The sequence below is a fragment of the Leptotrichia sp. SK-5 genome (assembly GCF_055387215.1).
In genome coordinates this window covers 1,960,832-2,018,502 of record NZ_AP028931.1, presented here as the reverse complement: position 1 = coordinate 2,018,502, position 57,671 = coordinate 1,960,832, and the positions used below count along the sequence as shown (strand labels likewise).

Annotated in this window: 63 protein-coding genes and 2 pseudogenes (2 of these 65 running past the window's edge); 61 read left to right on the top strand and 4 right to left on the bottom strand. The window is 30.2% G+C overall.

Features of this window, described 5'->3' with window-relative positions; translation table 11 throughout:
* Positions 1 to 76, top strand: the 3' portion of a protein-coding gene (trhA, locus tag ACZ5B9_RS10120) for a PAQR family membrane homeostasis protein TrhA (protein WP_464422484.1). Its footprint begins 611 nt before the window's first position; only the last 76 of its 687 coding nucleotides appear in the window; its start codon lies off the left edge, out of view; it ends in the stop codon at positions 74 to 76.
* A 79-nt stretch (positions 77 to 155) separates the two neighbouring features.
* A complete protein-coding gene (locus ACZ5B9_RS10115) occupies positions 156 to 737 on the top strand; it encodes a helix-turn-helix domain-containing protein (protein ID WP_021769615.1) in 582 nt (193 codons plus the stop codon).
* Between the two features lie 95 nt (positions 738 to 832).
* On the opposite strand, the gene lgt is transcribed toward ACZ5B9_RS10115, so the two are convergent.
* From lgt to kdsA, 3 genes are all read right to left on the bottom strand, one after another.
* Complete coding sequence (lgt, locus tag ACZ5B9_RS10110) at positions 833 to 1,747, bottom strand: prolipoprotein diacylglyceryl transferase (protein ID WP_021769614.1); 915 nt, start codon at positions 1,745 to 1,747, stop codon at positions 833 to 835.
* Positions 1,748 to 1,864: 117 nt separating this feature from the next.
* On the bottom strand, positions 1,865 to 2,950 hold the full coding sequence (locus tag ACZ5B9_RS10105; RefSeq protein ID WP_464422483.1) for a pyridoxal-phosphate-dependent aminotransferase family protein: 1,086 nt from the start codon (positions 2,948 to 2,950) through the stop codon (positions 1,865 to 1,867).
* Between the two features lie 44 nt (positions 2,951 to 2,994).
* Complete coding sequence (gene kdsA / locus ACZ5B9_RS10100) at positions 2,995 to 3,831, bottom strand: 3-deoxy-8-phosphooctulonate synthase (protein WP_464422482.1); 837 nt, start codon at positions 3,829 to 3,831, stop codon at positions 2,995 to 2,997.
* A gap of 223 nt (positions 3,832 to 4,054) precedes the next feature.
* Between kdsA and hemL the strand changes: the two genes are divergently transcribed.
* From hemL to ACZ5B9_RS09850, 50 genes and pseudogenes are all read left to right on the top strand, one after another.
* The gene (hemL, locus tag ACZ5B9_RS10095; RefSeq protein WP_464422481.1) at positions 4,055 to 5,356 is read left to right on the top strand and encodes a glutamate-1-semialdehyde 2,1-aminomutase; all 1,302 of its coding nucleotides are present in this window, start codon (positions 4,055 to 4,057) and stop codon (positions 5,354 to 5,356) included.
* Between the two features lie 22 nt (positions 5,357 to 5,378).
* A complete protein-coding gene (cobT, locus tag ACZ5B9_RS10090; RefSeq protein ID WP_464422480.1) occupies positions 5,379 to 6,506 on the top strand; it encodes a nicotinate-nucleotide--dimethylbenzimidazole phosphoribosyltransferase in 1,128 nt (375 codons plus the stop codon).
* A 321-nt stretch (positions 6,507 to 6,827) separates the two neighbouring features.
* A complete protein-coding gene (locus ACZ5B9_RS10085) occupies positions 6,828 to 7,439 on the top strand; it encodes an outer membrane beta-barrel protein (protein ID WP_464422479.1) in 612 nt (203 codons plus the stop codon).
* A 227-nt stretch (positions 7,440 to 7,666) separates the two neighbouring features.
* Positions 7,667 to 8,446 carry a tetratricopeptide repeat protein gene (locus ACZ5B9_RS10080; protein WP_464422478.1) on the top strand — a complete coding sequence of 260 codons (780 nt, stop codon included), beginning with the start codon at positions 7,667 to 7,669 and terminating at the stop codon, positions 8,444 to 8,446.
* Positions 8,447 to 8,481: 35 nt separating this feature from the next.
* Positions 8,482 to 9,222, top strand: a complete 741-nt coding sequence (locus ACZ5B9_RS10075; protein WP_464422477.1) for a tetratricopeptide repeat protein — start codon at positions 8,482 to 8,484, stop codon at positions 9,220 to 9,222.
* A 142-nt stretch (positions 9,223 to 9,364) separates the two neighbouring features.
* Positions 9,365 to 9,526, top strand: coding sequence for a LemA family protein (locus ACZ5B9_RS10070; RefSeq protein WP_464422476.1), 162 nt, complete (start codon positions 9,365 to 9,367; stop codon positions 9,524 to 9,526).
* 353 nt (positions 9,527 to 9,879) lie between these two features.
* Entirely contained in the window at positions 9,880 to 11,559 is a 1,680-nt protein-coding gene (gene ilvD, locus ACZ5B9_RS10065; protein ID WP_464422475.1) for a dihydroxy-acid dehydratase, read from the top strand.
* 154 nt (positions 11,560 to 11,713) lie between these two features.
* Positions 11,714 to 12,583, top strand: a complete 870-nt coding sequence (locus ACZ5B9_RS10060; protein ID WP_464422474.1) for a prolyl oligopeptidase family serine peptidase — start codon at positions 11,714 to 11,716, stop codon at positions 12,581 to 12,583.
* 279 nt (positions 12,584 to 12,862) lie between these two features.
* A complete protein-coding gene (locus ACZ5B9_RS10055) occupies positions 12,863 to 13,003 on the top strand; it encodes a hypothetical protein (RefSeq protein WP_464422473.1) in 141 nt (46 codons plus the stop codon).
* 30 nt (positions 13,004 to 13,033) lie between these two features.
* A complete protein-coding gene (gene ilvA / locus ACZ5B9_RS10050) occupies positions 13,034 to 14,251 on the top strand; it encodes a threonine ammonia-lyase (protein WP_464422472.1) in 1,218 nt (405 codons plus the stop codon).
* Between the two features lie 36 nt (positions 14,252 to 14,287).
* Positions 14,288 to 16,006, top strand: a complete 1,719-nt coding sequence (ilvB, locus tag ACZ5B9_RS10045; protein ID WP_464422471.1) for a biosynthetic-type acetolactate synthase large subunit — start codon at positions 14,288 to 14,290, stop codon at positions 16,004 to 16,006.
* A complete protein-coding gene (ilvN, locus tag ACZ5B9_RS10040; RefSeq protein ID WP_006804546.1) occupies positions 15,999 to 16,487 on the top strand; it encodes an acetolactate synthase small subunit in 489 nt (162 codons plus the stop codon). The genes ilvB and ilvN overlap by 8 nt, the downstream gene beginning before the upstream one ends.
* A gap of 258 nt (positions 16,488 to 16,745) precedes the next feature.
* A complete protein-coding gene (locus tag ACZ5B9_RS10035) occupies positions 16,746 to 17,495 on the top strand; it encodes a class I SAM-dependent methyltransferase (protein WP_464422470.1) in 750 nt (249 codons plus the stop codon).
* Positions 17,496 to 17,517: 22 nt separating this feature from the next.
* A pseudogene (locus ACZ5B9_RS10030) lies at positions 17,518 to 18,225 on the top strand (aspartate/glutamate racemase family protein).
* Positions 18,226 to 18,369: 144 nt separating this feature from the next.
* The gene (locus tag ACZ5B9_RS10025; protein ID WP_464422469.1) at positions 18,370 to 19,878 is read left to right on the top strand and encodes a 2-isopropylmalate synthase; all 1,509 of its coding nucleotides are present in this window, start codon (positions 18,370 to 18,372) and stop codon (positions 19,876 to 19,878) included.
* A 30-nt stretch (positions 19,879 to 19,908) separates the two neighbouring features.
* On the top strand, positions 19,909 to 20,415 hold the full coding sequence (locus ACZ5B9_RS10020; protein WP_464422468.1) for a DUF4865 family protein: 507 nt from the start codon (positions 19,909 to 19,911) through the stop codon (positions 20,413 to 20,415).
* A 59-nt stretch (positions 20,416 to 20,474) separates the two neighbouring features.
* Positions 20,475 to 20,570, top strand: a pseudogene (locus ACZ5B9_RS10015) (alpha-isopropylmalate synthase regulatory domain-containing protein); the annotation flags it as partial.
* Positions 20,571 to 20,595: 25 nt separating this feature from the next.
* On the top strand, positions 20,596 to 20,994 hold the full coding sequence (locus ACZ5B9_RS10010) for a hypothetical protein (RefSeq protein ID WP_464422467.1): 399 nt from the start codon (positions 20,596 to 20,598) through the stop codon (positions 20,992 to 20,994).
* Between the two features lie 277 nt (positions 20,995 to 21,271).
* A complete protein-coding gene (locus ACZ5B9_RS10005) occupies positions 21,272 to 21,835 on the top strand; it encodes an NAD(P)H-dependent oxidoreductase (RefSeq protein WP_464422466.1) in 564 nt (187 codons plus the stop codon).
* 57 nt (positions 21,836 to 21,892) lie between these two features.
* Positions 21,893 to 22,084: a PspC domain-containing protein gene (locus ACZ5B9_RS10000; protein ID WP_464422465.1), complete on the top strand. Its 192-nt coding sequence runs from the start codon at positions 21,893 to 21,895 to the stop codon at positions 22,082 to 22,084.
* Positions 22,085 to 22,137: 53 nt separating this feature from the next.
* A complete protein-coding gene (locus ACZ5B9_RS09995) occupies positions 22,138 to 22,608 on the top strand; it encodes a hypothetical protein (RefSeq protein WP_464422464.1) in 471 nt (156 codons plus the stop codon).
* Complete coding sequence (locus ACZ5B9_RS09990) at positions 22,589 to 23,008, top strand: flagellar biosynthesis protein FliQ (protein WP_464422463.1); 420 nt, start codon at positions 22,589 to 22,591, stop codon at positions 23,006 to 23,008. Before ACZ5B9_RS09995 ends, ACZ5B9_RS09990 begins: the two co-directional genes overlap by 20 nt.
* Positions 23,005 to 23,847, top strand: a complete 843-nt coding sequence (locus ACZ5B9_RS09985; RefSeq protein WP_464422462.1) for a metallophosphoesterase — start codon at positions 23,005 to 23,007, stop codon at positions 23,845 to 23,847. Before ACZ5B9_RS09990 ends, ACZ5B9_RS09985 begins: the two co-directional genes overlap by 4 nt.
* Positions 23,848 to 23,866: 19 nt before the next feature.
* Positions 23,867 to 25,201, top strand: a complete 1,335-nt coding sequence (locus tag ACZ5B9_RS09980; RefSeq protein ID WP_464422461.1) for a DUF4272 domain-containing protein — start codon at positions 23,867 to 23,869, stop codon at positions 25,199 to 25,201.
* A gap of 44 nt (positions 25,202 to 25,245) precedes the next feature.
* A complete protein-coding gene (locus ACZ5B9_RS09975; protein WP_464422460.1) occupies positions 25,246 to 25,887 on the top strand; it encodes a lysozyme inhibitor LprI family protein in 642 nt (213 codons plus the stop codon).
* A gap of 39 nt (positions 25,888 to 25,926) precedes the next feature.
* Positions 25,927 to 26,772, top strand: coding sequence for a metallophosphoesterase (locus ACZ5B9_RS09970; RefSeq protein WP_464422459.1), 846 nt, complete (start codon positions 25,927 to 25,929; stop codon positions 26,770 to 26,772).
* A 20-nt stretch (positions 26,773 to 26,792) separates the two neighbouring features.
* Positions 26,793 to 27,632: a YwqG family protein gene (locus tag ACZ5B9_RS09965; RefSeq protein ID WP_464422458.1), complete on the top strand. Its 840-nt coding sequence runs from the start codon at positions 26,793 to 26,795 to the stop codon at positions 27,630 to 27,632.
* Between the two features lie 26 nt (positions 27,633 to 27,658).
* A complete protein-coding gene (locus ACZ5B9_RS09960; RefSeq protein WP_464422457.1) occupies positions 27,659 to 28,582 on the top strand; it encodes a toxin-antitoxin system YwqK family antitoxin in 924 nt (307 codons plus the stop codon).
* 38 nt (positions 28,583 to 28,620) lie between these two features.
* Complete coding sequence (locus ACZ5B9_RS09955) at positions 28,621 to 29,295, top strand: Fic family protein (protein ID WP_464423958.1); 675 nt, start codon at positions 28,621 to 28,623, stop codon at positions 29,293 to 29,295.
* 50 nt (positions 29,296 to 29,345) lie between these two features.
* Positions 29,346 to 30,764, top strand: coding sequence for a 3-isopropylmalate dehydratase large subunit (gene leuC / locus ACZ5B9_RS09950; RefSeq protein WP_464422456.1), 1,419 nt, complete (start codon positions 29,346 to 29,348; stop codon positions 30,762 to 30,764).
* A complete protein-coding gene (locus ACZ5B9_RS09945; RefSeq protein ID WP_464422455.1) occupies positions 30,764 to 32,749 on the top strand; it encodes an HsdM family class I SAM-dependent methyltransferase in 1,986 nt (661 codons plus the stop codon). The genes leuC and ACZ5B9_RS09945 overlap by 1 nt, the downstream gene beginning before the upstream one ends.
* The gene (locus ACZ5B9_RS09940) at positions 32,742 to 33,806 is read left to right on the top strand and encodes a restriction endonuclease subunit S (RefSeq protein WP_464422454.1); all 1,065 of its coding nucleotides are present in this window, start codon (positions 32,742 to 32,744) and stop codon (positions 33,804 to 33,806) included. The genes ACZ5B9_RS09945 and ACZ5B9_RS09940 overlap by 8 nt, the downstream gene beginning before the upstream one ends.
* 1 nt (position 33,807) lies before the next feature.
* The gene (locus ACZ5B9_RS09935) at positions 33,808 to 34,317 is read left to right on the top strand and encodes a restriction endonuclease subunit S (RefSeq protein ID WP_464422453.1); all 510 of its coding nucleotides are present in this window, start codon (positions 33,808 to 33,810) and stop codon (positions 34,315 to 34,317) included.
* 100 nt (positions 34,318 to 34,417) lie between these two features.
* A complete protein-coding gene (gene leuD / locus ACZ5B9_RS09930) occupies positions 34,418 to 34,993 on the top strand; it encodes a 3-isopropylmalate dehydratase small subunit (RefSeq protein WP_464422452.1) in 576 nt (191 codons plus the stop codon).
* 17 nt (positions 34,994 to 35,010) lie between these two features.
* On the top strand, positions 35,011 to 35,547 hold the full coding sequence (locus ACZ5B9_RS09925; protein WP_464422451.1) for a hypothetical protein: 537 nt from the start codon (positions 35,011 to 35,013) through the stop codon (positions 35,545 to 35,547).
* A gap of 34 nt (positions 35,548 to 35,581) precedes the next feature.
* Positions 35,582 to 36,382 (top strand): DUF2262 domain-containing protein, encoded by an 801-nt coding sequence (locus tag ACZ5B9_RS09920; protein WP_464422450.1) that lies wholly within the window; start codon positions 35,582 to 35,584, stop codon positions 36,380 to 36,382.
* Between the two features lie 199 nt (positions 36,383 to 36,581).
* Entirely contained in the window at positions 36,582 to 36,956 is a 375-nt protein-coding gene (locus ACZ5B9_RS09915; RefSeq protein WP_015769924.1) for a hypothetical protein, read from the top strand.
* 423 nt (positions 36,957 to 37,379) lie between these two features.
* A complete protein-coding gene (locus tag ACZ5B9_RS09910; RefSeq protein WP_464422449.1) occupies positions 37,380 to 37,850 on the top strand; it encodes a hypothetical protein in 471 nt (156 codons plus the stop codon).
* Positions 37,851 to 37,872: 22 nt separating this feature from the next.
* Positions 37,873 to 38,928, top strand: coding sequence for an alpha/beta hydrolase family protein (locus ACZ5B9_RS09905; RefSeq protein ID WP_464422448.1), 1,056 nt, complete (start codon positions 37,873 to 37,875; stop codon positions 38,926 to 38,928).
* A 120-nt stretch (positions 38,929 to 39,048) separates the two neighbouring features.
* Positions 39,049 to 39,306 carry an endonuclease gene (locus tag ACZ5B9_RS09900; RefSeq protein WP_464422447.1) on the top strand — a complete coding sequence of 86 codons (258 nt, stop codon included), beginning with the start codon at positions 39,049 to 39,051 and terminating at the stop codon, positions 39,304 to 39,306.
* Positions 39,307 to 39,341: 35 nt separating this feature from the next.
* Positions 39,342 to 39,800, top strand: coding sequence for a hypothetical protein (locus ACZ5B9_RS09895; RefSeq protein ID WP_071124363.1), 459 nt, complete (start codon positions 39,342 to 39,344; stop codon positions 39,798 to 39,800).
* A gap of 105 nt (positions 39,801 to 39,905) precedes the next feature.
* Positions 39,906 to 40,283, top strand: a complete 378-nt coding sequence (locus ACZ5B9_RS09890; RefSeq protein WP_026749494.1) for a type II toxin-antitoxin system RelB/DinJ family antitoxin — start codon at positions 39,906 to 39,908, stop codon at positions 40,281 to 40,283.
* Between the two features lie 3 nt (positions 40,284 to 40,286).
* Positions 40,287 to 40,562 (top strand): type II toxin-antitoxin system YafQ family toxin, encoded by a 276-nt coding sequence (locus tag ACZ5B9_RS09885; protein ID WP_026749495.1) that lies wholly within the window; start codon positions 40,287 to 40,289, stop codon positions 40,560 to 40,562.
* Between the two features lie 14 nt (positions 40,563 to 40,576).
* Positions 40,577 to 41,026, top strand: a complete 450-nt coding sequence (locus ACZ5B9_RS09880) for an OmpA family protein (protein ID WP_026749496.1) — start codon at positions 40,577 to 40,579, stop codon at positions 41,024 to 41,026.
* A gap of 47 nt (positions 41,027 to 41,073) precedes the next feature.
* Positions 41,074 to 42,132, top strand: coding sequence for a 3-isopropylmalate dehydrogenase (gene leuB, locus ACZ5B9_RS09875; protein WP_464422446.1), 1,059 nt, complete (start codon positions 41,074 to 41,076; stop codon positions 42,130 to 42,132).
* 33 nt (positions 42,133 to 42,165) lie between these two features.
* On the top strand, positions 42,166 to 42,951 hold the full coding sequence (locus tag ACZ5B9_RS09870; protein WP_464422445.1) for an ABC transporter ATP-binding protein: 786 nt from the start codon (positions 42,166 to 42,168) through the stop codon (positions 42,949 to 42,951).
* A 37-nt stretch (positions 42,952 to 42,988) separates the two neighbouring features.
* Positions 42,989 to 44,044 carry a DMT family transporter gene (locus ACZ5B9_RS09865; RefSeq protein WP_464422444.1) on the top strand — a complete coding sequence of 352 codons (1,056 nt, stop codon included), beginning with the start codon at positions 42,989 to 42,991 and terminating at the stop codon, positions 44,042 to 44,044.
* A 181-nt stretch (positions 44,045 to 44,225) separates the two neighbouring features.
* Entirely contained in the window at positions 44,226 to 44,990 is a 765-nt protein-coding gene (locus ACZ5B9_RS09860; protein ID WP_464422443.1) for a class I SAM-dependent methyltransferase, read from the top strand.
* Between the two features lie 124 nt (positions 44,991 to 45,114).
* A complete protein-coding gene (locus tag ACZ5B9_RS09855) occupies positions 45,115 to 45,771 on the top strand; it encodes a DNA alkylation repair protein (protein ID WP_464422442.1) in 657 nt (218 codons plus the stop codon).
* Between the two features lie 239 nt (positions 45,772 to 46,010).
* Entirely contained in the window at positions 46,011 to 46,466 is a 456-nt protein-coding gene (locus tag ACZ5B9_RS09850) for an FxLYD domain-containing protein (RefSeq protein WP_464422441.1), read from the top strand.
* A 339-nt stretch (positions 46,467 to 46,805) separates the two neighbouring features.
* Here the strand turns inward: ACZ5B9_RS09850 and ACZ5B9_RS09845 are convergent, their stop codons facing one another.
* Complete coding sequence (locus ACZ5B9_RS09845) at positions 46,806 to 49,145, bottom strand: TerD family protein (RefSeq protein ID WP_464422440.1); 2,340 nt, start codon at positions 49,143 to 49,145, stop codon at positions 46,806 to 46,808.
* A 203-nt stretch (positions 49,146 to 49,348) separates the two neighbouring features.
* Between ACZ5B9_RS09845 and ilvC the strand changes: the two genes are divergently transcribed.
* From ilvC to ACZ5B9_RS09800, 9 genes are all read left to right on the top strand, one after another.
* Entirely contained in the window at positions 49,349 to 50,359 is a 1,011-nt protein-coding gene (gene ilvC, locus ACZ5B9_RS09840) for a ketol-acid reductoisomerase (protein WP_314291799.1), read from the top strand.
* A gap of 122 nt (positions 50,360 to 50,481) precedes the next feature.
* Positions 50,482 to 51,153 (top strand): HAD family hydrolase, encoded by a 672-nt coding sequence (locus ACZ5B9_RS09835; RefSeq protein ID WP_464422439.1) that lies wholly within the window; start codon positions 50,482 to 50,484, stop codon positions 51,151 to 51,153.
* A gap of 235 nt (positions 51,154 to 51,388) precedes the next feature.
* A complete protein-coding gene (locus ACZ5B9_RS09830; RefSeq protein WP_026746660.1) occupies positions 51,389 to 52,687 on the top strand; it encodes an adenylosuccinate synthase in 1,299 nt (432 codons plus the stop codon).
* A gap of 22 nt (positions 52,688 to 52,709) precedes the next feature.
* Complete coding sequence (locus ACZ5B9_RS09825; protein ID WP_464422438.1) at positions 52,710 to 53,219, top strand: hypothetical protein; 510 nt, start codon at positions 52,710 to 52,712, stop codon at positions 53,217 to 53,219.
* Positions 53,220 to 53,254: 35 nt separating this feature from the next.
* Positions 53,255 to 53,692 (top strand): rhodanese-like domain-containing protein, encoded by a 438-nt coding sequence (locus ACZ5B9_RS09820; RefSeq protein ID WP_464422437.1) that lies wholly within the window; start codon positions 53,255 to 53,257, stop codon positions 53,690 to 53,692.
* 32 nt (positions 53,693 to 53,724) lie between these two features.
* Positions 53,725 to 54,879 (top strand): phospholipase D-like domain-containing protein, encoded by a 1,155-nt coding sequence (locus ACZ5B9_RS09815; protein ID WP_464422436.1) that lies wholly within the window; start codon positions 53,725 to 53,727, stop codon positions 54,877 to 54,879.
* 27 nt (positions 54,880 to 54,906) lie between these two features.
* Positions 54,907 to 55,869, top strand: coding sequence for a DNA (cytosine-5-)-methyltransferase (dcm, locus tag ACZ5B9_RS09810; protein WP_464422435.1), 963 nt, complete (start codon positions 54,907 to 54,909; stop codon positions 55,867 to 55,869).
* 14 nt (positions 55,870 to 55,883) lie between these two features.
* Positions 55,884 to 57,326 (top strand): adenylosuccinate lyase, encoded by a 1,443-nt coding sequence (gene purB, locus ACZ5B9_RS09805; protein WP_464422434.1) that lies wholly within the window; start codon positions 55,884 to 55,886, stop codon positions 57,324 to 57,326.
* On the top strand, positions 57,326 to 57,671 hold the 5' portion of the coding sequence (locus tag ACZ5B9_RS09800; RefSeq protein ID WP_464422433.1) for a hypothetical protein. The gene runs 209 nt beyond the window's last position; the window shows 346 of its 555 coding nt (coding positions 1-346); it begins with the start codon at positions 57,326 to 57,328; its stop codon lies beyond the right edge, outside the window. Before purB ends, ACZ5B9_RS09800 begins: the two co-directional genes overlap by 1 nt.

The window sequence follows — 57,671 nt, the reverse complement described above, 5'->3', positions numbered from 1 at the left end:
TCATATGATTTGGCACATTTTTGTTATTTTAGGAAGTGTCTTTCATTTTTTGGCTGTATACTATTTAGTTTCATAAAAAATTTAAAACGGGGTAATTAAGGTACTTATTGTATTAAAAATGTAAATATATATTTTATTTTGGAAAGGGTAGTTTAATGGGAAGAAAATCGAAAATATCTAATGAACTAAAAATTGAGCTCGTAAAACGGGTATTATCAGGAGAAGCAAGCATTAAAAGTTTAGCAAAGGAATACAATATTGCAAAATCTTCATTAATGACTTGGAAAAAGAAATATGTTGAGATTGGCGAAGAAAGTATTATGGTTGGAGATAAAAATAGACGTTATAGCCGTGAAATTAAAGAAAAAGCTATCAAAAGCTATTTAAATAATGAAGGATCTTTGTTTGATATATGTAAAAAATATGATATTGCGTCTGTAAGTGTACTAAATTACTGGATTAGAGACTATAGAAGAAGTATGGATGCAAATGGAAATTATACAGTAGTAAAAAAACATATAAGAAAATCAATTGATGCAAAAGTTGAAGCTGTAGTATTTTGCCAAAATAATAATTATGATTATAATTTAACAATCAAGAAATTTGGCGTTTCATATCAACAAATTTATTCATGGGTAAAAAAATATGAAAAAGGTGGAGTTGACGCATTAGTCGATAATCGTGGAAAAAGACATCCTGAAAATAAAGATGAAAAATCTACTAAGAAAAAGAAATAATAAAAAACTGTCACGTTCTAATAAAATGAATTTGACAGTTTTTTTGTATATTTAAATTTTAAAGAGTTTTGTACAAAGAATTCTTAAATAGAAAATTATTCAGCTAATTTTGTTTCTTCTTTTTTAACTTCAATAGGTGTAAATTTTTTGTCTGGACTACTAAGATATTTTATTCCAATAATTGCAACAATAATCATAGCTATACTTATTAGATATGGAAGTCTGATTCCAAAAAGTAACAAATCTTCGGCTCTAAATGTGCTTACAAACATTCTAATGATTGCATACATAATTAAATAAATCATTGATAAAACTCCAGGGTTATATTCTTTTTTTCTAAAATAGAACCAAAGAATTATAAAGCCAATCAAATTTAAAAATGCTTCATAAAGCATAGCTGGATGTAATGGTAAATTTGGAAATTCTGAACCAGCAGGCGTATCTAATGGAAAACTTATTCCCCAAGGCACAAGCTGTTTAAACTGAGTTTTTGCAGCAATGCTCATCGCTTGATATTCTGACCACCATTTAGTAAATGTTCCTGAAAAAATTACACTAAGTGGAGTAAATGTTGGTACACCGTGTACTTCCCCATTTGCCAGATTTCCAAATCTTCCTAAAAATTGTCCAAATAGTAAAGGTCCAACAGCCATATCTGTGAGTACCCACAAACTTCGCTTATTTTTTTTAGCATATAAATATGAACCTATGAATGCACCAATAATCCCACCATGAATGGCAAGTCCGCCTTCCCAGATATAAAAAATTGATAAAGGATTTCCTATATAATCTGAAAATTTGAAAATAACATAATAAAGTCTTGCTCCAATCAATCCAGCCAAAATTGTTGTAAATGCAAAATCTTCAATAATTTTTCTATCATCAACGCCTCTTTTTTCGGCAACATCATCAGCAAGTGCGATAAACATTCCAAAAAGAAAGGCCAAAATATACATTAAACTATAAATTCTAAGTTCAAAACCTCCAATTTTAAATAAATATGGTTTCATTTACGCTCCTTTTCAATATTTTGCAACAGGAACTGTTAAAGTATTGTATTTTTATTTGTTATTAATAAATAAAATTCTTTAAGACAGTTCCATTACTTTATTTATTTTTTGTAAATTTTATAATTGTTTTTTTAATTCTTCTTCAAAGATTACAAAGAAGTCATCAATCTGCTCTTTTGAAATTTGTCCTAAAATTCCAATTCTCATAAGGCTTTCAGCATATTTACCTTTTCCACCTGTAACAGTGTATCCTTTTTCTTCAAGAGCCGCAATAATTGATTTTATAACAATTCCTTCTCTATACACTGAAATTAATGTATTTGTTCTATTTTCTTCATTTTTTACTAATAGTTCAAATCCTAATTTTTGTGCTTTTTCTTCAACATATTTTCTTAAATCGTGTTTTTGTTTAATTGTGCTTTCAACTCCATTTTTAACTAAGTCTTTTAGCGATTGATTTAATGCTAAAATTAAAGCGATTGCTGGAGTATACGGTGTTTCTGCGTTAGCATCAAAATACTTTTCATATTGTTTCAAATCAAAATAGTATTTTGGCAAATCAGACGTTTCCATAGCTTTTTTTGCCTTGTCACTTACAGCAACAAAAGCAAGTCCTGGTGGTATTAAAAATGCTTTTTGGCTTCCTGCGATTGCTACATCAATGTGCCAAGCGTCAAAATCAAAATCATTTACTACAAGTCCACTAATTGTATCAACAACTAATAGAATATCAGTATTTTTTGTTAAATCTCCAAGTGCCTTTATATTATTTAAAATTCCAACTGAAGTTTCGCTATGAGTTGCTAGAATTCCTTTTAAATCAGAGTTTTCAGCAATAACTTCCTTTACATCGTCTAGGTTATAGCTTTCTCCAAATTCATACTGTAAATTAATTACATTTAAACCATAAATTTCAGCAATTTTTCTAAATCTGTCTCCAAAATATCCAGTATTTATTACTAAAACTTTATCTCCTTTTGAAAAGAAATTTACAATGGCAGTTTCCATTGAGCCTGTTCCAGATGAAGTAAGTATAGCTACATCATTTGTTGTTTTAAAGACTTTTTTCAAGTTTTCATTGTTTTCTTTCATAATTCTTCTAAATTCAGGTGTTCTGTGATGAATAATATCATTTCCCAAAATTTCTAAATATTCTTCGGGTATGTTAGTTGGCCCGGGTGTTAATAATAATTTTGAACTCATAATCATAATCCTCCTAAAAATTTATTAAAATAGATATTTTTATTTTATAATTCTTTTGTCAATTTATCATACTGTAATAATTTTGTTAAAATATCTTCAACATTGTCAAGTTTTAACATATTTGGTCCATCAGATAATCCTTTGTCAGGTTCAGGATGTACTTCTGCAAAAACTCCGTCAACTCCAACAGATACAGCTGCTCTAGCAAGTGGATAAACATAAGCACGGTTTCCTCCTGAAGTTTCTCCTTGTCCTCCTGGAATTTGTACTGAATGTGTTGCATCAAACACAACAGGATAGCCAAATTTTCTCATTTCCAGAAGTCCACGCATATCTACGACTAAATTATTGTATCCAAATGAAGCCCCACGTTCGCAAAGCATTATATTTTCATTTCCAACTTCTTCAAATTTTCTTACAACATTTTTCATATCCCAAGGTGCTAAAAATTGTCCTTTTTTTATATTCACAGCTTTTCCAGTTTCTGCAGCGGCAATAAGCAAGTCGGTTTGTCGTGATAAAAATGCAGGTATTTGAAGCAAATCAATTACTTTGGAAGCTTCTTTGCATTGCCAAGGTTCGTGAATGTCTGTTGCAAGAGCCACACCGTATTTTTCTTTAACTCGTGCCAAAATTTCAAGTCCTTTTGTAAGTCCTGGACCTCTAAACGAGGAAATAGAAGAACGGTTAGCCTTATCAAATGAAGCCTTAAAAACATATTGAATCCCTAGCTTGTTAGTGATGTCCTTCATTTTCCCAGCCACTTCCATAACCAAATCTTCTGATTCAATCACGCAAGGTCCAGCAATCAAAAAAATCTTATCATTACCAATAGTAAGATTATCAGTAATCTTGACTTTTTTCACTTTATCTATCAACATAAGATCAATCCTTTCCTAAAAAAAATTCTTATATTTCATTTTATCATAATATTGTTTTTTTTGCTAATTTTTTTCTAAAAAATATAGAATAAAAATTTATGATTTCATCTTATTATTTTAATTAGTAAATTTTTTTAAAATTACTAACTTGAATCAATATTTGCAAAATAAAATAAATATGATAAAATGGAGAAAATATTATTTAGAAAAGAGGGAAATTTTAATGAAAACAGATAATTCAAAAAAAATTTATGAAAAAGCTAAAAAATCAATACCAGGTGGAGTAAATAGTCCAGTTAGAGCATTTCAGTCGGTGGATAAGGAATATCCGATTTTTATTAAAAGGGGAAATGGGAGTAAACTTTATGATGAGGATGAAAATGAGTATGTGGATATGATAGGTTCTTGGGGACCAATGATTTTGGGACATAATTATCCAAAAGTTTTGGAAGTTGTAAAGAAAGAACTTGAAAATGGAACTTCTTTTGGGCTTCCTACGAAAAAGGAAGTAGAACTGGCAGAACTTGTAAAGAGCTGTTTTCCATCAATTGAAAAATTAAGATTGACTACTTCGGGGACAGAAGCGGCTATGGCAAGTGTGAGAGTTGCTCGTGCATTTACTGGAAAAAATAAGATTATAAAATTTGAAGGATGTTATCACGGACATTCAGATTCATTACTGGTTAAGGCAGGATCAGGGCTTTTAACATTTGAGCATCAGGATAGTAACGGGATTACTGAGGGAGTTGTGAAGGATACGATAACATTGCCTTTTGGAGATTTTGATAAATTAAAGAAAATTTTGGAAAATGATAATGATATTGCATGTGTGATTATTGAGCCAATTCCAGCAAATATGGGGCTTATTGAAACAGAAAAGGAATATTTGGAAAAAGTACGTGAAATTACAAAAGAAAAAAATGTGGTGTTAATTTTTGATGAGGTAATTTCTGGATTTAGAGTTTCATTAGGTGGTGTTCAAAAAGTATTTGGAATTACACCTGATTTAACTGTTCTTGGAAAAATTATTGGCGGTGGTTATCCAGTTGGTGGATTTGGTGGAAAAAAAGAAATTATGAACTTAATTTCGCCAGTTGGTAATGTTTATCACGCTGGAACGCTTTCTGGAAATCCAATTTCAGTTGCTGCAGGAATAGAAACAATTTCGATTTTGAAGGAAAATCCTGAAATTTATGAAAATGTAAATAAAAAAACAGAGAATTTGGTAAATAAGATTAATGAATTAATAAAAAAATATGATATTCCAGCAAGTGTAAACCATTTTGGAAGTCTTTTTACAATATTTTTTGCAAAGGAAAAAGTGAAAACTTTGGAAGATGCAATGAGTACAAATGATGAATTTTACAGCATATATTTTGATACAATGCTTGAAAATGGAGTAATTGTTCCACCTTCAAAATATGAGGCACATTTTGTTTCTTATATTCACAATGATGAGGATGTGGAAAAGTTGTTGAAGGGTGTGGAAAAAACTTTTCAAAAAATTGCTGAAAAATTAAAATAAATTTGTAAATAGAGGAATATATATGGAAAGCATAAAGAGTAAAATTACAGGAGAAGTTTTATTTGATACAATAAAAAAAATAACAACTTTAGATAGAAATAAAATGAAAAAAAAGGAAAATGAACTCAATTCATTGCTAAAAACTCCAAAAGGGCTGGGGAAACTGGAAGAACTGGCAATCAGGCTTGAGGGAATGAGCAAAAATTATAAACCTTGCAAAAAAATGGTGCTTGTAATGGCAGCCGATAACGGTGTGGAAAGAGAAAAGGTCAGCAAATCTAAAAGAGTAATAACACAGTATGTAGTGGAAGCAATGTTAAATGGCAAATCATCAATTAACGCTCTCTCTATGGTATATAATGCTGATGTGAGAGTGGTAGATCTGGGAATTGATGAGAGTTCAGACATTAAAAAAGAAATAGATTTATCAGGAATCATCAACAGAAAAATTATAGAATCTGGCACTAACAATATTGCTAAAGGAGCCGCAATGGAGTATGAAGATGCTGTGAAGGCTATAGAAACTGGGATTGAAGTGGTTGACAAGTTTGCAAGGGACGGATACAATTTATTTGCAACTGGAGAAATGGGGATTGGAAATACTACGACTAGTAGTGCCATTTTAAAGGTTCTGACAGATTTGTCGCTAGATGAGATTGTCGGATATGGAAGCGGAATTGATGATAAAACTTTGAAGCATAAAAAGAATGTCGTTAAAAAAGCGGTTGAAGTGAATGGATTGTCAAAATTTTTTGAAGAAAATATAAATGGAACAGAAAAAAAAGAAAAATTTGAAAAAAATAAAATAATAGATGTACTGGCAAAAGTTGGGGGACTTGATATTGCTGGAATGGTGGGAACTTATCTAGGATGTGCAAAAAACCGTGTGCCTGTCGTGATAGATGGTTTTATTTCAGCGATTTCTGCCCTTGTTGCATATAAAATTTGTCCAAACTGCAGGAATTTTATGATTGCTTCCCACTTGAGCGAAGAGCCTGGAATGAAGTATATTATGAAGGAGCTGGATTTAGAGCCAATGCTCTTTATGAATATGAAATTGGGGGAAGGTACTGGAGCTGTTGTGATGTTCCCTGTGATTGAGGGAGCTTGTAATATTACTGAAGTTGTAAGAAAATATCCTGATGTATAAGATTAGAATGTATTGTTTAAACTATTTAGTTTTTTAGTTTTTATTTTGTTTAGTGTCATATAAATTTATTTGTATATTTTTTAATAAGAGAAATGATAAGATAAAACTTTTTTTATTTAATAAAACAAGTTTTAGATATATTTTTATAAAGTATTTATCATAAATATTCAATGCTTTATTTTTAAGACTTTGAAGTAAATGTATCATCAGGTGTTATATTTTTTAAAATAAGTTGTTGACAAAACATTAAAAATTTGATACTACGCTAATAATTAACAAAAATTTTGTTAAAATAAAAACTAAGAATTGGAGGTAATTTTTGTGAAAAAATTATTATTATTGGGATTAGTTGTAAGTGCAACTGCTATGGCAGATGTAGTTGAACTTAGAGTAGGTAGTGATTTAGCTCATAATGGTAAATTTAAAGGTGGACAATATAGTGGGTCTAATGTTAAACTTAAGAAAAAATCTACAAGAAATGGTTTTGAACTTGCTGGAGAATATAGAAAATCTCTTACAGATACTTGGGAATTAGGAGGGGGAATCGCTTACAGATTTAATAGAATTTCTGAAGAAGGTACTGAAAAAAAAGGATTACATCAAGTACCTCTATACCTTACTACAAGATATAATTTTAAAAATTCATCTGAAATAACACCTTATGTTAAAGCAAATTTAGGATATGCTTTTAATAATGGTAAATTAAAAAATAGAAATGCTTTTTATGATTTTGAAGCCAAATTTAAAAGTGGATTTTATACAGGACTTGGTACAGGAGTGCAATATAAAAATTTTGTAGCAGATTTAAGTTATAATTGGAATAATACAAGGGTTGAACGTACATATAAAGGCGTAACTACTACTGTTAAGGATAAATTTACTCTTAGTCATGGAACACTTACTTTAGGAGTAGGTTACTCATTTGGATTATAATTAAATATAAAATAAAAAACAAATATTTTAACTGTCTTTCAAAATAGAAGGGCAGTTTTTTTGTGGAAATAAAAAACAAAATTTAATGATTTTTATAAAAATTTTAAGGTTATTAATTTTAATACTATTAAATGTAAAATTTTGATTTTTTTAATAATTGTGATACAATGAACAAAGAAAATTTCGCTAAATAAAAACAATGAAATATTGAAAAAGGCAGGTAGAAAATGAAAAAAATATTAGTTTTTATGGTGATTCTAGCTAATTTAGTTTTTGGAGTGCAAGTGTTTGCAGAAATAAATTCTAAGGAATTTGAAAAAGTGATGGGGAAAGTAGCAAAAGAATACGATAAAGGGAACAAGCAGAAAGCATTGTCAATGTTAAAAGGAGAGATACAAAAAAATCCTTCTAATATTAGATTAAAAGTTATGTTGGGAATGTTTTATAATGTTATGGGTAGAAAGAACGAAAGTGAAAAGGAATTAAATGAGGCAGTAGAGTTGCAGAAAAAATATCCTTATATAGCAGATAATGGTAAAAAATATGATGTAAGGCTAGTGATTGGCATATTATATATCTATCAAACGGATTATAAGAAAGCATTACAATGGTTTAGTGAAATTGATAATACAACTTTTGAAAAAATAGATGAAATGGATCTTGTAATGGGTACTTTAAATTATAGATTGGGAAATACAGAAGAAGCAAAAAAATATTTATTAAAATCCTACATCAAGGATGAAGAAGGTATGTCACAAAATATTTTAGGGCAAATTTATCTTGCTGAAGGGAATCAGAAAGAGGCTAGAAAATGGTTTTTAGAATCCTCAGATAAAGGAAATTCAGGAGGCCAAGCGAATCTAGGGATTTTGTACTATCAGCAGAGAGACAAGAATGCAGCATTAAAATGGCTAAAAAAATCTTTTGAAACAGCGAAAAAGGAAAAAGATCAAAAACAAATGAAAGATATACAGGAGATTATTAAAGAAGTTGAGAGTAATAACTAAGTTTATTAATATAGGAGATAGAAAGAAGGGACATTATGAAAAAATATTTGATTTTGTTATTAGTAATTACAAATTTAGGATTAGGAGTTCAAAGCTTTTCAGCGATGACAAAAGAAGAAAAAACAAAATTAGAAAAACAGATAGATGATGCTTATGGAAAAAATGATAAGAAAAAATTGGAAACTTTAATTACAAAATATGTAAATGAATTTCCAAACAATGCAGATTATTTAAATAGGTTGGCAGTTTTATATACTAATCAAAAAAATTATTCAGAGGCTGAAAAGTGGTATTTAAAAGCCATAGAAAAGGGTAACTTTACAGCAATTTCAAATATAGCATATTTATATTTTGAAAAAAAAGATTATGAAAAATCAATAAAGTATTATAAAGAATATCAAAAGTTGGTGGATAATCCCGATAATTATCTTTGGATTGCAGCAGCATATTATGAAATGGACGATTATAAAAATGCAAAAGAATGGTATTTAAAGGTAGCTAAATTTGAGAAAGATGGATTTTCGGAAAATAAATTGGGGGTAATGTTTGAAGAGGAAGGCAATCAAAAAGAAGCATTAAAATGGTATCAAGCCTCTGTTCAAAAAGGATATCCATGGGCATATTATAATCTGACGAACTTTTATGCTGGGTTAGGAGATTCTGAAACAGCAGAAAAATGGGCTAAAAAAGGAATGGAAATATCTAAAAAAGCAGATGATTCAGAATTGAAGAAATATTTACAAGAAGCACTAGATGTTATTCAAAAAGCAAAATAAATTTTATTTAATTTGAAATTGTAAAGATTAATGAAATATATAAGTCATATATATAACATATATTTTACAAAATGATTGATTTTTGTTATAATAATTTCATAGCAAGAGAAAGAAGCAAAAAAATTAAAAATTGGAGGAAATTATGTCATTATTAATTTTAGTCTTATCATTATTACTGATTATTCAAATTTTAGAAATTGTAATTGTGCAAAACCAAAAATATGTTGCCTTAAAAATTTCTGAAAATGATTTTCTTATGTCGGTAAATGGTAGAGATGTAATGACTAATTTTGTTAGAAAATAGTTAATAAAATCATATGCAGTATTAATAATAAAAAACTTGAGGCGATTTATATTTAAAAATCGTCTTTTATTTTTTTAGAAGTAAAAGTAAATTTAAAAAAATTTGCTGTACACATATAAAAAAGTAAAAAAAATATAAAAAATGTGATAAAATATAGATAAAGCCAATTAAAATTGAGTATATAAACTTAGATTTTAGATTGGAATTAAAGAATTTTGGTATTTAATCAAATAGTTTTGAGGCTGATAAAACAGAATCAAGCTAGCTTTATTGAAATATATATAAGAAAAATAGTGAAACATTTGAATTGGATACATTTGTGAAATATAAAAATTTTTAGGAGAGTGAAATCAATGACAATGAAAGGAAAAGGAAGAAGTAACAACTTAACAAGAGGAGAGGCTAGAGCGCCACACAGATCGCTTTTGAAAGGGTTAGGATTTACAAGTGAGGAAATGGATCGTCCAATTATTGGGATTGCTAATTCATTTAATGAAATTATACCGGGGCATGTACATTTGAAAAATTTGGTTCAGGCTGTGAAGGACGGTATAAGAATGGCTGGAGGAGTTCCAATGGAATTTAATACAATTGGAATTTGTGATGGACTTGCAATGAATCATATTGGGATGAAATTTTCACTGGTAACAAGAAACATAATCGCAGATTCGATTGAAGCAGTTGCAATGGCTACTCCGTTTGATGCGATTGTATTTATGCCAAACTGTGATAAGGTAGTGCCTGGGATGTTAATTGCAGCTGCAAGACTAAATATACCTTCAATATTTGTAAGTGGAGGAGCGATGCTTGCGGGAGTGTATAAAGGTAAGAAGATAGGGCTTAGTAATGTGTTTGAAGCAGTTGGAGAATATGAAGCTGGATTAATAACTAAAAGAGAACTTAATTCCGTTGAAGAAATGGCATGTCCGACTTGCGGATCTTGTGCAGGAATGTATACGGCAAATACAATGAACTGCCTAACAGAAGCACTTGGACTAGGGCTTCCAGGAAACGGAACTGTACCAGCGGTATTTTCAGAAAGAATACGGCTTGCTAAAAAAGCTGGGATGCAAATTATGGAAGTATTGAAAGCAGATGTTCGTCCAAAAGATATTTTGACAAGAGAAGCATTTGAAAATGCTGTTGCAATGGATATGGCTCTTGGTGGATCATCAAATACAGCTCTGCATTTACCAGCGATAGCACATGAAGCAGGAATAAAATTGACATTGGAGGATTTTAATGAAATTGCAAAAATAACTCCACAATTGTGTAAATTATCGCCATCTGGAGAACATTTTATAGAAGACTTGTACAGAGCAGGCGGAGTAACAGGTGTTATGAAAAGAATGCTTGAAAATGGAAGATTGCATGAAAATACAAAAACTGTAGCATTGCGTACTCAAGGTGAACTTGCAAAAGAAGCATTTATAAATGATGATGATGTAATCAAGCCTTGGGATAAGCCAGCCTACAAAACTGGTGGAATTGCAGTATTAAAAGGGAACTTAGCACCAGATGGCTGCGTTGTTAAAGAAGGGGCAGTAGATCCAGAAATGCTGCAGCATACAGGACCAGCAAAAGTATTTAATAGTGAGGAAGAAGCTGTAGAAGCAATTGTTGGTGGAAAAATCGTAGCAGGAGATGTTGTAATTATTAGATATGAAGGACCAAAAGGTGGGCCTGGAATGAGAGAAATGTTATCGCCAACAGCTATGATTGCTGGAATGGGACTTGATAAAGATGTTGCATTAATTACAGATGGAAGATTTTCAGGAGCGACAAGAGGAGCTTCAATTGGACATGTTTCGCCAGAGGCCGCTTCGGGTGGAAATATTGCTATAGTTCAAGATGGGGATATTGTTGAAATTGATATTCCGAACAGAGCAATTAATATCAAAGTTTCGGATGAGGAAATTGAAGCAAGAAAAGCTAAATTGGAGCCATTCAAAATTGAAGTAAAAGGGTATTTGAAAAAATATGCGATGCACGTGTCTTCTGCCGATAGAGGGGCTATTGAGATATTGGATTAACATTTGAATCTTTTTTATTAGAATATTAGATTTGAATTATATAAGAACATTAACAAGGAGTCAAGATTCCTTGCCAAGAATAAAAAAAATTATTAATGAAATATATTAGGCATTTACAAATAACAAAAAATCTTTTTATAAGGAGAAGATAGAAATGGGAAATGGTGGAGAAAGTAAAGTTTTAAATATTAAGCTGACACAAGAGAAGATAAAATCAATAGTGAATGTTACTTATTCACAGCCAGTCAGCTATTTTAGAAAAAACATAAAATTGGAAATGGATATTTTAAAACCTAATAGAGAAGGGAAATTTCCAACAGTGCTGTTCGTAACAGGTGGCTCATTTGCACATAGCTACAAGGAAAATTATTTACAGCAAAGAATTGAAATTGCAAAGGCTGGCTATGTGGTTGCAAGCATGGAATATAGAACTATTCCTGATGGAGTATTTCCGCAAAGTGTGGAAGATGTAAAATCAGCAATCAGATTTTTGAAGGCTAATGCTGATGAATATGGCATAGATAAGGAAAGAATAGCTATAATGGGTGATTCTGCTGGTGGATATCTTGTAGCAATGGCTGGAGCGACAAATGGAACAAGAGATTTTGACAAGGGTGAAAATTTATCTGAAAATAGCGATATAAAGGCAGTTATTGATATTTATGGAGTAACAGACTTTGGAGAAGTGGATTTTGAAATTCCAGATGATATTGATGAAGGTTACAGGGCAATATTATTATCAGTGAAATTTTGGCTAAATGATGTAAGAAATGATATAAAAGTAACAAACCCAATATCGTATATTTCCGATAAAACGCCACCATTCCTATTGATGCACGGAGACGCAGACACTTTAGTCCCTCCAATCCATACAGAAAAACTTCACAAGGCATTAATTGAAAAAGGGATAGAATCAACAAGATATGTAGTAACTGGGGCAGGACATTCTGATGAATATTGGTTTCAGCCAGAAATTGTAAATATAATAATAGAGTTTTTAAAGGAAAAGATAAAAAATATATGATTCTTATTTTAAAATATTTGATTAATAATTATTTTATTTTATTCTTATTATTTGTGGCAGTTAAATTAACTATATATAATTAAACTAAAATTGTCGTGATTTTTTTGGAATAAAATTGATTGTCTGAGCTTTTTTAAAAATATTGAAGTTGAATTTGTTTAAAGAGTTGAAATAATCTTTATTAAAAAGCGAGTTTCAATTTCGTAGTAATCTAGGTTTATTCAAATAATAAATGTTTAGACTACTTTCCCAAATAAAATTTGGGAATATTTCAAAAAAATGCTTAGACGAGCAGGGATTGCAAAGGGGATGGCGATTGATCCCCTTTGCGTTATAAAAAAGAAAAAACATAGAAATTATAAGAGGAAATATTTATTAACAGTCATTCAAAGAACTGTTAATATTAATTTGAGTTATTAAAATAAAAATTTTTTGAAGAAGGTGAAGAGATTGCATAAACTTTATGATTTTATGGAAGCAAGAGAAAGATTAAATACTGTGATTACTAAAACTAAATTGATTCACAGTTCAGTATTCTCGAAAGAAACTGGAAATGATGTTTATATTAAGCCTGAAAATTTACAACGAACAGGTTCATTTAAACTTAGGGGAGCATATAACAAGATTGCAAAATTGACGGAAGAGGAGAAAAAAAAGGGAGTTATTGCTTCATCAGCAGGGAATCATGCTCAGGGTGTGGCTCTTGCGGCTCAAAAACTAGGAATTAAGGCAGTTATTGTAATGCCTAAATACACACCGCTTATAAAAGTGGAAGCAACTCGTCAATATGGTGCTGAAGTTATTTTGGCAGGGGAAGAATACGATGATGCCTATAATTATGCGAGAGAATTGCAGGAGAAAGAAGGGTATGTGTTTATTCATCCATTTAATGATGATGATGTTGTGGAAGGACAGGGAACAATTGCACTTGAAGTGTTAGAAGAATTACCTGATGCTGATATAATTCTTGTGCCACTTGGAGGTGGAGGACTAATTTCAGGAATTGCGCTTGCGGCAAAACTGAAAAATCCTGTGATAAAAATAATTGGTGTAGAGCCAGAAGGAGCAGCTTCGGCAATTGCAGCTCTAAAAAATGGAGATGTTGTGGAACTGCCTGAAACTAATACAATTGCTGATGGAACGGCAGTTAGGAAAATTGGGGAACTGAATTTTGATTATATAAAAAATTATGTGGACGATATAATTACAATTTCAGATTATGAACTTATGGAGTCTTTTCTTCTGTTAGTTGAAAAGCATAAGATTGTTGCAGAGAATGCGGGAGTTCTTTCGGTTGCGGCACTTAGAAAGATTAAGGAAAAAGGGAAAAAGATTGTATCAATTTTAAGTGGAGGAAATATTGATGTGCTTACGATTTCCTCTATGATAAATAAAGGGCTTGTTGTAAGAGGGAGAATATTTAGATTTTCGGTTGACTTGCCTGATAAACCGGGGCAGCTGGTTGCTGTGTCACAAATTCTTTCTGAACAGAATGCAAATGTTATAAGGCTTGAGCATAATCAATTTAAAAATCTTAACAGATTTCACGATGTAGAACTTCAGGTAACAGTAGAAACGAATGGTGAGGAGCATATTAACAAAATAACAGAGGAATTTAGTAAAAGAGGATATGTAATAAAAAGGTTAAATTCTCAGGAAATAGAATAATAAAAATAAAATTTTAAAAGAAAAGGTGGTTGAAAAATGAGTAGCGAAATGATAAATGGTGCAAGAATGCTGTTGGAGTGCCTGCATAAAGTAGGTGTGACTGATATGTTTGGGTATCCGGGTGGAGCGGTAATACCTATTTATGATGAAATTTACAGTTTTGAAAAGATTAAACATTATTTTGCAAGACATGAGCAGGGAGCAGTACATGCCGCAGACGGATATGCGAGAGTTTCTGGAAAAGTGGGAGTTTGTCTTGCAACTTCGGGACCTGGAGCAACAAATTTGGTTACAGGGATTATGACAGCACACATGGACTCTATACCATTGCTGGCAATAACAGGACAGGTAAGAAGCAACTTGCTTGGTAGAGATGCTTTTCAGGAAACTGACATTGTAGGAATTACAGTTCCAATAACAAAAGGGAATTATCTTGTGCAAAATATTAAAGATATTCCAAGAATTATAAAAGAGGCTTATTTTATAGCTTCGACAGGAAGACCAGGACCTGTACTGGTGGATATACCAAACGACATTCAACAGCAGGAAATATCTTATGATGAATTTAATAAGCTATTTGACAAGGAAATACAGCTGGAAGGATACGATCCCACTTATGTTGGGCATCCTGTACAGATAAAAAGAGCATTATCATTGATAAAAAAGGCGAAAAAGCCATTAATTATTGCAGGAGCAGGAGTTATAAAATCGCAGGCTTCAAAGGAACTTTTTGAACTTGCAAATAAAATGGATATGCCAGTAACTACAACTCTTTTAGGGCTTGGAGCATTTCCTGAAAATCATGACTTGTCACTTGGAATGCTTGGAATGCATGGGACTGTTCCAGCAAATTATGCCACAGACGAGGCAGATTTAGTAATTGCAGCTGGGATAAGATTTGATGATAGAATTGCGGGAAATCCAAGTAAATTTTGTGAACGTGCGAAAATAATACATATAGATATTGATCCTGCTGAAATCGATAAAAATAAAAAGGCTGATGTTCCGATAGTTGGAGATTTGAAAAATGTGCTTTCTGAAATCAATAAGGAATTGGAGCCACAGGATCACAAAGAATGGACAGATAAAGTAAAAGAATGGAAAAAAGAATATCCATTGGCACATAGAGATGTTGGTAAGGATAAATTGCTTCCACAGGAAGTATTAAAGGCAATTAATGATATTCTGGATGGGGATACAATTGTTGTAACAGATGTTGGACAGCATCAAATGTGGGCTGCACAATATATGACTTATAAAAATGCAAATAGCATTGTAACTTCAGGTGGAGCTGGAACAATGGGATTTGGAGTGCCAGCAGCAATTGGAGCTCAAGTTGGAGCGAGAGATAAGAAAGTTGTGTTAATCGTTGGAGATGGTGGTTTTCAAATGACACTTGAAGAAATTATGATGATTAGACAGTATAATTTGCCAGTAAAAGTAGTAATTATAAACAATTCATTCTTGGGAATGGTTAGACAATGGCAGGAATTATTTAAAGATAGAAGATATTCTTTTGTTGATTTGGAATGTAATCCTGATTTTGTGAAAATTGCTGATGCGTATGGCATAAAATCGGAAAGACTGAAGACAAAGGCAGATTTGGAGAATAAATTAAAAGATTTGATTTTATCAGATGAAGGCGTGATACTGGATTGTATTGTTGAAAAGGAAGAAAATGTGTTTCCAATGATACCAGCAGGAAAAACTGTAAGTCAAATGATAGGTAAGAAAGGGGTACTGGAAAATGATTAAGGAGCATGAAATATTAATAATTACAAAAAATACAAATGGAATTGTATCAAGAATAATGTCTATGTTTAATAGAAGAGGATATTCAGTAAACAAGATGACTGCTGGAGTTACAAATAAGCCAGGCTATGCGAGGTTGACACTTACAGTTGATGGTGACGACAAGGCATTAAATCAGATTCAAAAACAAGTTTACAAAATCGTTGATGTTGTAAAAGTAAAGATTTTCCCAGCAGAAGGAGTTATAAGACGTGAACTTATGCTTATAAAAGTAAAATCCGACGCTCAGACTAGAGCTCAAATCGTTCAAATTGCAGACATTTATCGTGGAAAAGTTCTGGATGTGGCACCAAACTCGCTTGTAATAGAACTTACAGGAAATGTGAAAAAATTACGTGGATTTGTAGAAATGATGAAAAGTTATGGAATACTCGAAATCGCCAAAACAGGGGTTGTAGCAATGAGCCGTGGAGAAAAAATGTAATATTTTCAGAATTTATACAAAACTCTTTTTAAATAACGAAATTATTGCAAATTTTTCAAGTAAGAAAACATAATAAAAATAGAAAAACTATTATTAAACAAAATAATTTGATACTAAATATCGTTAGAAAACAGAAACTGTAGTAATAATGAGAACCTTGCTAAATAATATATATTTTAAAATTTATTAAATATTCACTATTTAAATGGGGAACAGTATCAAAATGTAATTTTAAAAAAACAGAAGGGAAATATTAAAATGAGAGTAAGTCAGCATTGGGAAAAGGAAAAATATGAGAAAAATGCACGTTTTGTATCAATTTACGGAGAAGAGCTGATTGAATGGTTAAATCCTCAAAAAGATGAATATATCTTGGATTTAGGTTGTGGAGATGGAGTATTGACTAAGAAAATTACTGAATATGGGTGCAAAGTTTTAGGACTTGATGGAAGTCAAAAATTTGTTGAGGCAGCAAGAAAAATTGGGGTTGAGGCAGTACAGGGCGATGCACAGAATATGAAATTTGAAAATGAGTTTGATGCGATTTTTTCCAATGCGGCGCTACATTGGATGACTAATCCGGAAAAAGTAATGGAAGGAGTATCTCGAGCCTTGAAAAAAGGCGGACGTTTTGTAGCCGAGACGGGCTGTAAAGGAAATGTGGAAAAAATAGAAAATGCTATTTTTGAAACTGTAGAAAAACATAACCTGAAAGCTAAAAAATGTTGGTTTTTTCCAACTCTGGAAGAAAAAACGAAATTACTTGAAAAATATGGATTAAAAGTCAAAAGAATGATAACTTTTCCCCGTCCTACTTTGCTTCCAACTGGAATAAAGGGATGGCTTCAAACTTTTTCTGCACCTGCTCTTGCAAATGTTCCAGCAGAAATGCATGAAAAACTGATTGATGAAATAACTGAAAAAGTTGAAAAAGAACTGGAAAGAAATGAGAAAGGACAAATTCTAGCAGATTATATCAGATTGAGATTTGAGGCTGTGAAAGAATAGATAATTTGAAAGGAAGATGAATTTGAAAACAATAGGACTAATAGGAGGAATGAGCTGGGAAAGCACAGTAACCTATTATAAAATAATAAATGAAGTTATTAAAGAAAAATTAGGAGGGCTTCATTCTGCTAAATGCGTACTGTATAGTGTGGATTTCCAGGAAATAGAAGAATGTTAGGCAAACGGCAACTGGGAAAAAAGTGGAGAAATCTTGGGAGAGGCTGCATATAATTTGGAAAAAGCGGGAGCAGATTTCATAGTTATCTGCACTAATACAATGCATAAGGTTGTTAAGCAGATTAAAGAAAAAATCTCCATTCCAATATTGCATATTGCTGAAATGACAGCAGAGAAAATATTAGAAAAAGGATTGAAGAATATAGGATTGCTAGGAACCAAATATACAATGGAACAAGATTTTTACAAATCAAAACTTATTGAAAAAGGAATAAATGTTATAATACCTGATAAAAATGATATAGAAATTATAAATAAAGTAATATATGACGAACTTTGTCTTGGAACTATAAATTCTAATTCAAAAAAGAAATTTTTAGAAATTGTTGATAAACTTAGAAGTAAGGGGGCAGAAGGTATAATATTAGGGTGTACTGAAATAGGGCTTCTTATAAAAAATGAAGATACTGATGTTCCATTATTTGATACAGCGATTATTCATGCAGAGCAGGCAGCAATTTATTCTATAAAAGATTCCAGAAATGAAGATTAGGAAGAATACCAATAGTTAAATAAATAATCTAGTATATAATAGGGAAAATATTTTTGTTAGAAATATAAGTGAGTAATAAGTTATATTGAAACTCTAAATTATTATAGAAGTTTAAGGATTGATAGAAAGAGAAAGGAGCCGAATATGAAAAATATAAAAATATTTGATACGACACTACGGGATGGAGAACAGACACCACGTGTCAATCTTAACGCTCAGGAAAAGCTGAGAATTGCAAAACAGCTTGAGAGTCTTGGGGTGGATGTGATTGAGGCTGGATTTGCGGTGGCATCACCAGGGGATTTTGAGGCAGTTAAGATGATTGCAGAAAATGTGGAAAAGTCTACGGTTACGAGTTTGTCCCGGGCTGTAAAAAAAGATATTGAAGTAGCGGCAGAAGCATTGAAAAGTGCCAAAAAACCTAGAATACATACGTTTATCGCAACTTCTCCGATTCATAGGGAATACAAGCTGAAAATGACGAAAGAGCAGATTTTGGATAGAGTAAAGGAAATGGTGGCTTATGCGAGATCGCTTATTGACGATATTGAGTTTTCGGCGGAAGATGCGACTAGAACTGAAAAGGAATTTTTGGTGGAAGTATATGAAACGGCTATAAAAGCTGGAGCCACTACACTTAATGTACCTGATACAGTAGGTTATAGAACTCCAAATGAAATGTTTGAACTTATAACTTATTTGAAAAAAAATGTTAAAGGGATTGAAAATGTGGATATTTCTGTGCATTGCCATGATGATTTGGGACTTTCTGTGGCAAATTCGGTTGCGGCGATTCAAGCTGGGGCCACTCAGATTGAGTGTACAATTAATGGACTTGGAGAAAGAGCAGGGAATACTTCGCTTGAAGAGATTGTAATGATTTTGAAAACGAGAAAAGACTTGTTTGAAGAATATTATACAAACATTGATTCAAAGCAAATTTACCCAACAAGTAAATTAGTAAGCCTTTTGACAGGAGTTTCAACACAGCCAAATAAAGCAATTGTTGGAGCGAACGCATTTGCACACGAATCAGGAATTCATCAACATGGAGTATTAGCAAATCCTGAAACTTACGAAATTATGAGTCCAGAATCTGTTGGAAGAAATCCAGACAGCTTAGTACTTGGAAAACATTCAGGAAAACACGCTTTTGTACAAAAATTAGAATCACTAGGATTTAATCATGTCGGAAGTGATAGAGTAGAAGAATTATTTGCACAGTTTAAAAAATTGGCAGACAAGAAAAAATATGTTTTAGATGAAGACATTATCGCATTAGTTGCTGGAGAAGCAGCAAAAATAGAAGGAAGAATAAAACTGGCTCACTTTGAAATTTCAAGACAGAAAGGGAAAAAGCCAAAAGCAACAGTTACCATTGAATTAGATGGAGAAAAACTAGTTAAAGAAGCTCTTGGAGATGGGCCTGTTGATGCGGCTTACAATGCGGTTAATCTAGCAGTAAGTGATACTTTTGTTCTGGAAGAATACAAGCTGGAGGCAATAACGGGAGATACTGATGCACAGGCACAAGTAGTTGTGATTATCGAGAAAAATGGAAACAGATTTATTGGTAGAGGACAAAGTACGGATGTAGTTGAAGCAAGTATAAAGGCTTATATTAATGGAATAAATAGACTATACAGTAATTAAGTGAAAATATAGGAGAGGAGAATAAAAGACATGATAATGATGCAGTATAAAGTAAAACTTCCAAATGATTTTGATATGAATAAGATTAAAAAAAGAGTGCAAGAAAATGGGTTTAAAACAGATGGATTTGAAGATTTATTTTTTAAAGCCTATTTAATCTCTGAGAAAAATAAAGAATATTCGCCATTATATTTTTGGAAAGATAACAAAGGAATGAATAAATTCATATTTGATGGTTTCTATGATAATATTTTAAATTCTTTTGGATGGCAGACTATAAATATTGGAATACCATTGTTGCAAGAGTTTGATGAAAACTTTTCTAAAGCAAAATATTTATTGGAAATAGAAAATGAAACAAAACCGATGGAAAAAATGAAAAGAATGGAATTTTCTATATCAGATGATAAAATTGTTGGGAAAGCATTAGTATATAACCCTGAAAATTGGAAACACACGGAGTATTATTTTTTTGAAGATGTCCCTAAAGAAGCAGAAAATTCAAAAGTGTATGAAGTTTTGCATGTTTCTCAATAAATTAAAATGAGAGAAATAGATTTTACGGTAATTAAAATTGATTTTGGAAAGATGAAAGTGGAAACAGATTCATTGGTAGAGGACAAAGTACGGATGTAGTTGAAGCAAGTATAAAGGCTTATATTAATGGGATAAATAGGCTTTATAATAAATAATTCTGAATGATCGAGAGGGAAATTTATGCCTAAATTGATTATAAATGATAAATCAAATATTAGACAAAATATTTCAATGAATTTTTTTCTGGATGATGAAATAATAACATTCAAGGGAATAAAAAAAGAAATTGAATATGTAGATTATGGAGAACATACAATTAAAGCAAGTACACTTTTTGTTAAAAGTTCGGAACAAAAAATAAACATTGAAAAAGAAGTTATGGAAATTGAAATAAGATTTAATTGGAAAAATTGGTTATTTGCTTTGATATTTTGGCTTTCAATTATAATTTTATTATTTAAAACTTTAAATGGAGAAATAGCAACAAGTAAATTCCTTTTAAGTGCTTTGACACTTGGTGTATTGGGTAATTTGTGTCTTATTATAGGAAAGCCTTTGGTTTTGGAAGTAAAAGAATAGATAAAATACTAATGTTAGTTTAGGTAGAGATGGAGGGAATTTTCTGATTTTTTAAATACAAAAAGTGTGAACACCGTTCGCATAATTTAGAAAACTTTTATTGTTTTATGGTTTTGGAAAATGGCGGACACTGTTAGCCAAATTAATTTTAAAGATTATAGGTTAAAAATTTTTTTAAAGATGGAAATTGCTAATTTTTGTATTAAATTTAAATGTATCCAAAAAGTTTTAATAAAGTATTTTGAAAAATTATTTGTAGAAAAGAGGAGATTCAAAAATGAAAACAATAGTTTTTGCACATCCATGGAATGGAAGTTTCAATAAAGCAATTTTAGATAAAGCAGTGGAAAAACTTGATGAAACAAAAGAAAAATATACTATTATAGATTTGAATAAGGATGGATTTAATCCTGTAATGACTGAAAAAGAACTAGGATTGTACTCGCAGGGGAAAAGCATTGATCCTTTAGTTCTGAAATATCAGGAAATTTTGAAAAATACAGATGAGCTAATATTGATTTTTCCAATTTGGTGGATGTCGTTACCTGCGATATTAAAAGGATTTTTGGATAAAGTTATGTTGAGAGGATTTGCTTATGAAAGTGGGAAATATGGAATAAAAGGACTTTTACCAATAAAATCAGCTAAAATGATTACAACGGCTGAAGCACCAAAGTTTTTATTAAATATAATGGGATTTGGAATGACAATGAGAAAGGCGAATCTTGGTGGAGTCGGAATAAAAAATACAAAATGGATTCATTATAGTTTGAGGGCGAAAGGAAAAGATGAGGATAGGAAGAAATTTCTTGAGAAAGTTAAGGAATTTGTTAGTGATTAGGAAGAAAAATAGAAAATATTCGCATTTAAAACAAACGAAGAAAAGGAGTTTTATATTATGAAAAATAAATTGTACAAATCAGTAAAAGATAGAAAAATTACAGGTGTATGTGGAGGACTTGCAGAATATTTTGATATTGATTCAAGTATTGTGAGGATAGTGTGGCTTGTTTTGGTTCTTTTTGCAGGAACAGGTCTGCTGGCTTATATTATTTGTGCAATAGTTCTTGATGATAACCCTAATAAGTAAAATATTTTTGAAATTTTTAAATAGTTAAATAAAAAATTAGGTGGAGAATAAAGATGAAAAAAGTACTTTTTTGGTTATTTTACTTATTGTTTTTAACATTTTTTGACATTATTTTGGCGGTTATGAGGTTTAATAATAGTATTTATAATAGTATTTATGAATTTTTTATAAATCTGAATATAAAAAATGAGTGGCTTTTAGAAAACTTATTTCCACTAATAGAGATTGTTTTTATTATAATTTGTCTAACTTTCGCTTACTTAATTTCAAAAATAAAAGTCAGTAAAAAAAGTTTGTTAATTCCGCCATTAGTTATAGTGGCGATAAAAGTAATAGTATTTTTTTGCATACTTGGATTTTTTATGTTGATTCCTGAAACAGAGGATGGAGGAGAAGGAGGATTCGTTTTATATCTTATATTATTCGGATTTGGAGCGTATATGGGAATGCTAAATTTATACTTTTATTTAGGATTATTGTTCAATTTATTTAGAAGGAGAAAGAATGAAAAAAATAATTCTTAGAAGTTCATATTTTCTTTATCTGCTTTGTTTCAATATTCTTTCATCAAATTTATTGTTTTGGTTAGGAGAATCGGTTTTAGGAAATTTAAAAATTGGTGGAGATGCGTATTTTGGAATAAGTTATCTTTTATTGGCTTTGCTTAATATATTTTTATCATATTTTTATGCAAAAGCAAGAATAGAAAAAACCCCATTGATAATTTTAACAATAGTTGGAGTGGCAGTAAAAATATTATTATTTTTATTGTGGGCTCAAGAAGAATTTTCAGAAGTTGGAGATGATAAAATGGGAATATTTATGGTCGCTATTGTTTATGGGTATTTTGTTTACATAGGATCTTTAGATGTAATATTTCTTATAGGGATCGGTATAAATTTATTAATAAGGAGAAAAAATTGAAGGTAAAAAGTTGGATTTTTAAAATTTTATGGAGTTTTCTGGGACTGATTGTTATATTTCTGCTATATTCACATTATGAATACAGACATATAAAAATAAGGACAATAGAAATAAAGTCAAAAGATATTCCGAAAGAATTTAATGGGAAGAGAATATTATTTGTTGCAGATTTTCAATATGATACGATGACACGGTATAATAGAAAACAGCAGAAAAAGGCGATTGAACTGATTAATGCACAAAAGAAAGATATTATACTACTGGGAGGAGATTATGCGACTTGGGAGAAAAATATTCCTAAGTTTTATGAAGATGCTAAGGATATAAAGATTCCAGAACTTGGAGTATATGCAATTTATGGAAATCATGAGTATCCAGGAGCAGAAGAAACGGCTGAAAATATGAAAAAACTTGGATTTAATCTGCTCGTAAATGAAAATAGGAAAATAACAATAAATAATGAAAATATATATATTGCTGGAGTAACAGACTTGTGGCACGGAAAGCCTGATGCGAAAAAAGCTCTTGAAGGATTGAAAAAGGAGGACTTTGTATTATTTTTGACTCATAATCCTGAATACTTTGAGGAAATGACAGAAGATGAGAAGGAAAAAGCAGATATGACACTTGCTGGACATACTCATGGCGGACAGGTTACTTTCTTTGGAAAAATCATTATGTCGGCTATAAAGGATAAGAAGAAGTATGGATATGGAATGAAGGAATATAACGGCAATAAAATATACATTACTTCAGGATTAGGAGGGGCTTTTCTTGAGATGTTTATTAGATTTTTTGCACAGCCTGAGATTGTGATTTTTGAACTGAAGAAGATTTAGATTTAGAAAGAGAGAAGAAATGGGAATATTTGATTTTTTTAAAAAGAACAAAGAAGAAGAAATACCTTTAAGGATAGCTAAAGATTTTCATTTTCATTCAGTTGTTGGAAAAAATGGGGATGGAATTGCACGAAAAATTGTTGAGTATTTTGGAGATAAAGTGGAAGAAGCGGTTGATACGCATAAAAATTTCGTGGATGAAGATGTTCTATCATATTTTGAAGGGGAAGATTCTGAAAAGGAATTTCCAATACAAGAGTGGACACGAATTTTTAGAATAAAATTAAAAGATGGTACAGAAATCAATGGGAAAATTGATGATAGTGAAATGGCTGCAAAATATGGCGCTGGGCTTGCAGAACATTTTTCAGATGTGAATATAAAAGATGAAAATTTGAAGCAGATGTTATTGACTCAAATTGCATTTTTCAATTGCAGAACAAAATTAACGGCAACTTTTGATTTTTACAAAAGTGGGAAAAAGAAAAATGAAAAGGTAAAATTATTGGATTTTATTTTGGGAGCAGGAAAAAGTTTTGATGGTTATTCGTTATTTAGTACAGAAACTTTATATTCGCCTGATAAAAAAGTATTTGTTTCAAAAAAGATAGGAACAGAATTTAAAGAGTTTACGCCGTTTATTCCTAAAGAATTGATTGATAATTTTGAAATGACAGATGAAGATAATGCTAGAATGGCGAGAAGCATTGAAAAAATAAAGGCTGATGGATTGCCATATCTTGAGAATATGCATACAAGCATTTCGGAGGCGAAGGCTGTTATTCCTGATAAAGAATTGATTATAAAAAGAGCAGCTGCAATACAGATGACAGGAATTGCATCAGAACTTTATAATGAAATGCAGGAAAATGCCAAAGAAAAAATCAAAGAGTTTTTTGAAATATTTGAAAAGCAATACGAGATTAAAGAAGTTTTGACTAATGAAGAAAAAAATTATCTTGAAAAATATACAGATGATGTAAAAATAAATTCAGAATATAATTGGCGTTACGAATGTCCACCAGTACTGCTATGGGCTTTATCATTACAGGAATTAACAGATTTGAGTACAATTTGTGATGTTAAGGGAACAATAAAATATTTTTTGAATAATGATTTAGAAACGTTGATGAATAAAGCAGAATTACGTTCAAAAGATGAAATAATGGATATGCTTGATTATTTGTACAGACTTAACTGGAGTGCAGTGGAACTGAGAATACACACTGAAAATCATAATAACAAGAAATTTCCTTATGATGAAAGTATTATTCATTTCATAAGATTGGCACTAGAATGGCTTGTACAGCCTGAAAAAAGTATTAAGGATGTTGAAGCGGAGATGCATACTTAGAAAATTTGATAAAATGAAAACTAAATAAAAGGAGTTGCTGGATTATGGATAAAAAGATAATAATTGGGATATTTGCAGTATTATTTCTTGGTAGTGGTTTTTTACTTTATAATTACTATCAGGAAGCTAGAAAGTTGAATGTACAGACAAAAAAATTAGAGAATAGAGCTAAGGAGCATGAAATTTTAAAAACTCAATCTGAAAAGCAAGCAACAATAAGTACACCTGTATCCACAACAGATAAAACTAAAAATATAACTCAACAATTAACAACTTCAGTAAATAATACTAATGTTGTAAAAAATAGAACTACTTATGAAAAGGATTTGAAAAGTAGAATGACTTCTGCAAATGAAGGTAATGTTAGTTCTGAAATAGATGCTTTAAGAAATAATGAAGATGCTAATGAGGCATGGACTAAGGAGCTTAATAAAATATATTCACTTTTAATGTCAGAACTTTCAGGAAGTCAGAAAGCAAAACTTCAAAATAGCCAGAAAGCATGGATAAAAAGTGTAGAAAAAGAAGTAAATACAGCAATGGATGAATATTGTCCTGCGGATTCAAATGGAGAAAGGGTAGGATGTGGAACATTAGGAGGATTGGAAGAGATGAGGATAAGAGTAAGAAGAACAAGATCAAGAACGTTGGAATTGGCAAGAATGTATGATGAAATGCACAACTAATAAATTTAATATTTAAAAAAATTAAGAAGGAAAAAGTTTATGAAAACAAAAAAGAAAATATTATCAGTTTTGGGAATTTTAACAATATTTTTTTTGATTTGTCTAATTTACGCACATTATGAGTATACACAGCTCAAGGTTAGAACAATAGAAATTGCCTCAAAGGATATCCCACAAGAATTTGATGGAAAGAAGATTATCTTTGCAGCAGATTTTCAGCTGGATACTTATGCGAGGTTTAATCAGAAGCAGCTTGATAGGATTATTAAACTGATAAATGAACAGGAAAAGGATATTATAATTCTGGGTGGCGATTATACCAACTGGACTGGTAAAATTCCACGATTTTACAAAGGAATGGAAAAGTTAAAAAAGCCTAAATATGGAATTTATGCAGTTTTGGGAAATCATGATTATAATTCTGTGGAAAAAAATATGGCTGGACTGAAAAGCCTTGGGTACAAAGTGCTGGTAAATGAAAATGACAAAATAACCGTAAATAACCAGAGTGTCTACATTTCAGCAGTTGATGATTTGCTAAAAGGGAAACCTGATGCACAGAAGGCACTTAATGGTATAAAAAAAGATGATTTTAATATCTTCATCACACATAATCCTGATTATTTTGAAGAAATGACAAATGAACAGAAGGAAAAATCAGATATGACTTTGGCAGGGCATACTCATGGTGGACAGATAACATTGTTTGGATTAATTTTATGGGCAGAAATTAAGCATCCATGGAAGTACGGTTACGGTTTGAAGGAATATGACGGAAATAAGATTTATACTACTTCAGGTGTTGGCGGTGGAGCCTTTGAGATGTTTATAAGATTTTTTGCACAGCCTGAAATTGTGGTGCTAAAATTGAGGAAAGTTAAGTAAAGACTTGTAAGAGGTGTGAAATGGAAGAGAAAGAATTAAAAATTTCAGCAAAAGATATTTTTAAGGAAATAGAGAAAAAATATCAGGAAACGGCAAAAGAAATGATGGTTGCAGATGCTTCGGTCAATGCTTCAAAAGAAATAAAAATAACGGATAGCAAAATTGAAGGGATTCCGTATATTCCAAAAGGGAGAAAAATTCCAACAAATTCAAAAGGACAACAATTTATGTTTCTTGCACAGATAAATTGTGAGGATTTGAAGGGGCTTGAAGATTTCCCGCAGGAAGGTATTTTGCAGTTTTGGATTTTGGGAGAAGATTTGCTGGGATTGGATTTTGACGATTATACAAATCGAGATGGTTTTGATGTGATTTATTATGAAAAAATTGAAGATTATCATTCGGAAGTTGAGTTTAAGAAAATGTACAATCCTTATAGAGAAAATTCAGGAAATTTAGAAATAGCAAATAAGCCTTGTAAAATGAATTTTTCTTTGAAAAGTAGTGAAAAAGAGACTTTTGATTATACACTTTTGGAAAAGTTATTTGAAGAAGTGCTAAAAGAAAAAAATATCGATGTAAATGAAAAAGAAAAATTGTATCAAAAAGTTGAGGAAATATTTGAAAGTAATTCTGATGGGGAAAATGGTGGAACAAAATGCAATGGATTTCCATTTTTTACTCAATTTGAGCCAAGAGATGAAGAACAATTGAAAGAATATGACACTTTGTTATTTCAAATTGACAGTGGAGGGGAAATTATGATTGGAGATTGTGGAGTGATGAATTTCTTTATAAATCGTGAAAAATTGAGAAATAAAGATTTTTCAGATGTTTTTTACAACTGGGATTGCTATTGATTGTTTTACGAAAGGTCTGAAAGTCAATGAAGTTTAAATTTTTAAATTGTATATTTCTGATATGTTTTATATTTGGTGGTGTACTGTATTCGGATGAAAAAATACAAGTTGAAGAAAAAGAAGTTGAAATTATTGATGGAAAGGCCTATGTAAAAGGAGAAAATAAGCCATTTTCAGGGAATATAATAGTTCGGTATGATAGTGGAGAAATTTCAAGTGTATATGCTCTTAAGGAAGGGTTGAGGCAGGGAATAACAAATTATTATTATAAAAATGGAAAATTAAAAGCCGAACTTATTTATGTTAATGATAAACTAAACGGAAATGTGAAAGAGTTTTATGAAAACGGAAATATTCAATCAGAAACAGAATACAAAGATGATGTTTTATATGGAAAGAGAATAGAGCGGTATGAAAACGGGAACTTGAAAACAACATCTGAATGGAATCGATTTTTGGATGGAGAAAAAATAGAATATCATAAAAATGGTAAAGTTAAGAAAAAAGAAATTTATAAAAATGGAGAGTTGCAGAAAGATGGATTAAGTAGATTTTGGAATATTTTGGTAATATTGGCATTTGGAATACCATTTTTGACTTTACCATTTTCTTTCTTCAAAATATATAAACAGTTTCCGAAGGTAAAATTACTGGATGAATATCAGAAAGAAAAAATATTAGAAATTTTAGTAAAATATAATTCACAAATATCATCTTTACATTCAAGTTATTCTATCAATGGAACTGGAACAACTTATGTAAAAATTAGAAATTTTAAAATTAGAGAAGAAAAATTTTCAATTTCAGCAAAAATGTATTCAGTATTTTGGATGCCAATGCCGTATATTATTGGATATATAGTTTGCCGTGATAAAGATAAAATAATTTCTTCTTTTTCAAAAGAAAGTTTTCAAAAAATAAAAGATGAAATACAGGGAAAAATTTTGTGAGGGAAATAAAGATTATAACTGATAGAGAGTTGGAGAAAATGGATATAAAAACTATAAATTATGAATATTTTTTAGATTTATCAGTAAGAATGACATATCATTCAAATGCCATTGAAGGAAATACATTGACATTGAATGAGACGGCTACAATTATTTTGGATAGTATAATACCAGGTAGCAAGAGTGTTCGTGAAGTTTTTGAAGTTTTGAATCATAAAAGGGCGATTGACTATATGATAAGTGAACTTGAAAATGACAAAAAACTTGATATTTACATGATAAAGAATATAAATAAGGAAATTTTGGATAGGTTAAATGATAATGCAGGGAATTTTAAGAGAAATAGTAATGCCATAATTGGTGCAAATTTTGAAACTTCTATACCAAGTCAAGCACCGATTTTTACAAAAAATTGGATTGAAAATCTTAATTATAGACTTGAATTATGTAAAAATGATGATGAAAAATTATTGGAAATATTAAATTCTCATATAGAATTTGAACGAATTCATCCCTTTAGTGATGGAAATGGACGAACGGGAAGGTTGATTATGATGTATCTGTGTTTTCAGGAAAAAATAAGTCCATTTGTAATTGAAAAAGAAGATAGAGCCTTGTATATGAGTTATTTAAGGGAACAGAATGTGGATATTATTTTTGAAAAAGTAAAGGAATTACAGAAATTTGAACAAAAAAGAATAGAGAAATTTTAAAAAAATTATAAATAAAAAAATTTGGAGAGAAATAAACGGAGGATAAAAAAATGTCAGAAATTAAAAATGAAATGAAAAAACCAAAAACTTTGTTTGATAAAGTTTGGGAGAAACATGTGATTACAGGAGAACCTGGAGAAGCACAGCTTTTGTATATTGATTTGCATTTGATTCACGAAGTTACGTCGCCACAGGCGTTTTCGGGATTAAGACTCGCTGGGAGAAAAGTTAGACGACCTGACTTGACTTTTGGAACGATGGATCATAATACACCTACTATAATGTCGCAAAGATTGGATATTAAAGATAAAATTTCTAAGGCACAGCTTGATGCACTTGCTGCAAATTGTAAAGAATTTGGGATTGAACTTGTGGATATGTTTAATGAAAATAATGGAATTGTGCATATGGTGGGGCCTGAGCAAGGACTTACACAGCCTGGAAAAACTGTAGTTTGTGGGGATAGCCATACTGCGACTCATGGGGCATTTGGAGCGATTGCATTTGGAATTGGGACAAGTGAAGTTGAGCATGTTCTGGCAACACAGACAATTTGGCAAAAAAAACCTAAGACAATGGGAATTGAAATTACTGGAAAATTACAAAAAGGTGTATACGCAAAAGATATTATTTTACATATAATCAAGACTTATGGAATTGGACTTGGAAATGGATATGCCTTTGAATTTTTTGGAGATACGATAAGAGGGCTTTCGATGGAAGAAAGAATGACAATATGCAATATGGCGATTGAAGGTGGAGGAAAATCAGGAATTATTGCACCTGATGAAACTACATTTAATTATGTAAAAGGAAGAAGATTTGCACCAAAAGGTGAGGAATTTGAGAAAAAGGTAGCTGAATGGAAGGAATTGTATACAGATTCTGTAGAAGCCTTTGACAAGCATATAAAAATAGATGTTACAAATCTTGAGCCACAAGTTACTTGGGGAACAAATCCTGAAATGGGAATCAATGTTACTGAAAAATTTCCAGAAATCAAAGATCATAATGATGAAAAAGCATACGAATACATGGGCCTAAAACCAGGACAAACTCCATTTGAGATACCTTTGAAACACGTATTTATCGGTTCGTGTACAAATGGAAGGCTAAGCGATTTGGAAATTGTCGCAAAAATTGTAAAAGGTAAAAAAGTTGCTCCCAATATTACGGCAGTTGTAGTTCCTGGCTCACAAGTTGTAAAAAAGGCGGCTGAAGAAAGCGGAATAGCACAAATTTTGAAAGATGCGGGATTTGAATGGAGAGAAGCTGGGTGCTCTACTTGTCTTGGAATGAATCCTGACTTGATACCAGCTGGAGAGCACTGTGCCTCAACTTCCAACAGAAACTTTGAAGGACGGCAAGGAAAAGGCGCAAGAACTCATTTAGTGAGTCCTGCAATGGCTGCTGCGGCTGCAATTTATGGGAAATTTGTGGATGTAAGGGAATTGGATGAGGTAAAATAATGGCGAAAAAAGAAGTGAATACTGATCTTTGGGTATATGATTTATTAAAGGAAGCAAATATAGCTATTAAATTTTCAGCCCAAGGAAGCAGTATAAAAGAAATAAATGAAGCTTTACAAACAGCATCTAAAAGAGGAACAGGGAAAGTAGGATTTCCTGAATATGTTGGAGTAGTTAAAGATTTTTTAATTGTTATTGAAGATAAGGCAGATACAGTAAAACATTTAAAAGTAAATGAAAAAGAAATTATAGCTGAAGATATAACGAGTATTTGTGATTATGCAGCAAATGGTGCCTTATTTTATGGTAAACATCTAAGTAAAAATACAAGCTATAAAAAAATAATAGCTTTAGGAATAAGTGGAAATGAAAAAATAAACAAAATTACACCAATATATATCAATGAAAGAGGAGATTATACAGTTCTTGATGATGTTGAAACTTTGATATCTTTTAGTGAGGAAAATATAGATGAATACTATGTAAAAGAAATCTTAAAAGAAAGTACTGATGTAGAAAAAGAAACAGCAGAAATACTAAAAGAAGCAAGTATATTACATGAAGATTTAAGAAATTATGGAAATTTAGAAGAAAAAAATAAACCTTTAGTTGTATCTGGAATTTTACTTGCACTAAGAGAAATAGAGCATAGAAATTTTAGCATTGATAATTTAAATGGGGATAGTTTTAAGACAGATGGTCAAAAAATTTATGGAGCTATCGAATCTAATTTGAATCGTGCAAATGTTTCTCCACAAGTAAAGAAAGATAAATTATTAAGTCAATTTTCTATAATAAAAGATGATGTGAAAATCAATGAAATTAATTCTACATTAGGTAAAACGCCACTAAAACATTTTACAGAATTTTTGTATAAAAGTATTTATCAAAGTATAAGGTATAACGATTCAGCAGAAGATTATTTAGGAAGATTTTATGGTGAATTTATGTCATATAGTGGTGGAGATGGGCAAAATTTAGGAATTGTTCTTACTCCAAAACATATCACTGAACTTTTTTGTGATTTATTAGATTTGAAACCTGAAGATAGAGTATTAGATCCCTGTTGTGGAACAGCAGGATTTTTAATAGCAGCAATGCATAAAATGATAAAGAAAACAGAGGATAAAATCGAAATAAAAAATATTAAGAAAAATCAATTGTTTGGAATAGAAGAACAATCATATATGTTTACAATCGCAACTACAAATATGATACTTCGTGGAGATGGTAAGAGTAATCTGGAAAATAAAGATTTTCTTTCAGAAAATCCTGCTAAATTACAGTTAAAAGGCTGTACAGTTGGAATGATGAATCCACCTTATTCAATGGGTTCTAAGACTAATCCTGCACTTTATGAGATTAATTTTATAAACCATTTGCTAGATTCTATTGTGGAAGATGGAAGAGTAGCAGTTATAGTTCCTCAAAGTACATTTACTGGAAAAACAAAAGAAGAAAAAAAAATAAAGGAAGAAATTTTGAAAAATCATACCTTAGAAGGAGTAATTACACTTAATAAAAATACCTTTTATAGAATAGGTACAAACCCTTGCATAGCTATATTTACTACACATAACCCACATTCTAAGAATAAAATGTGCAAGTTTATTAATTTTGAAAATGATGGTTATATTGTAAGTAAACATATAGGGCTTATCGATGATGGCTCGCATAAAGATAAAAAACAGCATTTACTTGATGTATGGTTCGGGAAAAATGAAGCACCAACAAAATTTTGTGTAGAAACTACAATAGAAGCTGATGACGAGTGGCTTCATTCATTTTACTATTTTAATGATGAGATCCCAAGCGAAGAAGATTTCAAAAAAACAGTAGCTGATTATTTGACTTTTGAAGTGAATATGATAACTCATGGAAGAGGCTATTTATTTGGGTTGAGTGATGAGGAAACGGTGGAATATACAAAAGAAAATGAAAAAGATGAACTGAAAGTGTCCGAAAGCGAGGAAGATTATGAGTAAGCTGACTTTGGACAGTGTAGAATGGGGAGAATTTAAAATAAAAGATATTTTTGAAATAGAAACTGTAAAAGGAAAGCCAGTTGAAAATTATGAGAATGGAGAAATTCCTTATGTCTCAACAGCTTCTATTAATAATGCAGTAATAAATTTTATACATAGAGACGAAAAAATTATTACAAAAGGTTTTTCGATAACTGTTGATCCAATAAAAGGAAGTTGTTTTTTTCATGAGTATGATTTTGTTGGTAGAGGTTTTAGCGGAGCTTCAGTAAATGTGTTAAGAAATAAAAAATTAAATAAATTTAATGGAATATTCATTTGTTCAGCTATTGAAAAAACTTCAAAATCAAAAGCTTCTTATGGTTATCTGTTTAATAGTAATCGGCTAAAAAATGGAATTTTATTGTTACCAATAGGTGCTCAAGGAAATCCAAATTGGCAATTTATGGAAGATTATATAAAGCAGGAAATGAAAGAGCAATCTCAAAAAGTGGCAAATTATTACGAGAATAAACTTCTTAAATTAGGATTTGAATTTTTAGATTTAGAAGTTGAATGGAAGGAATTTTGGATTGAAGAAATTTTAAGTGTAAAATCAGGAGTTAGATTAACAAAATCAGATCAGATAAGTGGGAAAATTCCTTTTATAGGTGCGAGTGATTCGAGTAACGGAATTACAGAATTTGTGGGAAATACCAATAGAAGTTTAGATAAAAATGTTTTAGGAGTCAATTATAATGGAAGTGTTGTAGAAAATTTTTATCATTCTTATGAATGTATTTTTTCTGATGATGTAAAAAGAGTAAAATTTAAAAATGAAGATTGTGGAGACGAATATACATATCTATTTTTAAAACAAGTAATTTTACAGCAAAAAAATAAATATCAATATGGTTATAAATTTAATGCTAAAAGAATGAATAGACAAAAAATAATTTTACCAGTAGACGAAAATGGACAGCCACATTGGGAGTATATGAGTCAATTTATTCAAAAACTTAAAATAAGTAAAATTAGTAAAATATTAGAATATATATATATATATATTAGAAAATAATTTGAATAATATTTATTTATTGGATAATACAACATGGAAAGAATATTTTATTGAAGATGTTTGTAAAATATATTCAGGAAAAGATATATATGAACGTGAAAGAATACAAGGAGATATACCTTATGTAACAGCGACTGCTTCTAATAATGGAATTGGATATTTTGTAAATAATACAAATAAAACTAAAGATAAAAATTGTATTTCAGTTAACAGGAATGGTTCTGTGGGACATTCATTTTATCATAACTATGAAGCATTATTTGGAAATGATACAAGAAAATTAAAGTCAAAATACGAAAATGAATATGTTGGAAAGTTTATTTCCTTTATGATATCTGAACAGAAGGGGAAATATGGTTATGGCTATAAAATGGGAACTGGAAGATTGAAAAGGCAGAAAATAATGCTACCTTCAGATAAAGAAGGCAAGCCAAATTATGATTTCATGAAAAAGTGCATTATAATGAATGAACTTAAACATATAAAAAAAATATTGAAATTTTTAAAATAGACAGGTGGGTTAAAAATAAAGGAGATAAAAATGAAAAAATATTATATTTATTGAAATTCTTAGAGTTTTATAAATAACTATAAAAATGAAGGAGATAAAAATGAAACCATTTACAAAATATGAAGGAACAATCGTTCCAATAATGAATGACAATATTGACACGGATCAATTAATTCCAAAACAATATTTAAAAAGTATCGAAAAAACAGGATTTGGACAATATGTATTTGATGAATGGAGATACAATGAGGACAGAACAGATAATATGGATTTTAATTTAAATAAGCCTGAATACAAGACAGGAACAATTTTGATTACTGGAGATAACTTTGGTTGTGGTTCAAGCAGGGAACATGCGGCTTGGGCATTGCAGGATTATGGATTTCATGTAATTGTTGCAGGAGGGTATTCGGGGATATTCTATATGAACTGGCTGAATAACGGATATTTGCCGATAACTTTGCCGGAAGCGGACAGATTGGAGCTAGCTAAACTTCCTGGAGATGCAAAAGTGACAGTTGATCTTGAAAACAATAAATTGACTGCAAATGGAAAAGATTATTTCTTTGAGCTGGAGGAAAGCTGGAAACAGAGATTACTGAAAGGGCTTGATTCAATTGGATTGACATTGGAACATGAGGATGAGATTAGGAAGTATGAGAAGAATCATAAGTAGTCAAAAAAGGAGTAAAAATGAAAAATTGGGAAATCATAAATGGAGAGTACACTCGTAAAGTGATGTGGATAAATCACGAGATAGAAATGAAATTATACTGTAATGGTGAAGATGATATTGATGAAGATGAACTTGATGAAGCAGAAGTCGAAGAAATGGTTGAAAAAATTTTAGAAAATAAAGAATATTGGGATAAAAAATGTAAAAATTTGTTTGCTGAAGAGTTTGTTGACTGGTTTAATGAAGAAAAATGGGTAAAGCCTGAGTATGCTGAAATTTATTATGAAACAAAGAGTATTGATGAAGTGGAGAAAGAATTGCTTAAAATTATTGGAAAAGAAGATACAGAAAAAATTATGAAAAATAATTTTCTTACAAAAGAAGCATTTAAAAAGTTAATTGATAATGAAGATATGGAAATAACAATTGATTTAACTGACGATGATGAAAATAGTTTTTCTATTACTATGTACGAAAGATTGTTTTTTGTTGATAAAATGTTTTATGCTGAGTGTAATTTTAATGGTGAAATAGACGAGTTTTATATGGATTAATTTTCTTAAATTTTTTTAGAAAGGAAAATCAGATATGGAAATTCAGGATTTTGGTGAAAATACATCTAGTAGTTATTTTAAAGAATGGTATGGGAAAATCATTTGGAAAGGTAAAGAAATACGGGTAAGACTAACAATTTCTAAAGAATGTGATAATATTGAAATTGAAAAAGAAAAAATGTTTAAAATTTTCGAAGAATTGTATCTTAATCAGGATGAATGGAATAAAAAAGTGAAAGATACGATGGTTAAGTATTTTTATGATGTGCTGAATGATGATTTTTTTGATGATGGAGTATTTCCAGAGTATCCAACTTGCTATGATATGTTATTTGAAATTTTAAAAGACGATTTTACAAAAGAAGAAGCAGAAAGAATATGGAAAACAAAAGTATTTCCATTGGATAAGTATAGAAATTATATTTTTGTTGATAATATTCAGATAACAAATGAAGGAAATTTTTATTTTGAAGTAGCTGATGATTATACAGTTGTGGGGGATAACTGGATTTGGTTAAAAGGGAATATTGATAAGGGATTTTTTGCTGCAAGTTTTAATGCTCTTTTTGAGTTTGTTGTTGATTTGGAATTAAACGATAAATTTTCTACGATATTTAGAGAGAAGACAAAAATACATTCAATGTGGTTAAGCAAGTGGGGAGAGCCAAGAGAAGGATTGGCAAAATTTTATTATAGTAATCATAATCTAGCAATAATTGGAAATTATAAAGCTGGGAAAAAAGAGGGAATTTGGGAATTTTATGATGAGGATGGGAAATTGACTAAAAAGGTTAATTATGTTAATGATATTGCTGAGGAAGAAGTTGTTTATTGAAATAATAGAATAAAAATTAGAAAGAAAAATTTAAAAGATGGCAGAAAAGTCAAAAAGACAATTAAAAATGGAAGAATATTTTAAACAAAATGGGATAGAGTATGATAAAAATTTTGTTTATGGTATTAATTAAAAAAGAAAGAAATTTTGAATTTGTAACTGAAACTTTTTGTATTTTGCGAAGGGAGAATATTGATTTATGTTTTCAATATTAGGTGCAGTATTATTTGGAGTTATAGCAATTATGACAGTTCTTGTTGCTTGCGGTTTGCCTCTGGGCGAATTTACAATGGGTGGACAACATAAAATCTTACCTAAGAAATTTAGAGTTATGGCAGTCATTTCAGTGGCTATCCAAATTTTTGCAATGATAATTATTTTGCAAGCCGGAGGTTTTATTTCATTGTGGCTGCCTTTTAAGGTTACTAAATATATTTGTTTCTTCTTTGCCGCTTATCTATTTTTGAATACTATTATGAATATGATTTCAAAAAGTAGGAAAGAAAAATATGTTATGACTCCGCTTTCACTTATAGCCGGAATATGTTTTTGGATAACGGCATTTCAGATGTAGTATGTAAAATGAGGATAATCTACAGTGCGTCAAATTGGAAATTTAAAGTAAAAAATACATATAAAAAAATTGATTTTTAATATTGATTATTTATAAGCTCATGTATTTTTAATTATATATAATAAAACATTACATTTTTTTGATTGGTGCTATTTAATAACTAATTTATTTATATTTTTATAGCATTATGTAGTAGATAAAAAATCTAAAAAGAATATGTTAATCCTATATGGATTTTAACTTGATTCACAAAATTTAAAAAATATAATAGAAACTATTTATTGTATATGTCTTTTCGAAAAACTTATATTATTATGAATTTTATGATGAGGATGAAAAATTGACTAAAAAGGTTAATTATGTTAATGATGTTGCTGAGGAAGAATTTATTTTCTGAAAAAAATAGGAAGGAGAACTTTTTAAATGGCAGAAAAATCAAAAGAACAGTTGAAAGTAGAAGAATATTTCAAGCAAAATGGGATAGAGTACGATAAAAATTTTATTTATGGTATTAAAAGAGAAAGAAATTTGAATTCATTTTTGATGATGGGGCTTATTGGATTGATTATGAAAGCAGGAATGAAGCCATGTTATATACTTTTTAAGGAGAATGAAATATTGTTTTTCGAAGTTGGGATGCTTGGTGGAATTAAGGGACTTTTAACAAGAATAGATGTCGATGATATAGAAAAAATTGATTTAAAAAAAGGAATCTTAAACTATAAATTGACAATATCAGTAAGAGCTGGGGATAAAATAAAAAAAGAAATAATAAATTTTGCCCAAATTAATGGAAAGGCATGGTGGATGCAGAATAGAAATAGCTTGATTGAAAGTGGATATTTTGAAAGATTGGCTGAAAGAGTGGGCAAAAGAAGAATGTTGGAACAATAAATAAAAAAAGAAAGGTGACTTTATGAAAAAAATATTACTTTTATTGCTAATTTTGGCAACTTTTGTAGTATCTTGCGGGAACGGAGGCAAAAATTCAAACGCAAATACAGAAGTTCAAAAGAGTGAAAAAAATAGTAAAGAAATTGACAATAGTTTTGATTTTGAGATATATGGAGAAACATTGGAAGAGGCTCATAAAAATTTTAAGACAAAGATTGTCGATAGCCAAAAAACGGAATTTGTACCAGATGGAAAACCAGGGATTCCGCCTAAAAATAGCAAGTTTTCATTGGTAAATTATCCAACAAAATTAGGAGAAATGCCAATGTATATTACAGCAAAAGAAAATAACGGGAAAAAATATCCAGCAATCATATATTTAAATGGTGGATTTGGTGGAATTGGAGATAGTGAGTTTGGCTGGGATGAAGAATCGCCTAAAAATAATTATCAAGGGGCAGGTGCATTTAAAAGAGATGATTTTGTACTTGCAATACCAAGTGCTAGAGGAGAAAATGCAAATCCTGGAAAATATGAAATGTTTTATGGGGAAATTGAAGACTTGGAAGAAGCCAGAAAATATGTAGCATCACTTCCTTATGTTGATCCAAATAGAATTTATCTTGTTGGACACAGTACAGGTGGGACAAAGGCGTTGCTTCTGAGCGAATATTCAAAAGGTTTTCGAGCAGTTTTTGCAATAGGTGCCTTGCCAGATTTCTTTTGGGCGACAGAAAAACCGGATGAATATGGCGGAGTTCCATTTGATTTGACAAATCCTAGAGAAATAGCAGTAAGATCATCACTTCGATACGTCCGTTCAATAACAGCACCAACTTTCCACTTTGAAGGTCAAGAAGAAAGAAGAGATATTTTATTCGAGCCTATGCAAAAAGCCGCAGATAAATACAAAATACCATTCAAGAAATACCAAATTGCAGGTGGAGATCATTTTAATATACTTTATCCATTAACAACAATGATTGCACAAAAAATACTAGCTGATACAGGGGCAAAAACGAATATTCAGTTTAGTGATGGGGATTTGGATGTGATTTCAAAAGGGATTGTTAAATAGCAGATAATTTGATTTCAGAAATTTGATTGAAAATGAAAAATTGTCGATATAAAAGTAGAAGATACGAGTTAGAAAATAAATTTCAAGTTTCAGATATAATCTGAAAAAAAGGAGATATCTATGTGGTCAAAAGGAATTGAGTATAGAAAGCGGGAAAAAGAAAAACTTTCTAAAATAAGTTCAAAAGATTTGCCGTTTGATGTGTTTGTAAAAAATGGAGAACTAGTCAGATGGAGAAGAAGTGGCTGGTGTAAGAGAACTTATCAGTTTTACAAAAAAAGCTGTAATCGGAATTTTAGAAGAAATAAAAATATTGAAACTTCAGTTAAAGGGAATTATTACAGAAAGTGCTATGAGTTGCAGTATGCTTGGATTTAACAAAAAATTTTCAGATGACTAGGAGATAAAAAATTATGCGAACTATCAAAGAATGGAATAAAATAATAGAAAATTATTTTAATGAAAATAATATTGAGTATGACAGAAATTATTTGTGTTTTCTTCCTGAAAACAATTTTATAAAAGTGCTTTTTGATAAAAAACTTATTTACGATGTTAACGAGGATTTAAGAGAAAGTATTATAGTTTTATTTAAGAAAGACAATATAGAAATATTTTCGTGTGATGTAACATTAAAAATATCTTCAGGAATACAACTTTCAAATATAGGTAAAATAAGGAAAATAGTCCCACGGGAAAAAGTAAAGGTTTTAAAATTAGTAAAAAAAATAATGAGATATAAATTATATTTTAAATTAGATAATGAAAGTAAAGCTTTTAGAATTGATATTTTTTATAGATTTAATAAAAACTGGGTAGTTGAAAATATAAATTATTTGATAGAAAATAGATTAATAGATTTTAAAAAATGAAAAAAGTAAATTTTTTTTGAAAAAGTTAATTAAAATATTGATTTTTGCACTATTTAGTAATACAATTACATTGTATAACAAAAGTATTACAAAGGAGTGGTAAAAATGGCTACAGTAACAGCTAGAGTTGATGAAAATGTTAAAAAAGAAGCGGAAACATTATTTAAAAAAATGGGGCTTAATATGAGTACTGCTATGAATTTATTTTTGAAGAAGTGTATTTTGGAGCAGGGAATTCCGTTTGAGTTGAAAGTTCCAAATGGAGAAACTAGAAAGGTTCTAGATGAAGTTGAGAAAGGTGTTGGATTAAGCAAAACTTTTGATAGCATAGATGAGCTAACGGAAGACTTAGAAGATGATGAGAAAACTTCAAATAAAGAAACTTTAAAGGCAATGCAGGAAACTGATGATATTTTGAGTGGTAAAATTGAAAGAAAAGGGTATAATAGTGCTGAAGAATTATTTGAGGATTTAGGGGTTTAGTGGATGAAATTGACAATAAAGACGACCAAAAGGTTTGATAAGGACTTGAAAAAATTAAAGAAAAGAAAATATGATTTAATATTACTGGCACAGGTTATTAATAAATTATCTGATAGTGAAATTTTGCCTGAAAAATATAGAGATCATTGTCTTACTGGCGATTATAAAGGATTTAGAGAATATCATATTCAGACTGATTGGCTCTTAATTTATAAAATTGAAAAAAATATTTTGGTTTTGACATTGTTGAGAACTAGGACACATTCGGATTTGCTTTAAATTGGAGGAATTTTATGAAAAAGTTTATTTTATTTTGTATATTTATAATTGTGAATATCTCTTTTTCAACAACATTAGTAGTACCTTGCAATAGAGAGGAGAAAAAGTGTGTTATAAGAGGTTTTAAAGTTGATGGGAGAATAATAACTGAGTATCAGATATTTGATCTTAAAGAAATTGTAAATGTTTTAAATAAATTTGGAGAAAGTGGAACTGTAGATTTCGTAGGGTATACTGATTCAACTGGAACAAAGAAATATAATCAAAAATTATCGTTGATAAGAGCTAGAAATGTTGCTAGAATACTTAGAGAGCTTGGTTTAAAAGATACTATTTCAATTGGAGAAATAAGTGGTAAAGGAGAAGATGATCCAGTTGATAAAAATGAAACAGATATAGGAAAATATCATAATAGAAGAGTAGAGATTTTATTTAATAATTTAAAATGGAAAAATTTTGAATAAAAAAGTTAAAAAAGATGATATAAAAAATTTAGAAAGGAAGTAAAAAAATGAACTACAAAATTGCATTATTAAAAGGGGACGGAATTGGTCTAGAAATTGTTGATGAAGCGGTAAAAGTTTTGAATAAAATTGGAGAAAAATTTGGGCATAAATTTGAGTATACGCAAGGATATTTGGGAGGAGAATCTATTGATAAATATGGGATTCCTTATTCTGAAGAAACTGCGAAAATTTGTAAAGAGAGTGACTCGATTTTGTTAGGATCAGTTGGAGGGCCTAAATGGGATAATGTTGATCCTGATAAAAGACCTGAAAAAGGACTTCTTGCGATAAGAAAAGACTTGGGAGTTTACACAAATTTAAGACCAGCGGTTTTGTTTAAGCAATTGAAAAGTGCTAGTCCATTGAAGGATGAAATAATTGGAGAAGGGCTAGATGTAATGATAGTTAGAGAGCTTACAGGAGGGATTTATTTTGGACCTAGAGAATATTCTGATGAAAAAGCTGTCGATACATTGCCATATACAAAAGGAGAAATTGAAAGAATTGCAAAAAAAGCATTTGAAATTGCAAAATTAAGAGGGAAAAAAATTACAAGTGTGGATAAACACAATGTTTTAGATACTTCAAAATTGTGGAGAAAAACAGTAAATGAACTTGCAAAAGATTATCCAGAAGTGGAAGTTTCCCACATGTATGTGGATAACGCTGCAATGCAATTAATTGCAAATCCAAGACAATTTGATGTAATTTTAACAGACAATATGTTTGGAGATATTTTGTCAGATGAGGCTTCAATGCTTACAGGATCACTTGGAATGCTGCCATCAGCGAGTCTTGGAGATGGAAAAGTTGGACTTTATGAGCCAAGTCACGGTTCAGCACCTGATATTGCTGGAAAAAATATTGCAAACCCAATAGCGACAATACTTTCAGCAGTAATGATGTTAAGATATTCATTTAATCTTCAAAAAGAGGCTGATGCGATAGAAAAAGCTGTGGAAGAAGTACTGGAAGCAGGATTTAGAACGGCTGATATTTATACAGATGGTATGAAAAAGGTTGGAACTGATGAAATGGGAACTGAGATTGCTAATAGAATTTAGAATCTAAAAATTTTAGAAAAGAAGGATATTTTTATGGAAGAAATATTACACTATGAAAATGTAACTTTTAAGCGTAATGGCAGAGAAATACTGAAAGGAATTGACTGGCATATAAATAAAGGTGAGAATTGGGCACTTCTAGGACTTAATGGTTCTGGAAAGTCAACTCTTCTTGGAATGATACCAGCCTATATTTTTCCAACTTCTGGAGAAGTGCGAGTTTTTGGGTATAAATTTGGTAATTATTCTTGGAAAAAAATAAAGAATCGAGTTGGCTTTGTAAGTTCCACATTAAATAATTTTTCAAGCACATTAAATGGCGAAAAACTGGAAGATATTGTAATTTCTGGAAAGTTTAATTCGATTGGGATTTATGATGAAGTTACGGATGAGGACAGGGAAAAGGCTGATAAGATTATTGAGGATTTTAAGATTTCATATATAAAAAATAATCACTTTGGCACTTTGTCACAAGGAGAGCAGCGACGGACATTGCTTGCAAGAGCGTTTATGAATGAGCCTGATTTACTTATACTGGACGAGCCTTGTTCAGGGCTTGATGTAACTTCGAGAGAGTATTTTTTGAAAGTGCTTGAGGAAAATTCCAAAAATGATAATGCAATACCATTTATTTACGTAACTCATCAGATTGAAGAAATTATGCCATCGGTAACTCATGTGGCACTTCTTCACAATGGAAAGATTTTGGCAAAAGGGCTTAAAAAGGATATTTTGACTGATAAATTGCTTTCTCAGATGTTTGGTTTATATGTGAAGATTGTTTGGGAAAATGAAAGACCTTGGCTGATTGTGAGATGAATTTAGGATTTATCTAAAAGGAGATGATTTATTAAACATGGATAAAAGCAGAAAATTTATGGCGGTAATTTTAGCATTGCTCGCAGCTATTTTTTATGCAATTAATACACCATTTTCTAAAGTTCTTTTAAATAAGATTCCACCCACATTGATGGCATCTTTTCTATATTTGGGAGCTGGAACAGGTGTAGGTATTATGTACTTGTTTCATAGGAAAGTCGAAGAAAAGTATGAAAAGTTAAATAAGGCAGATTTACCTTATACTGTTGGAATGATTGTCCTTGATATTGCGGCACCTATATTCCTTATGATTGGTATAAATATTGGTTCAGCCTCAAATGCTTCACTGCTTGGTAACTTTGAAATTGTAGCAACAACAATTATTGCTCTTTTGATATTTAAGGAGAAAGTAGCATCAAAGTTATGGATTGCCATTGGCTTTATCACAGTATCAAGTATAGTTCTTTCAGTTGAAGGGGCTGAAAGTTTCAAGTTTTCATTAGGCTCATTGTTTGTTATACTGGCAACTTGCTGTTGGGGACTTGAAAATAACTGCACTAGAAAAATTTCAGATAAAAGTACTTATGAGATTGTTTTACTAAAAGGTTTTTTCTCTGGCAGCGGTGCATTTATAGTCGCCCTTATTTCGGGAGAAAGAATTCCTGAAATCAAATATATAATAGCTGCTTTGCTACTTGGATTTGTGGCATATGGACTCAGTATTTTTATGTATATCAGAGCACAAAGAGATTTAGGTGCTGCAAAAACTAGTGCATATTATGCTGTAGCTCCGTTTGTAGGAACTTTTTTAGCTTTTATAGTAAATGGAGAAAAACTTACTTTGGTATATTTCATTGGTCTTGTTTTTATGATAATCGGCAGCGTAATTGTTGTATATGATACAATGGTTAAACGTCACAGTCATAGTCATTCTCACATAATTGTTCATAAGCATGATGGAAAAACACATACTCATATTATCATGCATAAACATGAGCATAGTCATTTTATATCAGAGAAAAAGCATAATCATAGGCATAAAGATTATATAAATAGCATAGAACATAAATTGATACATGAAAAGGGATTGTAAATTTATAAAAGTGCTGTATTTGAAACATAACAAATTAAAGTTTCAAATAAAATAAAAATTAAAAAAATTAAGCAAGATTAAAATTGTTCAAGAAATTAGAAATTTGTAGAGGTGAGAAAAATATAATTGCAACATATTCAACTTAAATCGAAATAGTATAAAATTACGAGGAGATTATAAGATGAACAATTATATAAAATTAAATGAAGATAGATGGAATAATGTAAAAAATGACTATACTGAGCCATTGACACATGAAGAATTAGAAGAAGTTAGAAATAATCCAATTTCTGTTGCATTAACTGTTGGGAAAAAAGTTCCAAAAGAATGGTTTGAAAAAGCCAACGGAAAAAAGATATTAGGTTTAGCTTGTGGTGGTGGACAGCAGGGTCCAGTTTTTGCTATAAAAGGTTATGATGTAACCATAATGGATTTTTCTAAATCACAATTACAAAGAGATGATATGATTGCTAAAAGAGAAGGCCTAAAAATCAATACAGTTCAAGGCGATATGACAAAACCATTTCCATTTGAAAATGAAACTTTTGATATTATTTTTAATCCGGTTTCAAATGTATATATAGAAGATTTAGAAAACATGTATAAAGAAGCCTCTCGAGTATTGAAAAAGGGGGGACTGTTAATGGTCGGATTTATGAATCCTTGGATATACATGTATGATGCTGACATTGTATGGGACAAACCCGATGAGGAATTACTTTTAAAGTTTTCAATACCTTTTAATTCAAAAGAGCTTGAAGAGGAAGGCAAGATAACCATAAATCCAGAATATGGATATGAATTTAGCCATACCTTAGAAACTCAGATTAGAGGACAACTTAAAAATGGTCTCGCTATGATAGATTTTTATGAATCATGTGATAAAAGACATAGATTATCAGGTTATGGAAATGACTATATAGCTACACTCTGCATTAAACTATAATGTTATAGAACATACTTCAGGAGAATAACCCATTTTATTTTCCTTAAGGGTTAAAATCTAAAAATTAGAATTTTGTAATTAATAGAAATTAATATTTTTAATAAAATGAAAAAAGAGGAAACTTATGGATTTTAATAAACTTTATGAAGAAATGATTCGGCATAAAAATGAAGAACAGGCTCAAAAAATGTCAAAATATATGCTTAATAAATTTGAATATATTGGAATCAAGACGCCTGAAAGACGTAAAATATTTAAAAATTTTTTCAAGGAATACAAGAATGAAGAAAAAATCAACTGGGAATTTGTAAATAAATGCTGGGAAAATGAGTACAGGGAATTTCAGTATATTGCAGCAGATTACCTAAAGAATATGAAAGATAAGTTGACAATAGATGATATTCCCGAGTTTAAACGGTTAATCTTGAAAAAATCTTGGTGGGATACGATAGACAATTTAGATATGACAATAGGAGCTTTGGCATTAAAGGATTCAAATGTGAATAAAATATTGCTGGAATGGAGTCTTGATGAAAATATTTGGCTTAGAAGAACTGCTATTGATCATCAGCTTTTGAGGAAAGAAAAAACAAATACTGAATTGCTGGAAAAGATTTTAAAGAATAATCTGGGACAGAATGAATTTTTTATCAATAAGGCGATAGGCTGGGCATTGAGAGATTATAGCAAGACTAATCCTGAGTGGGTAAAAAATTTTATTGAGAAAAATAGAGAAAATATGGCAAAATTAAGTATTAAAGAAGCAAGTAAATATTTGTAAGTATTAAATCAAAAAATATTTGTAAAAAAATGAAAATATATAATTTTAATGATAGAATACCTCAAATATGCTGGAATTACAATAAAATATTTTAAAGTTAAACTCAAATGGTTGTAATATGTTATCAAAATTGGATATTTATTTAATTTTTTTAGATAACATAGATTGTATAATGTATTGCAACAACTATAATTTTACTGTATTATAAGCATAAAAAATATTGAAAGGCTTTATAAATTATGAGAAAAATAATAACGATAATGGGGATGGCTCTTGTTCTTTCATCTTGTGGAGTTGTTGGAGCGGCAGGAAGTATTGCTGGAGGAACAATTAAGGCGGCTGGAACTGTTACAGGAGCAGTAATTAAAACAACTGGAAATATTATCGGCGGGATAATTGGCGGAAATGATGGAGAAATTAATGCGAAAGGCGTTAAGTATAAATTTTCTAAGGCAAAAGTTGAAAATGATGGGAATACAACAATTGTAACAGGAGTTTTAACAAATAGTGGAACTAAAAAGGAAAATGTTACTATTAAAATCCCTTGCTTTGATAAAAAAGGAACAAAAGTCGGAGATGCTGTGGATAGCATTGACTGCATTGATAAAAATAAAAAATGGGAGTTTAGAGCTGTTCTAAATTCGGGAGATGTAAAGGCGTGTAAAGTGAAGGATGCTTATGTAAATGCACAGTAAAAATATTAAATAAAAAATTGCTGTATGTATTGTTCTTTGATAAAGGTTACAAATCTTCGTTAGAAGTAGGAACAATTTATTAACAGCAATTTTTTTTCCGTATGTGTTATTCAAATGGAGCCGATAATTTTATGGGCTATCGGCAGAACCCTCCTAAATAGATAGAAGTAGGAATAACTTTTTAACGGATTATTATTGTATGTGATGTTCTTAATCGTTTATAGTGGGATTCGAACCCACAAGGGAAAATCCCATTACCATAATAGAAGTAGGAACAACCTTTTGACAATAATTCTTACAATGATAATAACATAAATTTTAATAAATTTCAAATAAAAGTTAAAAATAATTTGCTAAAATATCATTCAAAGGCAATGGATTATCATTATCAACTTTATTGAAAATAATATCTGCATTTTCTTTTTCAAAAACTTGTGTTCCTCTAGCTATTGCATTTAATTGTAAAAGTTCATACATTGTAACATATTTTTTATTTACAAAATATTTAAGTACATCTTCCAAATGGGCAATATCCATTTGATTCAAATAATTATTGGAAGAAAAGTTTTCAGAAACAGGCATATTCATATCAATCCAGATATATTCATTTTTTTCAAAATCAATTAAAATTGTATTAGTTGTTCTTGTATTTGACAAAATTTGAAAACCTTGTGTAACTGCTGATGAATAAAGATTTTTTTCACTCGTAGCCTCTTTTTTTGTCAGTTCAAGCACTCCAGCGTACACGCTTCCAATTTCTTCGAAAGAAAATCCATTATATGAACGGATTTCCATAAGAACATAACGAATATCAGAATTTTTCAATTTTTCCAAATTATAAACATCAATAAATTCCAAAGCCCCATCTGGTGCATTTGTAATATCGCCGCTAAATATAAAATTAGGTTCAACTTGATTATAATAAGCGACTGTTTTCAAAAATTTAAAATTTTCATTAAAACAAATAACTGATAAATCAATATCAACCCGCATCTCATTTTTCTTTTCTTTAATGTTTTTCCATCCAACAAAAAATCTTAAAACTTCCGCATCATTATTAAATGAAAATCTCGATCCTCTTGTCATCGGTTTAAGGGAAATATTACTATCTTTTTCACTTGTTGTAATTGCAATATTTTTATAGCTTTTATCAATGAAAATATTTTCTAGCGGATTTTTTAATTTTAAATTTTCCAAAATTCCGTTTTTTACAGTTTCAAGTAAAAATTTTAGTAAATTTTCATTCAAAAATATAGTTTCCTCTAATTTTCTCCAACTACCTTTACTATTTACAATTCTTGGAATAATTTCGGTTTCTTGCTCAATTTCATTATTTTCAATTTCTTTGTTTTCTAAATTTTCATCCTTATTAATGGTACTTCTAAAAATATTTCTAATCTTAAAAAAGTTTTTACTTTTTTCTTCGCTTATTTCCTGTTTTTTAACAATATTTTTCAAATTTTCTTTTTCCAATAAATTCAAAATTCTATCATAAAGTTGAAAAAGAATACGATTATTTACATCTTTCATACAATTTTTTAATCCGTTTGTAATAATTTCATATTGAGTTTCGCTGGCATTATTTAAAAGGGATAAAACATTTCTGACATAATCTCCGGAGTATTTTGAAAATTTGGTAATAAAAATTTTCAATTCATCATTGTTCAGATTTTGAATGTTAACGCTCATTTTATTAAAATACCCTTTTTCTGTTTCAAAAGAAAACTCTCCAAATAGCATATCAACTGATTTTCTAATATTTTTATATTTTTTCAAATTAATTTTTTTCGCATAAAACATAAAAAACTTATGCCAAACTTTTCTGTATCTTTTAATATCTGGTAAAATATTTGAAATACTATCCAATTTTTCCATAATTAAATTTAATTCGGTTCGATTAAAATATTTAAAATGGATATGTTTTGTATTCAAAATATTATTTTCATTAAGTTTATCATTTGAAATTTTCGTAATTAACCGTAAAATATCAGTTGCAGTGTTAAAATTTCCAGCCAAAAAATTTCTATGTTTCAAAGTATAACTGGCAAGCGTCGTCAAAGTTTCTTTCATTTGAATATTATCACAATATTGTTCAAGTTCTTCATCAGAAAATCCGTCAGATAGAAAACAAGCATCATCTAAATATTGCTGGGAAAGTGTAATATTACTTGAAAGTAAGTTCACAAAAAGTGTTTCAATTTCTTGATCTCCTACAAACTTTAAATGAGAAAGTGTAAATAATTCAGCTGGTTCTGATCCTAAATCTTCTTTTTCAGGATTTTCATTTTTTTCATGTGGTAAATATCCAAACCAGTAGTGTAAAATCTGATTTAAATAAATATCGGCTGTTTCCATATTTATCACTTCATTTGGAAAATTTTTATAAAAAATGGTATAATTTTTGTCAGATTTAAACTCTTTTATATTTTCCAATACTTCTTCACATAATAAAATTGCATATTCTCTATCCAATCTAGAGATTATATAAGCCGAGTCTTTTTCAAAAGTATAGCCAAATCCTTGAAATTTTTTTACGATAGTTGCAAATTCACTTACAGATAATGTATTTCTATTTTTCTCAAAGAAGTTACTGTTATTATCAATTTTTTTTAGTTCATCTTTTTGAATATAAATACCATTTAAATGTCGTAAAGTTATATTATTTATCGATTTTATCATAAAAATCGTCTCCTCTAGTTAGATTTTTTTTGTTTATTATATCTTATTATCTGTGTTTATGCAAGAATATTAAGTAAAATTTATATAAAAAGAAAAATAAAATTCAAAAATATATGAAATATATCGTTGCATTAAAAAGAAATATTTGCAAATATTTTTAAAAAGTGTATAATATATACATATAAAATTTAGGAGGATAAAAAATGGCAGGAAATATTTTAGGAACAACAGTTTATTATGATGCTGACTGTGATTTGAGTAAATTGGAAGGTAAAAAAATTACTGTATTGGGATATGGTTCACAAGGGCATGCACACTCTCTAAATTTAAGAGAAGGTGGATTTGATGTAACTGTTGGACTTAGAAAAGGTTCAAAATCTTGGGATGAAGCTACTGAAGCTGGGTTTACAGTAAAAGAAACTGCAGATGCTGTAAAAGGTGCAGATATAGTTATGATTTTGATTCCAGATGAAATTCAGGCTGATGTATATGCATCTGATATTGCACCAAACTTGAAAGAAGGAGCATATATCGCATTTGGACACGGATTTAATATTCATTTTGGGAAAATTGTTCCAAGAGAAGATATAAGCGTATTCATGGTTGCGCCAAAAGGACCTGGACACTTGGTAAGAAGAACTTTCCAAGAAGGAAGTGGAGTACCTTGTCTAGTAGCTGTTTACCAAGATGCTAAAGGAGACACAATGGAAGTTGCTAAAGCATGGGCATCAGCTATTGGTGGAGGAAGATCAGGAATCCTTGAAACTACATTCAAACAAGAAACAGAAACAGATTTATTCGGTGAACAAGCTGTATTGTGTGGTGGAGTAGTAGAACTTATGAAAGTAGGATTTGAAGTATTGACAGAAGCTGGATACGATCCTGTAAATGCTTATTTTGAATGCTTACACGAAATGAAACTTATCGTAGACTTGATTTATGAAGGTGGATTGGCAACAATGAGAAGCTCAATTTCAAACACTGCTGAATATGGAGATTACATCACAGGGCCAAAAATCATAACTGCTGAAACAAAAGAAGCTATGAAACAAGTATTAGCAGATATTCAATCAGGTAAATTTGCAAATGACTTCTTAGCAGACTCAAAAGCAGGACAGCCATTCTTAAAAGAAAAAAGAGCAGAATTTGCAAATCATGGTGTAGAAAAAGTTGGGGCTGAATTAAGAAAACTTATGCCTTGGATTAAAAAATAAAAATTACAAAATAAAAGAACAACTTTAGAATTTTAGCAGTCTTTCAAATAAGGCTGCTATATTTTTAGTAAATGTTTTTTATAAATAAATAAGAAAAAATAGAATTAGATAAGGAGTAAAAAATGGGGAAAAAATTTTTTGATGAAATTGAACTATTTTTATTCGATATGGATGGTTTGCTGTTTGATACAGAGACTATTTATGTGGAATATGGACGTGAAATTGCAGAGAAAATGGGATATACAATTACAAAAGATGTTGTAGAAAAAACAACGGGCGTTACAAATGATAAGGCAAGAATATTGTTTAAAGAAGCCTTGGGACAAGATTTTCCGTATGATGAAATGATGGGAACAGTTAAGGATCATATAATGGAAAAAGCTGAAAAAGGGGAAGTTCCATTAAAACTTGGTGCATTGGAATTGCTTGAATTTTTGAAAAAAAATAATAAGCAGATGATTTTGGCAACTTCATCGGACTTGGATATGGCTGAAACTTTGACTAAAGGAAAGGATATAAAAAAATATTTTTCCCATTTTGTGACGGCAGAAGATGTAACTCATGGAAAGCCAGATCCTGAAGTTTTTCTTATAGGAGCAGAAAAGGGTGGAACATCTCCTGGAAAAACAGTTGTATTTGAAGATTCATTCAATGGAATAAGGGCAGCTCACGCGGCGAAAACTTTTCCAGTTATGATTCCAGATAAATTGAAACCGACAGAAGAAATTGAAAAATTAGTTTATAAAAAATTTGATAATTTGTTGGAAGTGCTTGATTACTTTGAGGGAAAGTAAGTTACTAAAAATAAAATAGAAATTGATTAATAGGAGTTATTTGTGGCAAATAATATAACTTCTATTTTTTTGTGAAAATTATTTTATTAAAAGATTTAAATCAATTGAAAAAAAATAGCAAATATAGTAAAATAAATAGTAAAAAGATAAAATTTTAGTAAGTTAGATTTTTTAGTTTTTACGGTTCAGTTTTTAAAAAAGTAAGAAAATTCTAAAAATTTGGGAGGAATGAAATATGGGAAATAATACTTTTGTAATTGTGGGAACGCAGTGGGGAGATGAAGGAAAAGGTAAAATTATCGATGTACTCTCTCCAAAAGCGGATTATGTAGTTAGATTTCAAGGTGGTAACAATGCCGGGCATACTGTCGTTGTAAATGATGAAAAATTTATTTTGCATTTATTGCCATCTGGAATTATTAACTCGGCTGGAAAATGTATAATTGGGGCTGGAGTTGTTGTTGATATTGAAGTATTATTGACGGAAATTGACGAACTCGAAAAAAGAGGGAAAAAGCTGGATAATTTATTTATCGATGAAAGAGCGCACATAATAATGCCTTATCATATCGAGATTGACAAGGCTAAGGAAGAAGCTATGGGTGAAAACAAAATTGGTACTACTCAAAGAGGAATTGGACCTTGCTACATTGATAAAATTGCAAGAAATGGAATTAGAATTGGTGATTTACTGGATCCTGAAAGATTTAGGGATAAACTTACTTGGAACGTGAATGAAAAAAACGATATGCTGACTAGATATGGTAAAGGAACTTTCGATTTGGAAGAACTTTACGAAAAATTTATGAAACTTGCTGAAAAAATAAAATTTAGAATAATAGATGCTGTTGTAGAAATCAATGAAGGAATTGAAGATGGAAAAGTAGTGCTTTTTGAAGGGGCTCAAGCGTTAATGCTTGACATTGACTACGGAACATATCCTTACGTAACTTCATCATCGCCAACATCTGGTGGAGTAACAGTCGGAACAGGAGTCGCTCCAACAAAAATCTCAAGAGTGCTGGGAGTTATGAAAGCCTACACAACAAGAGTGGGAGAAGGACCTTTCCCAACAGAGTTAGAAAACGAAGACGGAGAAACTTTACGAAAAGTAGGACACGAATTTGGAGCAACAACAGGACGTCCAAGAAGATGTGGATGGCTCGACTTGGTAATCGGAAGATATGCGGTGTTAATTGACGGATTGACAGATATTGTGTTGACAAAACTGGATGTATTGACAGGATTTGAAAAAATAAAAGTGGCTGTAGGTTATGAAATTGACGGAAAAGTATATCATTCTTATCCTGGAAACTTGAGAAAATCCAAAGACTTGAAAATAATTTACGATGAATTAGAAGGCTGGAAAGAAGATATTACTCAAATAAAAAATTACGAAGACTTGCCTGAAAACTGTAAAAAATATATTGAATACATTGAGAAAAAATTGAAATGTAAAATCTCGATGATTTCAGTAGGACCTGAAAGAAGTCAGAATATTTATAGATATGATTTGGGAGAGTTTGTGAATTAATTTTTGAAAGTTGGAGGAAATTATGAGCAAAAGGTTGATATTGTTTCTTTTGATAAGTTTTTGTAGTTTTTCTGGTGGTATAAATGGAAAAAGTATTGAAGAAAGTTTAGAGGAAATTTGTGATAGAATATCTCATTGTCGTTCTGATGAAGAAGAAAAAAAATCTAGTATCCAAAGAATATTGGATAATTCTTTGTATGAATTTGATTATAAAGATAAAAATGGGAATTATAAATTTTATATTCCTGAAAATACAGAAATTGTAAAAGAAGAAAATAAAAATATATTTTTAATAATATATAAAATTCATTTGGCATATAGTACAGAAAACATTACAGTGGCAGAATTAACAAAAGGAAAAACATCGAAGTTTACGTTTAATACTGAAAAATTTGAAGATTATGTGAACTGTCGTTTAGGAAATGAAGCAAATTCAAAAGATAAGATTTTGGAATTTAGGAAAAAACTTTTGGATAGAAATAAGAATTTTATAAAAGAAAAGCAAGATATTGAATTTGAGAAAAAATTATGAAATAAAAAATTTGAATAATGAAATGGAGAGATAAAATGAAAATAAGAAAAATAGCGTTATTAACAATGGTTGGAGTAATTTCTGTGTTGGGATTTTCGTGTAGTAAATCAGGAAATGAAAAAGAAACTTTAGCGATGTCAAAAGAAACGAAAGCTGGGAAAAAAGCAGAATATAAAAAGATAACTTCAGATGAAGCTAAAAAGATGATGGAAACTCAAAAAGTTATAGTTGTAGATGTTAGAACTTTGGAAGAATATAACGAAGGGCATATTCCAAATGCGATTTCTGTTCCATTGGAAACTATTGAAAATGAAGCAGAAGCAAAATTGAAAAATAAAGATGATTTAATTTTAGTTTATTGCAGAAGCGGAAGAAGAAGCAGGGAAGCAGCATTAAAATTGATTGAAAAAGGTTATACAAACGTAATTGATTTTGGTGGAATAAAAGATTGGAATGGGGAAGTTGTAAAATAAAAAAATTTAAATAAGGGAAGGAATGAGGTAGTATGAAATCTTCTTTTTTTGAGAGACAAAGTAAAGGAGATAAAGAAAAATATATTGAGTTGCTGAAAATAACAGGCTCTTTGTCAAATTTATTTTCAGAAAGTGAAAATCCGTTTTTATACTACAGGGCAATGGAAAATATATTTTGTATATCATTTGGTGCAAATAATCTTTCAAGAAGCGATATATCAGTAGATGCTGGTAAAAATGGCATTGGAATAGGGCTAAAAACATTTTTACAAAGTAACGGAAAAACTTTCCAAAAAGTTGCAGAATTTAATAAAGAAAGTTATCTGTTACAAAAGTTAGATGGAAAAGATTTAATTTATCGAGTATCGGAAATGAGAAATGATAGAATTGAAACAACAAAAAGAATTTGTGATATAGATAAAGTAATGTATCATTTAATTACAAGAAGTAAAAATAAAATGGCTATTTATGAAGAAAATATGGATTTTATTGATATAAATAAAATTAAAATTTTAAATCAGAAAAATAGCACAATTCATTTTACTGATAATATTCATGAATATAATTTTAGTTTGTCAAAAACTACATTATTAAAAAGATTTGACACATCTTTAAATAAAAAAATAATAGATTTTGAAGTAAAAATAATTGAAAATCCGTTTGATTATTTATTGAATCTGAAACAAAAGGATTATTTTGAAAATACAAAAATGAAAGATAAAATTGTGGATTACATAGTTTTACCTCTGTATAGTCCAAGAAGTGGAAAAGTCGAAGAATGTTCGGGATTAAATCAGTGGAATGCTGGAGGGCGACAAAGAAATCTTGACGAAGTTTATATAAATTTTCCAATTTGGATTCATAAAGCAAAAGAAGGATTTTTTGAATATAATACAGGAGATCATAAAACATCTTCTTTTGATGTAAAATTACCAAATGGAAAAATTTTGAGCATGAAAATTGCACAGCAAAATGGGAAAGCTTTAATGAGTAATCCGAATAAAGCACTAGGAAAATGGATATTGAGAGATATTTTAAAAATTCCTTATGAAAAATTAGTTAAAAAAGAAGATTTAGATAAAATAGGAATTGATAGTGTGAAATTGTCTAAAACAGAAAATGGGAAATATTTGTTAGATTTTTGTAAGTTAGGAAGTTATGAAGATTTTTTTGAGAAAAATAACTGAAATAAAGAAGAAAAAGGGGAAATTGAAATGAAAGTAGCAGGTTTTTTTAGTGGAGTTGGTGGAATAGAATTGGGATTTGAGCAAGTTGGATTTAATGTGATTTATTCCAATGAAATTGATAAAAATGCCGCAAAAACCTTTTTAAAGAATAATAATTCAAAACTGGCTGTAGATGATATACATAATGTGAAAAGTACTGATGTACCTGATACAGATGTTATTGTTGGCGGTTTTCCGTGTCAAGCATTTTCAATAGCTGGATATAGAAAGGGTTTTGAAGATGAGAGAGGAGAAATATTTTTTCAGCTGGCTAGAATTATAAAGGACAAAAAGCCAAGAGTAATTTTTATAGAAAATGTAAAAAATTTGGCAACGCATGATAATGGCAATACATTTAAAGTTATAAAAGAAACTTTGGAAAGTTATGGCTATCACTTAAAAAAATTAATTCTAAACGCAAGTGGGTATGGAAACGTTCCACAAAACAGGGAGCGGATATACATTATAGGTTTTCGTAAAAAAGAAGATTATGATAATTTTGAAGATATAAAGCCATTGAAATTAGAGAAAAAAATAGGCGATATTATTGATTTTGATAAAAAAGTTGATGAAAAATATTATTATAGAAAAGAAAAAAATATTTTTTATGATAAGCTGGAAAAAGAAATAACTAAAAAAGATACTATTTATCAATGGAGGAGAAAATATGTAAGAGAAAATAAATCCAATTTATGCCCCACATTAACAGCAAATATGGGAACTGGTGGACATAACGTTCCATTAGTTTTAACAAAATACGGAATTAGGAAATTAACCCCAAAAGAATGTTTTTTATTTCAGGGTTATCCAGAAGATTTTGAATTGCCAGAAAATTTGGCACAGAGCCATTTGTATAAGCAGGCCGGTAATTCGGTAGTTGTACCAGTAATAAGAAGATTAGCGGAAAATATAAAAAAAGCAATAGAAAAAACAGATAATAAAATTAAGTAGGAGGAATTGAGAAAATGGAAAATATGAGTATATATTCAAATCCGTTGGCGGAAAGATATTCGAGTAAGGAAATGTTGCATATTTTTTCACCTGAGTTTAAATTTAGAACTTGGAGAAAGTTATGGATAAATTTGGCTGAGGCTGAGAAGGAACTTGGGCTTGATTTTATTACGGATGAGCAGATTGCAGAACTTAAAAAATTTAAAGATGATGTGAATTTTGAAGTTGCGGCCGAATTTGAGAAAAAATTGAGACACGATGTGATGGCTCATGTTCATACTTATGGAGAACAAGCGAAAAATGCAAGAAAAATTATTCACTTGGGAGCGACAAGTGCGTATGTTGGAGACAATACTGATTTGATTCAAATTAAAGAAGGATTACTTGTTATTAAAAGAAGAATGCTTACTTTGATTGAAAAAATGAGAGATTTTGCATTGGAATATAAAGACTTGCCAACTTTAGGATTTACTCATTTTCAGGCGGCACAGCTTACAACGGTTGGAAAAAGAGCGACATTATGGCTTCATTCTTTGCTTCTTGATTTTGAAGAGCTGGAATTCAGACTTGAAAATTTGAGATTTAGAGGAGTCAAAGGGACTACTGGTACACAGGCTAGTTTTAAAGAATTGTTTGAAGGAGATTTTGAAAAAGTGAAACAATTGGATGAACTGGTTACGGAAAAAGCTGGATTTAGTAAGAAACAAGGCGTTTCGGGGCAAACTTATGATAGAAAAGTAGATGCACAAATTTTAAATTTATTGTCGAATATTGCTCAATCTTCTCACAAATTTACGAATGATTTTAGATTACTTCAGCATTTAAAGGAACTAGAAGAGCCATTTGAAAAAAATCAGATTGGTTCAAGTGCGATGGCCTACAAGAGAAATCCGATGAGAAGTGAAAGAATTTCATCACTTGCCAAATACGTGATTTCAAGCTCACAAACAGGAGCATTAGTTTTTGCAACACAATGGTTTGAAAGAACATTGGACGATTCTGCAAGCAAAAGACTTTCAATTCCGCAAGCATTTTTAGCAGTGGACGCAATTTTGATTATTTGGCTTAACATTATGGACGGAGTTGTCGTTTATCCAAAAGTAATTGAGGCAAATATTCAAAAGGAATTACCATTTATGGCAACCGAAAACATCATTATGGAATCAGTTAAAAAAGGAATGGACAGACAAGAAGTTCACGAAATTATAAGGGAACTTTCGATGGAAGAAACAAAGGAAATTAAATTGAACGGAAATCCTAACAGACTAATTGACAGAATTATAAAAGACGGTAGATTAGGGTTGAAAGCAGAAGATATGGAAGGAATCTTGGTTTCAGCTAATTATACTGGATTTGCTGGGAAGCAGACTGAGGATTTTGTGAAGAATGAGATTAATCCGATTTTGGATAAATATAAGGATGAGATTGTTGAAGATAGGGAGGAATTGAGGGTTTAATGAAAAATAATATAATTGATTATGAAAATTCTTGGAAAAGGAAAAATGAAGAAAGAGAATATTTTAATTCAGAATTTTTGAATAAAATAAATATCAAAAAATATAAAGATGAAATTGAAAAATTTGATGCTTTAGCTATAAAAAATCGTGCAAAATATAAAATTTCTAAAAAAACAATTGACGAAATAAAGGATTACTGTTTTTTATATTTGCCAATGCTTACAGGAATGGAAAAGGAAGCAGTTGGTGAACTGTTAAATGAAAAATACAATATTGATGAAATGGAAATAGACATTCCAAATAAATTGTTTTTTGAAGATGAAGAAGTAAAAAATGAGCAGAAAC

Coding starts and splice junctions, on each gene's coding strand:
- ACZ5B9_RS10115 (WP_021769615.1), top strand. CDS start 156: ATGGGAAGAAAATCGAAAATATCTAATGAACTAAAAATTGAGCTCGTA.
- lgt (WP_021769614.1), bottom strand. CDS start 1,747: ATGAAACCATATTTATTTAAAATTGGAGGTTTTGAACTTAGAATTTAT.
- ACZ5B9_RS10105 (WP_464422483.1), bottom strand. CDS start 2,950: ATGAGTTCAAAATTATTATTAACACCCGGGCCAACTAACATACCCGAA.
- kdsA (WP_464422482.1), bottom strand. CDS start 3,831: ATGTTGATAGATAAAGTGAAAAAAGTCAAGATTACTGATAATCTTACT.
- hemL (WP_464422481.1), top strand. CDS start 4,055: ATGAAAACAGATAATTCAAAAAAAATTTATGAAAAAGCTAAAAAATCA.
- cobT (WP_464422480.1), top strand. CDS start 5,379: ATGGAAAGCATAAAGAGTAAAATTACAGGAGAAGTTTTATTTGATACA.
- ACZ5B9_RS10080 (WP_464422478.1), top strand. CDS start 7,667: ATGAAAAAAATATTAGTTTTTATGGTGATTCTAGCTAATTTAGTTTTT.
- ACZ5B9_RS10075 (WP_464422477.1), top strand. CDS start 8,482: ATGAAAAAATATTTGATTTTGTTATTAGTAATTACAAATTTAGGATTA.
- ACZ5B9_RS10070 (WP_464422476.1), top strand. CDS start 9,365: ATGTCATTATTAATTTTAGTCTTATCATTATTACTGATTATTCAAATT.
- ilvD (WP_464422475.1), top strand. CDS start 9,880: ATGACAATGAAAGGAAAAGGAAGAAGTAACAACTTAACAAGAGGAGAG.
- ACZ5B9_RS10060 (WP_464422474.1), top strand. CDS start 11,714: ATGGGAAATGGTGGAGAAAGTAAAGTTTTAAATATTAAGCTGACACAA.
- ACZ5B9_RS10055 (WP_464422473.1), top strand. CDS start 12,863: ATGCTTAGACGAGCAGGGATTGCAAAGGGGATGGCGATTGATCCCCTT.
- ilvB (WP_464422471.1), top strand. CDS start 14,288: ATGAGTAGCGAAATGATAAATGGTGCAAGAATGCTGTTGGAGTGCCTG.
- ilvN (WP_006804546.1), top strand. CDS start 15,999: ATGATTAAGGAGCATGAAATATTAATAATTACAAAAAATACAAATGGA.
- ACZ5B9_RS10035 (WP_464422470.1), top strand. CDS start 16,746: ATGAGAGTAAGTCAGCATTGGGAAAAGGAAAAATATGAGAAAAATGCA.
- ACZ5B9_RS10025 (WP_464422469.1), top strand. CDS start 18,370: ATGAAAAATATAAAAATATTTGATACGACACTACGGGATGGAGAACAG.
- ACZ5B9_RS10020 (WP_464422468.1), top strand. CDS start 19,909: ATGATAATGATGCAGTATAAAGTAAAACTTCCAAATGATTTTGATATG.
- ACZ5B9_RS10010 (WP_464422467.1), top strand. CDS start 20,596: ATGCCTAAATTGATTATAAATGATAAATCAAATATTAGACAAAATATT.
- ACZ5B9_RS10005 (WP_464422466.1), top strand. CDS start 21,272: ATGAAAACAATAGTTTTTGCACATCCATGGAATGGAAGTTTCAATAAA.
- ACZ5B9_RS10000 (WP_464422465.1), top strand. CDS start 21,893: ATGAAAAATAAATTGTACAAATCAGTAAAAGATAGAAAAATTACAGGT.
- ACZ5B9_RS09995 (WP_464422464.1), top strand. CDS start 22,138: ATGAAAAAAGTACTTTTTTGGTTATTTTACTTATTGTTTTTAACATTT.
- ACZ5B9_RS09990 (WP_464422463.1), top strand. CDS start 22,589: ATGAAAAAAATAATTCTTAGAAGTTCATATTTTCTTTATCTGCTTTGT.
- ACZ5B9_RS09980 (WP_464422461.1), top strand. CDS start 23,867: ATGGGAATATTTGATTTTTTTAAAAAGAACAAAGAAGAAGAAATACCT.
- ACZ5B9_RS09975 (WP_464422460.1), top strand. CDS start 25,246: ATGGATAAAAAGATAATAATTGGGATATTTGCAGTATTATTTCTTGGT.
- ACZ5B9_RS09970 (WP_464422459.1), top strand. CDS start 25,927: ATGAAAACAAAAAAGAAAATATTATCAGTTTTGGGAATTTTAACAATA.
- ACZ5B9_RS09965 (WP_464422458.1), top strand. CDS start 26,793: ATGGAAGAGAAAGAATTAAAAATTTCAGCAAAAGATATTTTTAAGGAA.
- ACZ5B9_RS09960 (WP_464422457.1), top strand. CDS start 27,659: ATGAAGTTTAAATTTTTAAATTGTATATTTCTGATATGTTTTATATTT.
- ACZ5B9_RS09955 (WP_464423958.1), top strand. CDS start 28,621: ATGGATATAAAAACTATAAATTATGAATATTTTTTAGATTTATCAGTA.
- leuC (WP_464422456.1), top strand. CDS start 29,346: ATGTCAGAAATTAAAAATGAAATGAAAAAACCAAAAACTTTGTTTGAT.
- ACZ5B9_RS09945 (WP_464422455.1), top strand. CDS start 30,764: ATGGCGAAAAAAGAAGTGAATACTGATCTTTGGGTATATGATTTATTA.
- ACZ5B9_RS09940 (WP_464422454.1), top strand. CDS start 32,742: ATGAGTAAGCTGACTTTGGACAGTGTAGAATGGGGAGAATTTAAAATA.
- leuD (WP_464422452.1), top strand. CDS start 34,418: ATGAAACCATTTACAAAATATGAAGGAACAATCGTTCCAATAATGAAT.
- ACZ5B9_RS09925 (WP_464422451.1), top strand. CDS start 35,011: ATGAAAAATTGGGAAATCATAAATGGAGAGTACACTCGTAAAGTGATG.
- ACZ5B9_RS09920 (WP_464422450.1), top strand. CDS start 35,582: ATGGAAATTCAGGATTTTGGTGAAAATACATCTAGTAGTTATTTTAAA.
- ACZ5B9_RS09915 (WP_015769924.1), top strand. CDS start 36,582: ATGTTTTCAATATTAGGTGCAGTATTATTTGGAGTTATAGCAATTATG.
- ACZ5B9_RS09910 (WP_464422449.1), top strand. CDS start 37,380: ATGGCAGAAAAATCAAAAGAACAGTTGAAAGTAGAAGAATATTTCAAG.
- ACZ5B9_RS09905 (WP_464422448.1), top strand. CDS start 37,873: ATGAAAAAAATATTACTTTTATTGCTAATTTTGGCAACTTTTGTAGTA.
- ACZ5B9_RS09900 (WP_464422447.1), top strand. CDS start 39,049: ATGTGGTCAAAAGGAATTGAGTATAGAAAGCGGGAAAAAGAAAAACTT.
- ACZ5B9_RS09895 (WP_071124363.1), top strand. CDS start 39,342: ATGCGAACTATCAAAGAATGGAATAAAATAATAGAAAATTATTTTAAT.
- ACZ5B9_RS09890 (WP_026749494.1), top strand. CDS start 39,906: ATGGCTACAGTAACAGCTAGAGTTGATGAAAATGTTAAAAAAGAAGCG.
- ACZ5B9_RS09885 (WP_026749495.1), top strand. CDS start 40,287: ATGAAATTGACAATAAAGACGACCAAAAGGTTTGATAAGGACTTGAAA.
- ACZ5B9_RS09880 (WP_026749496.1), top strand. CDS start 40,577: ATGAAAAAGTTTATTTTATTTTGTATATTTATAATTGTGAATATCTCT.
- leuB (WP_464422446.1), top strand. CDS start 41,074: ATGAACTACAAAATTGCATTATTAAAAGGGGACGGAATTGGTCTAGAA.
- ACZ5B9_RS09870 (WP_464422445.1), top strand. CDS start 42,166: ATGGAAGAAATATTACACTATGAAAATGTAACTTTTAAGCGTAATGGC.
- ACZ5B9_RS09865 (WP_464422444.1), top strand. CDS start 42,989: ATGGATAAAAGCAGAAAATTTATGGCGGTAATTTTAGCATTGCTCGCA.
- ACZ5B9_RS09860 (WP_464422443.1), top strand. CDS start 44,226: ATGAACAATTATATAAAATTAAATGAAGATAGATGGAATAATGTAAAA.
- ACZ5B9_RS09855 (WP_464422442.1), top strand. CDS start 45,115: ATGGATTTTAATAAACTTTATGAAGAAATGATTCGGCATAAAAATGAA.
- ACZ5B9_RS09850 (WP_464422441.1), top strand. CDS start 46,011: ATGAGAAAAATAATAACGATAATGGGGATGGCTCTTGTTCTTTCATCT.
- ACZ5B9_RS09845 (WP_464422440.1), bottom strand. CDS start 49,145: ATGATAAAATCGATAAATAATATAACTTTACGACATTTAAATGGTATT.
- ilvC (WP_314291799.1), top strand. CDS start 49,349: ATGGCAGGAAATATTTTAGGAACAACAGTTTATTATGATGCTGACTGT.
- ACZ5B9_RS09835 (WP_464422439.1), top strand. CDS start 50,482: ATGGGGAAAAAATTTTTTGATGAAATTGAACTATTTTTATTCGATATG.
- ACZ5B9_RS09830 (WP_026746660.1), top strand. CDS start 51,389: ATGGGAAATAATACTTTTGTAATTGTGGGAACGCAGTGGGGAGATGAA.
- ACZ5B9_RS09825 (WP_464422438.1), top strand. CDS start 52,710: ATGAGCAAAAGGTTGATATTGTTTCTTTTGATAAGTTTTTGTAGTTTT.
- ACZ5B9_RS09820 (WP_464422437.1), top strand. CDS start 53,255: ATGAAAATAAGAAAAATAGCGTTATTAACAATGGTTGGAGTAATTTCT.
- ACZ5B9_RS09815 (WP_464422436.1), top strand. CDS start 53,725: ATGAAATCTTCTTTTTTTGAGAGACAAAGTAAAGGAGATAAAGAAAAA.
- dcm (WP_464422435.1), top strand. CDS start 54,907: ATGAAAGTAGCAGGTTTTTTTAGTGGAGTTGGTGGAATAGAATTGGGA.
- purB (WP_464422434.1), top strand. CDS start 55,884: ATGGAAAATATGAGTATATATTCAAATCCGTTGGCGGAAAGATATTCG.